General features: G+C 59.1%; 46 protein-coding genes, 1 tRNA gene and 3 pseudogenes. 20 read left to right on the forward strand and 30 right to left on the reverse strand.

All coding sequences use genetic code 11. The features are described 5' to 3' along the window. The 9 genes and pseudogenes from BN32_RS22045 to BN32_RS22085 form a co-directional block, all read right to left on the reverse strand. On the reverse strand, positions 1–386 hold a 386-nt coding region (locus BN32_RS22045; protein WP_162161330.1), incomplete at its 3' end, for a heavy-metal-associated domain-containing protein. A gap of 26 nt (positions 387–412) precedes the next feature. Further along, a complete protein-coding gene (locus BN32_RS22050; protein ID WP_173405798.1) occupies positions 413–1,555 on the reverse strand; it encodes an OpgC family protein in 1,143 nt (380 codons plus the stop codon). 135 nt (positions 1,556–1,690) lie between these two features. After that, positions 1,691–2,119: a hypothetical protein gene (locus BN32_RS22055; RefSeq protein ID WP_019195841.1), complete on the reverse strand. Its 429-nt coding sequence runs from the start codon at positions 2,117–2,119 to the stop codon at positions 1,691–1,693. A 44-nt stretch (positions 2,120–2,163) separates the two neighbouring features. Then, the gene (locus BN32_RS22060; protein WP_019195840.1) at positions 2,164–2,547 is read right to left on the reverse strand and encodes a hypothetical protein; all 384 of its coding nucleotides are present in this window, start codon (positions 2,545–2,547) and stop codon (positions 2,164–2,166) included. Then, a pseudogene (locus BN32_RS22065) lies at positions 2,544–5,769 on the reverse strand (efflux RND transporter permease subunit). Before BN32_RS22065 ends, BN32_RS22060 begins: the two are co-directional and overlap by 4 nt. Further along, positions 5,762–6,127: a P-II family nitrogen regulator gene (locus BN32_RS22070; RefSeq protein ID WP_019195837.1), complete on the reverse strand. Its 366-nt coding sequence runs from the start codon at positions 6,125–6,127 to the stop codon at positions 5,762–5,764. Before BN32_RS22070 ends, BN32_RS22065 begins: the two are co-directional and overlap by 8 nt. Beyond that, positions 6,117–7,064, reverse strand: a complete 948-nt coding sequence (gene ihpB, locus BN32_RS22075; RefSeq protein ID WP_019195836.1) for a divalent metal ion exporter adaptor subunit IhpB — start codon at positions 7,062–7,064, stop codon at positions 6,117–6,119. Before ihpB ends, BN32_RS22070 begins: the two co-directional genes overlap by 11 nt. Next, positions 7,061–8,335 (reverse strand): divalent metal ion exporter subunit IhpA, encoded by a 1,275-nt coding sequence (ihpA, locus tag BN32_RS22080; protein ID WP_019195835.1) that lies wholly within the window; start codon positions 8,333–8,335, stop codon positions 7,061–7,063. Before ihpA ends, ihpB begins: the two co-directional genes overlap by 4 nt. A 62-nt stretch (positions 8,336–8,397) precedes the next feature. Then, positions 8,398–8,775 carry a hypothetical protein gene (locus tag BN32_RS22085; protein WP_019195834.1) on the reverse strand — a complete coding sequence of 126 codons (378 nt, stop codon included), beginning with the start codon at positions 8,773–8,775 and terminating at the stop codon, positions 8,398–8,400. A 162-nt stretch (positions 8,776–8,937) separates the two neighbouring features. Between BN32_RS22085 and BN32_RS22090 the strand changes: the two genes are divergently transcribed. Further along, positions 8,938–9,849, forward strand: coding sequence for a cation diffusion facilitator family transporter (locus BN32_RS22090; protein ID WP_040427215.1), 912 nt, complete (start codon positions 8,938–8,940; stop codon positions 9,847–9,849). Between the two features lie 47 nt (positions 9,850–9,896). Here BN32_RS22090 and BN32_RS22095 read toward each other — a convergent pair whose 3' ends face one another. Continuing rightward, positions 9,897–10,739, reverse strand: coding sequence for a hypothetical protein (locus BN32_RS22095; RefSeq protein ID WP_019195832.1), 843 nt, complete (start codon positions 10,737–10,739; stop codon positions 9,897–9,899). Positions 10,740–11,179: 440 nt separating this feature from the next. Between BN32_RS22095 and BN32_RS22100 the strand changes: the two genes are divergently transcribed. Next, the gene (locus tag BN32_RS22100) at positions 11,180–11,464 is read left to right on the forward strand and encodes a hypothetical protein (RefSeq protein ID WP_019195831.1); all 285 of its coding nucleotides are present in this window, start codon (positions 11,180–11,182) and stop codon (positions 11,462–11,464) included. Positions 11,465–11,612: 148 nt separating this feature from the next. Here the strand turns inward: BN32_RS22100 and BN32_RS22105 are convergent, their stop codons facing one another. Then, complete coding sequence (locus tag BN32_RS22105) at positions 11,613–13,688, reverse strand: carbohydrate porin (RefSeq protein ID WP_152343800.1); 2,076 nt, start codon at positions 13,686–13,688, stop codon at positions 11,613–11,615. Between the two features lie 567 nt (positions 13,689–14,255). Here BN32_RS22105 and BN32_RS22110 point away from each other — a divergent pair. After that, complete coding sequence (locus BN32_RS22110) at positions 14,256–15,536, forward strand: tetratricopeptide repeat protein (RefSeq protein ID WP_019195829.1); 1,281 nt, start codon at positions 14,256–14,258, stop codon at positions 15,534–15,536. A 100-nt stretch (positions 15,537–15,636) separates the two neighbouring features. Here BN32_RS22110 and BN32_RS28280 read toward each other — a convergent pair whose 3' ends face one another. The 3 genes from BN32_RS28280 to BN32_RS22115 all read right to left on the reverse strand — a co-directional run bounded on the left by BN32_RS28280 (position 15,637) and on the right by BN32_RS22115 (position 16,634). Beyond that, on the reverse strand, positions 15,637–15,897 hold the full coding sequence (locus tag BN32_RS28280; RefSeq protein WP_156947011.1) for a DNA-directed RNA polymerase subunit alpha C-terminal domain-containing protein: 261 nt from the start codon (positions 15,895–15,897) through the stop codon (positions 15,637–15,639). 22 nt (positions 15,898–15,919) lie between these two features. Beyond that, complete coding sequence (locus tag BN32_RS27000; RefSeq protein ID WP_152343780.1) at positions 15,920–16,117, reverse strand: hypothetical protein; 198 nt, start codon at positions 16,115–16,117, stop codon at positions 15,920–15,922. Positions 16,118–16,352: 235 nt separating this feature from the next. After that, positions 16,353–16,634: a hypothetical protein gene (locus BN32_RS22115; RefSeq protein WP_040427218.1), complete on the reverse strand. Its 282-nt coding sequence runs from the start codon at positions 16,632–16,634 to the stop codon at positions 16,353–16,355. A gap of 335 nt (positions 16,635–16,969) precedes the next feature. On the opposite strand from BN32_RS22115, the gene BN32_RS22120 reads away from it, so the two are divergent. The 6 genes from BN32_RS22120 to BN32_RS22140 all read left to right on the forward strand — a co-directional run bounded on the left by BN32_RS22120 (position 16,970) and on the right by BN32_RS22140 (position 23,560). After that, positions 16,970–17,995 carry an IS110 family RNA-guided transposase gene (locus BN32_RS22120; RefSeq protein WP_019195827.1) on the forward strand — a complete coding sequence of 342 codons (1,026 nt, stop codon included), beginning with the start codon at positions 16,970–16,972 and terminating at the stop codon, positions 17,993–17,995. A gap of 358 nt (positions 17,996–18,353) precedes the next feature. Next, the gene (locus tag BN32_RS22125; protein WP_040427220.1) at positions 18,354–19,379 is read left to right on the forward strand and encodes an IS110 family RNA-guided transposase; all 1,026 of its coding nucleotides are present in this window, start codon (positions 18,354–18,356) and stop codon (positions 19,377–19,379) included. A gap of 586 nt (positions 19,380–19,965) precedes the next feature. Further along, positions 19,966–20,445, forward strand: coding sequence for a hypothetical protein (locus BN32_RS27005; protein WP_152343782.1), 480 nt, complete (start codon positions 19,966–19,968; stop codon positions 20,443–20,445). A 146-nt stretch (positions 20,446–20,591) separates the two neighbouring features. After that, complete coding sequence (locus BN32_RS22130) at positions 20,592–21,335, forward strand: P-loop NTPase family protein (RefSeq protein WP_019195823.1); 744 nt, start codon at positions 20,592–20,594, stop codon at positions 21,333–21,335. Beyond that, complete coding sequence (locus BN32_RS22135; protein WP_019195822.1) at positions 21,332–21,910, forward strand: hypothetical protein; 579 nt, start codon at positions 21,332–21,334, stop codon at positions 21,908–21,910. Before BN32_RS22130 ends, BN32_RS22135 begins: the two co-directional genes overlap by 4 nt. A 375-nt stretch (positions 21,911–22,285) precedes the next feature. Continuing rightward, positions 22,286–23,560: a type IV secretory system conjugative DNA transfer family protein gene (locus BN32_RS22140; protein ID WP_244438242.1), complete on the forward strand. Its 1,275-nt coding sequence runs from the start codon at positions 22,286–22,288 to the stop codon at positions 23,558–23,560. Positions 23,561–23,728: 168 nt separating this feature from the next. Here BN32_RS22140 and BN32_RS22145 read toward each other — a convergent pair whose 3' ends face one another. Continuing rightward, on the reverse strand, positions 23,729–24,664 hold the full coding sequence (locus BN32_RS22145) for an ArdC family protein (protein ID WP_019195820.1): 936 nt from the start codon (positions 24,662–24,664) through the stop codon (positions 23,729–23,731). 67 nt (positions 24,665–24,731) lie between these two features. After that, positions 24,732–25,037 (reverse strand): DUF736 domain-containing protein, encoded by a 306-nt coding sequence (locus tag BN32_RS22150; protein WP_019195819.1) that lies wholly within the window; start codon positions 25,035–25,037, stop codon positions 24,732–24,734. Between the two features lie 1,034 nt (positions 25,038–26,071). On the opposite strand from BN32_RS22150, the gene BN32_RS22160 reads away from it, so the two are divergent. Then, a complete protein-coding gene (locus BN32_RS22160; RefSeq protein ID WP_152343817.1) occupies positions 26,072–26,581 on the forward strand; it encodes a hypothetical protein in 510 nt (169 codons plus the stop codon). Positions 26,582–26,696: 115 nt separating this feature from the next. Here BN32_RS22160 and BN32_RS28285 read toward each other — a convergent pair. The 4 genes and pseudogenes from BN32_RS28285 to BN32_RS22180 all read right to left on the reverse strand — a co-directional run bounded on the left by BN32_RS28285 (position 26,697) and on the right by BN32_RS22180 (position 31,330). Further along, positions 26,697–28,720 (reverse strand): annotated as a pseudogene (locus tag BN32_RS28285) (ParB/RepB/Spo0J family partition protein). Positions 28,721–29,232: 512 nt separating this feature from the next. Then, positions 29,233–29,697, reverse strand: a complete 465-nt coding sequence (locus tag BN32_RS22170; RefSeq protein WP_019195816.1) for an IS110 family transposase — start codon at positions 29,695–29,697, stop codon at positions 29,233–29,235. 54 nt (positions 29,698–29,751) lie between these two features. Then, positions 29,752–30,051 (reverse strand): hypothetical protein, encoded by a 300-nt coding sequence (locus BN32_RS22175; RefSeq protein ID WP_019195815.1) that lies wholly within the window; start codon positions 30,049–30,051, stop codon positions 29,752–29,754. 61 nt (positions 30,052–30,112) lie between these two features. Continuing rightward, complete coding sequence (locus BN32_RS22180; protein ID WP_019195814.1) at positions 30,113–31,330, reverse strand: hypothetical protein; 1,218 nt, start codon at positions 31,328–31,330, stop codon at positions 30,113–30,115. 411 nt (positions 31,331–31,741) lie between these two features. Here BN32_RS22180 and BN32_RS22190 point away from each other — a divergent pair, with 411 nt between their 5' ends. The 6 genes and pseudogenes from BN32_RS22190 to BN32_RS27920 form a co-directional block, all read left to right on the forward strand. After that, positions 31,742–33,463, forward strand: a complete 1,722-nt coding sequence (locus tag BN32_RS22190) for a hypothetical protein (RefSeq protein ID WP_152343812.1) — start codon at positions 31,742–31,744, stop codon at positions 33,461–33,463. Between the two features lie 72 nt (positions 33,464–33,535). After that, positions 33,536–34,111, forward strand: coding sequence for a hypothetical protein (locus BN32_RS22195; RefSeq protein ID WP_156947012.1), 576 nt, complete (start codon positions 33,536–33,538; stop codon positions 34,109–34,111). Positions 34,112–34,277: 166 nt separating this feature from the next. Beyond that, a complete protein-coding gene (mobF, locus tag BN32_RS22200; protein WP_040427460.1) occupies positions 34,278–36,881 on the forward strand; it encodes a MobF family relaxase in 2,604 nt (867 codons plus the stop codon). An 82-nt stretch (positions 36,882–36,963) separates the two neighbouring features. Further along, complete coding sequence (locus tag BN32_RS22205; RefSeq protein ID WP_244438243.1) at positions 36,964–37,170, forward strand: hypothetical protein; 207 nt, start codon at positions 36,964–36,966, stop codon at positions 37,168–37,170. 161 nt (positions 37,171–37,331) lie between these two features. Continuing rightward, the gene (locus tag BN32_RS22210; protein ID WP_244438244.1) at positions 37,332–37,841 is read left to right on the forward strand and encodes a hypothetical protein; all 510 of its coding nucleotides are present in this window, start codon (positions 37,332–37,334) and stop codon (positions 37,839–37,841) included. Positions 37,842–38,005: 164 nt separating this feature from the next. Beyond that, a pseudogene (locus BN32_RS27920) lies at positions 38,006–39,082 on the forward strand (recombinase family protein); the annotation flags it as partial. Between the two features lie 561 nt (positions 39,083–39,643). Here BN32_RS27920 and BN32_RS22230 read toward each other — a convergent pair. Further along, positions 39,644–39,718, reverse strand: a tRNA-Glu gene (locus BN32_RS22230). Positions 39,719–39,863: 145 nt separating this feature from the next. Then, on the reverse strand, positions 39,864–40,196 hold the full coding sequence (locus BN32_RS22235) for a hypothetical protein (RefSeq protein WP_019195807.1): 333 nt from the start codon (positions 40,194–40,196) through the stop codon (positions 39,864–39,866). Here BN32_RS22235 and BN32_RS22240 point away from each other — a divergent pair. From BN32_RS22240 to BN32_RS22255, 3 genes are all read left to right on the forward strand, one after another. Further along, complete coding sequence (locus BN32_RS22240; protein ID WP_019195806.1) at positions 40,195–41,217, forward strand: RluA family pseudouridine synthase; 1,023 nt, start codon at positions 40,195–40,197, stop codon at positions 41,215–41,217. The genes BN32_RS22235 and BN32_RS22240 overlap by 2 nt on opposite strands. A gap of 216 nt (positions 41,218–41,433) precedes the next feature. Continuing rightward, a complete protein-coding gene (rpoH, locus tag BN32_RS22245) occupies positions 41,434–42,333 on the forward strand; it encodes an RNA polymerase sigma factor RpoH (RefSeq protein WP_040427462.1) in 900 nt (299 codons plus the stop codon). 323 nt (positions 42,334–42,656) lie between these two features. Beyond that, complete coding sequence (locus BN32_RS22255; protein ID WP_040427231.1) at positions 42,657–43,634, forward strand: Bug family tripartite tricarboxylate transporter substrate binding protein; 978 nt, start codon at positions 42,657–42,659, stop codon at positions 43,632–43,634. A 34-nt stretch (positions 43,635–43,668) separates the two neighbouring features. On the opposite strand, the gene BN32_RS22260 is transcribed toward BN32_RS22255, so the two are convergent. From BN32_RS22260 to BN32_RS22285, 6 genes are all read right to left on the reverse strand, one after another. Continuing rightward, entirely contained in the window at positions 43,669–43,983 is a 315-nt protein-coding gene (locus BN32_RS22260; protein ID WP_152343685.1) for a hypothetical protein, read from the reverse strand. 497 nt (positions 43,984–44,480) lie between these two features. Beyond that, on the reverse strand, positions 44,481–45,263 hold the full coding sequence (locus BN32_RS22265; protein WP_019195802.1) for a DUF3800 domain-containing protein: 783 nt from the start codon (positions 45,261–45,263) through the stop codon (positions 44,481–44,483). A gap of 55 nt (positions 45,264–45,318) precedes the next feature. Then, the gene (locus BN32_RS22270; RefSeq protein ID WP_019195801.1) at positions 45,319–45,621 is read right to left on the reverse strand and encodes an addiction module antidote protein; all 303 of its coding nucleotides are present in this window, start codon (positions 45,619–45,621) and stop codon (positions 45,319–45,321) included. A 447-nt stretch (positions 45,622–46,068) separates the two neighbouring features. Beyond that, positions 46,069–47,043, reverse strand: a complete 975-nt coding sequence (locus BN32_RS22275; protein WP_019195800.1) for a Bug family tripartite tricarboxylate transporter substrate binding protein — start codon at positions 47,041–47,043, stop codon at positions 46,069–46,071. Between the two features lie 386 nt (positions 47,044–47,429). After that, complete coding sequence (locus tag BN32_RS22280; RefSeq protein ID WP_244438245.1) at positions 47,430–47,858, reverse strand: hypothetical protein; 429 nt, start codon at positions 47,856–47,858, stop codon at positions 47,430–47,432. A 106-nt stretch (positions 47,859–47,964) separates the two neighbouring features. Next, a complete protein-coding gene (locus tag BN32_RS22285) occupies positions 47,965–48,264 on the reverse strand; it encodes a hypothetical protein (protein WP_040427464.1) in 300 nt (99 codons plus the stop codon). Positions 48,265–48,630: 366 nt separating this feature from the next. Here BN32_RS22285 and BN32_RS22290 point away from each other — a divergent pair, with 366 nt between their 5' ends. Then, entirely contained in the window at positions 48,631–48,849 is a 219-nt protein-coding gene (locus BN32_RS22290; protein WP_019195797.1) for a hypothetical protein, read from the forward strand. Positions 48,850–49,035: 186 nt separating this feature from the next. On the opposite strand, the gene BN32_RS22295 is transcribed toward BN32_RS22290, so the two are convergent. Together BN32_RS22295 and BN32_RS22300 are read right to left on the reverse strand one after the other, a co-directional pair. Further along, the gene (locus BN32_RS22295) at positions 49,036–49,668 is read right to left on the reverse strand and encodes a formyltransferase family protein (RefSeq protein ID WP_019195796.1); all 633 of its coding nucleotides are present in this window, start codon (positions 49,666–49,668) and stop codon (positions 49,036–49,038) included. A 4-nt stretch (positions 49,669–49,672) separates the two neighbouring features. Then, positions 49,673–50,845: hypothetical protein (locus BN32_RS22300; RefSeq protein ID WP_051488562.1), on the reverse strand; the 1,173-nt coding region annotated here is incomplete at its 5' end.

The raw sequence follows: 50,845 nt of genomic DNA on the forward strand, positions 1-50,845 counted from the left end.
GCGGCGGCCAATGCGACGCCGGATGCGATGGTGAGCATGCCTTTGCGCGTGCTCCACCAGGCCTGATCCGACGGAGCATGGTCGTGAATGTGCGAATGACCTTCTTCGTGCTCCGCCGATGCTCCTTTGCCGTTTCCGTGCGAATGGTTTTGCGCCGGTTCGGAACGAATAACGCGGTAGCCGAGGTTCGAGATCTGATTGCGGATGGTTTCCTCCCCAACACCACTGGAATCGCGGGTTACCGTCACGCTACTGCCGGTCACGGACACCGCAACGCCGGTGACGCCTGGCAAACGTTGCACCGCATTTTCGATCTTCGTGGCGCAGGAGGCGCAATCCATTCCCTCAACCCGCAATCGCTCGGTAATCAAAGCCGTTGGCGCCATCGGTTTCGCTCCATGAATTTCTGACATCATACGGCCCTCAATCTGTCGGGCGTCGATGCCGGCCGGAGGTTCTTGATCCACGTGCGGTAATAGGCGGCGGCTGTCATCAAGGCGATGCCAGATAGGCTAACGAGCAACTGAAAGGCAATCGTGTCCGAAACCAATTCGATGAGGAAGCACCCAACGAACGACAGGAATATTCCGACGCAAAATACTTCGAGCGAGCGCTCGCCGCAGATGATCGCCGGACGCACGATGGAAAGCTTCAACGCCGGCGCGCTGCGCGGTACCAATCTCGCGACGACCAGCGCAAGCGCAAGAAAATGCAGGATTCGGTACGGCGCCAGGTTCGTCTTATCGTTCGGAAGAAATAGATCGGCGATGGGGGCCGGCATCGCCGACGCGAAGCCGAAACGCGCAGCAAGTGTGACGGCGAAACTGAGCAACAGGAAAAGCAATGCCGACCACACGGCCAGGCGGGACGCGGTCAACCGCCTCACCAGGCCGGTTCTATCGAGCGAGATCCAGGCGCCGATCACGAATAGAAACTGCCAGGCAAAGGGATTAAAATACCACACGCCATCGGGATAGCTCGCGAGGTTCCAGTTCAAGGTCCGGGCCGCAGCATAGATTACGAAAGAAGCCGCGAGCGCCAGGCTGGGCGCCCGCATCAATAGCCAGAGGAACGGCGGGAACGTGGCCATCAGCGCGGTGTAGAGAGGCAGGACGTCAAGATTGAGCGGCTTGAACTCGAGCAGCAGCCCGTGCTTGAGGAGTTCGATCGGATCGGCGATCAAACGCCGGATGTTAAATTCGTCGAGCAGATAGGCGTGACCGTAATTTTGGGCCACGTAACCGATCGCGGCGACGTATACCACGAACAGCAGGATATGCGCGACGTATAGCTTCCAAGCCCGAGCCAGAATGCCGACCGCGGCCACGACAAAGCCACCGGCGGCGATGGTCCGCGAATAGACGAGCGCGACTGTGTAGCCGGAGATGAAGACGAACAAGTCGGCTGCGTCGCTGAACCCGTAGTTCTTCATCGTGATCCAGGCGACCACGTTATTGGGAATGTGATCGAGAAAGATCGCCCAATTCGCCAACCCGCGGAAAAGGTCCAACCTTAAGTCTCGACTTAAGCCGCTGTTGGCAATCGCTGTGTTCATGTTATCCATACCGAAGCGTTGCGACAGCCCCCATCCGAAGATCCGATGCGAAAGCCCGTCTCCACTGCTTGTGAGTTGTCGCTCATGATCGATTCCTTATCCGCAGCCGGCTAAGCTTGACGCAGTGTTTCAATTTCACGTCTTGCCCTCCTGACGGAGCCGCTTGTAAAGCGCTGCCACGGCATCCGAAAAATCCAACGAGCTATTGCGGACACAGTGATCTTCCAGGAAGTGGAGTTGCCTGATGAGGTCGAACGTCACCGGAGCGAGATCCAGGCCCTCATCGACGCCCGGAGGCCTGCTCGATATGATTCCGCTCATGAACCCCTGCGCCCACGCCAGATAGTCCCGTCGAACCGCAGGATTGGCTTTGACGTCATCGGTGAACCGCTGGCACGTCGCGGCGCCCAGACCGACGATTTTGGCCGTCTGTGTTTGCGCCCGAAGCGGGTAAGTTGCGCCAGCCGCGAAAACGGCAGCCAAAAACATCGGCTCGATCAAGAGCACGCGCGTGGCGATGCTAACGGAGGCCAGCGTTGCGATCACACCGCGGCCGCCCTCCATCCGACGTTCGTTCAAGCTCCGCTCTTGTTGCTCCAATCTCTGTCCTATTTTTTGAACTTGGCCTGACCGGATTGTCCTTCTGCCGTTTTGATGGTGAGGGTGATCGTTGCGCCTGCCGTCACGGGGCTCTTGGCGTCGCCTTGGAGGGAGTTTTCGCCTTGGGGTGCCAGAGTTACGGTTTCGCGCGTACTGCCGCTCGCAATCAACACGGCAGCCGTGAAGTTCTTCGTCGCGACCGGCTTCGCGCTCTTAGGATCGAAGACGTTGATGGTGATTTTGTTGCCTGACGTGATGAGTTCGGCATCGATGCCGGCAACATCTTCCATCGGACCGCCGTTGGGGCCTTTCTCGCCGCCATGTGCATGCTGAGCATATGAAGGCCCGGACCACATGAGGACGAGACAAACAAAAGCGAAGAGGTGTTTCATGATGCTGCTCCTTTTGTAGCGGGTGATTCTGTAACCGTTGAAATGGTTTCGCTATTTTCCAGATCCTCGCGCCTGAACAGAACGTAGAGGGCTGGCAGTACCAACAAGGTGAGGATGGTCGACGAAATGATTCCGCCAATCACGACGGTCGCCAACGGCCGCTGCACTTCCGCGCCGGCGCCGGTTGCGATCGCCATCGGAACGAAACCAAGCGACGCGACGAGCGCGGTCATCAGCACGGGACGCAGACGGGTCAGTGCGCCTTTGCTGACGGCCTCAAGGATCGTATGCCCCTCGTTGCGCAGTTTTTCTATGAAGGTAATGATGACGAGGCCATTGAGCACCGCCACGCCCGACAGCGCGATAAAGCCGATGCCCGCACTGATCGAAAGTGGAATCCCTCGCAGCAGCAGAGCTATGATTCCGCCGGTCAGTGCAAGCGGAACACCGCTGAACACCAGCAGTGCATCCGGCATCGATCCAAGGCTCATGAACAGCAGCAGGAAGATCAGCAGCAAGGCGATCGGCACGACGATCGTCAGCCTCTGCGTGGCGGACACCAGCTGCTCGAACTGACCGCCCCAGCCAATCCAGTAGCCCGCCGGAAGTTTGACCTTGGCTTCGACCTGCTCCTGAGCGTCCGCGACGAACGACCCCAGGTCGCGTCCGCGGACGTTCGCGGTGACGACAATACGACGTTTGCCATTTTCGCGGCTGATCTGATTGGGTCCGGGTGCGACGTCGAATTTGGGCCAGTTCCGATAGCGGCACATAGCGGATTTGAGACAGCGGCGAGTTGTTCCATACCGCAGTTACTGGCTTTGCCTGGGTCTCCAGCGGGGGAAGCGGTACCGGAAGCGCCTTGAGCGCCGAGATATCGGAGCGCAAATGTTCCGGGAGGCGAACGACGATGTTGAAACGACGATCGCCTTCGAACACCATTCCGGAGTTTTTGCCGCCGACCGCGATCTCGACGAGGTTTTGCACGTCGCCGACGCTGATGCCGTAGCGGGACAGCGCCTGACGGTTGAGCTTGACGGTCAGCACCGGCAATCCCGACGCCTGCTCGGTCTTGACGTCGGCGGCGCCCTGTACGTCCTGCAAGACGGCCTGCACTTTGGCCGCGGACTGGACGAGAACGTCGAGGTCGTCGCCAAAAATCTTGACGCCGACGTCGCTGCGGACTCCCGATATCAGTTCGTTAAAACGTTGCTGGATCGGCTGGGAGATCTCATAGACGTTGCCGGGGATCTCTTCCGCCGCCTCCTGAATCTCGGAAACAACGGTAGCCTTCGGTTTCTCCGGATCGGGCCATTCCTTCCGCGGTTTCAGCATGACGTAGCCGTCGGATGTCGAGGGCGGCATCAGGTCGGTGGCGACCTCCGCTGTGCCGGTGCGGGCGAACACTTCCCTTACCTCTGGGATCTTCAACAACCGCTTTTCCAACATGGCCTGCATCTCCAGAGACTGCGTCAGACTGGTGCCGGGAATCCGGATCGCCTGCAGGGCAACGTCCCCTTCGTCGAGGCTGGGGATAAACTCCCCGCCCATGCGGGAGGCTGCGATACCGCACACGACCATCAGCAGGACCGCAATTACGGCGACGCCCCACCTGTTGCGGATCGAAGCGGCGAGCAGCGGCGTGTAAACATAGCGCGCACCGCGCATGAACCAGTTCTCATGCTCGGAGACCTTGCCGGTCACCAGCAAGGCCACGGCAGCAGGAACGAACGTCAGCGACAGGATGCTGGCGCCCGTGAGCGCCATCAGCACTGTTAATGCCATCGGCGTGAACATCTTTCCTTCAACGCCGGTGAGCGTCAGGATCGGAAGATACACGACGCCGATGATCAGCGTCCCGAACAGACTCGGACCGATCACCTCCTTGGACGCAGTCAGAATGGTTTCAAACCGTTCCTGCCGATTGAGGACACGGCCCCGTCTGGTTTGCTCTTCGGCCAGCAAGCGTAGACAATTCTCAACGATGATGACCGCGCCGTCGATGATGATGCCAAAGTCGATGGCACCAAGGCTCATCAGGTTGGCGCTGACCTTGTTTTCGACCATGCCGGTGATGGTAAACAGCATAGCCAGCGGGATGACGAATGCGGTCGCGATGGCCGCCTTGAAGTTCCCGAGGATCAGAAACAGAATCACGATCACCAGCAGAGCGCCTTCGACGAGGTTCTTCTCCACCGTCGCGACCGTGGCCTCGACCAGCTTAGTCCGGTCGTAGACCGCGCGCGCGATCACGCCGTCCGGCAGGGAGCGCCCGATCTCCTTCAGCTTTGCCGCCACGCGCTGAGCTACTGTCCGGCTATTGTCGCCAATCAGCAGCATGGCAGTGCCCAACACCACCTCCTTGCCATCGACTGTTGCCGCACCGGTGCGCAGGTCTTTGCCTTCCTTGACGTCGGCCACGTCCCCAACCCGCACCGGTACGCCGTTACGGGAGCCGATCACGATCTGTTTTATTTCTTCGACATTCGCGACCTGGCCGGGCGTGCGAACGAGGTATTGCTCGCCGTTGCGCTCGATGTAGCCGGCGCCGACGTTGGCATTGTTCGCCGCCAGCGCCGTCATCACCTCGCGAAAACTGAGCTTGTAGGCCATCAATTGCGCGGGGTCCGGCAGCACATGAAATTGCCGTTCGAAGCCACCGATGGTATTGACTTCGATGACGCCGGGCACGTTCCGCAGCTGCGGCTTTATGATCCAGTCCTGTATCGTGCGCAGATCGCTCGGCGTGTATTCGCCGCCGCCGGCCTTGCGCGCTTCCGGTTTCGCCTCGACGGTGAAGAGATAGATTTCGCCGAGACCCGTGGAGATCGGTCCCATCGCGGTTTCGATGCTGGGCGGAAGCTGGTCTTTGACCTGTTGAATCCGCTCGTTGACCAGTTGCCGGGCAAAATAGATGTCGGTACCGTCCTTGAAAATGATCGTGACCTGGCTCAGGCCGTAGCGCGACTGGGAGCGGGTGCTATCCAGATGAGGCAATCCTCCCATCGCGGTCTCGATCGGAAATGTGATCCGCTGCTCGACTTCCAGCGGCGAATAGCCGGGCGCGCGGCTGTTGATCTGGATCTGGACGTTGGTGATGTCAGGCACCGCGTCGATCGGCAGGCGCGTGAAATTCCACGCACCGAAGGCGACCATGACCAAAATGCCGATCATCACCAGCCAACGCTGTCGGATGGCGAACGAAAGAATCCAGTCAATCATGACGTTGCTCCGTGCGCTTGCCAATTTCCCGGACGCGCGAGAACGAATGGACGGGGGTCGTGTAGACGACCCCATCACCTTTCCTACCAGTCCATGCGGCCGAGGCGATCCGCGCGCAAATGTCCTCAGCGCAGTCGGACCGGCAGACCAATCTCAGCTCCAGATACTGATGGTAGGTGAGATTTGTGTCAGTTGAGACGTAACCGCCGCCCTGTCCGCGCCCTCTTCCCTGTCCCCTCACTTCATCGAAGGTGAAGCCGGGGAAATCCGGAAGTTCGTGCAGCGCACGGACGACATGGCCTTCCATATGCGGCCGGATCAGCGCGGTGATCAAAGTGTTGCTGTCGTCAATGCTCATCGCCGCCCGCTCCCTTTGTCATTTCAGCCTTCACAATGAAACTGTTCTGCGCCGCGTAGAGATCGCCGTCGAGGACGCCGAAGAGAATTTCGATGAGGTGCGGATCGCGATCGCCCACCTCGACATCGCGAGCCTCGAACTTCTCGCCGTTGCGCACGAAGACGACGGTCCGGTTTTCCACGGTCTGAAGCGCAGATGACTTGACCGCGACGGGAACCTTCTTGGCCGACAACGTGAGGCGCCCCGTGATGAACAGTCCCGGCCGCAGCCGCTGGTCGGAATTCGTCACGATCGCCCTCGCAATGGCGCTTTGGGTGTCGCTGCTGCCGACCGGCGATAAATAAGACACCTTGGCTTCGATTGCCGGCCCGCCGTCGGCCGGATCGATGAGCACCTGATCCCCCATGCTGACCCGTTTCAGATCACGGCGGTAGACAGAGAAATCCACCCAAACGTTCGACAAATCCGCTACCACGAATGCCGATTTCTGTTCGGAGACGAATTCCCCCAGCGAGATCTGACGATCGATGACCGTGCCCGCAAGCGATGCCTTCAATTCGTATTGCGTCAAGCTTTGGTTGCTTTCGATGACTGCCAGCACATCGCCCTTTTGCACGACGTCGCCGATCCGCTTGCGGACGTCGCGGACGATACCGGGAAAGCGCGGTGTGATCTGGACCAGTGACTCTTGATTGGGCTGCACGATACCGTTCAGCAACAGGCTGTCCCGCAAGACACCGGTTGAGGCCTTAACAAGCTCAATTCCAGCCGCTTCAATCTTGGCGTCGCTCAGAGCGACGCTATCTGCATGCTCTTCCTTCTCAGCTTTTTCCGTAGGAGCCGTCTTTGGTGTAGCCGGTTTCAGCATCCGGTAGCCGCCATAGACCAGCACCGCTGCGACCAGCACAAAAAACAAGTATCTCAGAAGTCGTTTCATCTTGAGGTCTCGCGAGTGAGGGTAAACGGGTTGCCGACAAGACCTTCGATCGTCGCGATGGCAATGTGGAAGTTCTGCAAAGCCTCCTGCTCCCGAAGCAGCGCCTGCAAGACCGAGCCTTTGACATCGAGCAACTCAAGTAGCGTAAACCGTCCTTGCAGATAGCCGCTCTGGATGGTCTCGGAAGCGCTGCGCGCATTCGGGATGATCGACGTCCGCAGCAGCTTGAGCTCGGCCAACGCGCCCGTGAGGGTGTCATAAGCACGACCGACGATACTGGTCAGGACGAGCTTGTTGATGGCACGCTCGGCATCGGTCTTGGCGAGCGTTTCCTGCGCGGCGATAATGTTGCCGGTGTTCTGATCGAAGATTGGTATCGGGATGGAAACGCCTAACCGCACGGCGTTGTCATTAGTGTCCTGATAATGGCGCCAGCCGGCTGAAATGCGCGGGTCGGGAATTGCTTTCAGACGCGCGATCAAAAGTTCGGCGTTGCGTTGGGCCGCAACCGCCGTCCACCGCAACAGTTGGGGGTTGGCTTCAATCGCCCGCAACACGTCCCGGAATGGCGGCGGTTGCCCTATGTTGGTCAGGCGTCCCAATGCTTTGCCGAAATGAGGACTGCTGTCCCCCATCAGAATTGCAAGGTCGCGGCGCGCGAGAGCCAATTGGGTCTTGGCGCGTTCCCGTTCGACCCGAAATAGATCGGCCGCGACCTGCGCACGCAGCGTCTCAGCCGGCGAGGATGCGCCCTCCTGCACGCGCTTCTGCAACAGTGGGATAAGTGTGCCAAAACCCTCGATCTGCTCGTCGAAGATTTCGATCCGCCGCTGCGCACTGATGATCGTGATAAACGCGATCGCGGCTTCCGACAGGACCTCCAGGCGCGTCGCCCGTCGCTGCCACACTGCCGAGCCGATGCCGGCCTCGCCGGCGGCAATGCGCGCTTCCCGCTTTCCACCGAGTTCGACCAACTGGCTGAGTTGCAGATTGGTCTCGGCCGATCGTAAGCCTTTGTAAGGCCCTGATCCCAGCGCGTTGTCGAGCTCGAACGAAACGTCCGGATTCGGCAGTACCCCGGCCTGGATACGCAGCCCGCCGGCGATGCCGATATCACGCTCAGCCGCCGTCAACCGCGGGTTTGCCGCCAAGGCACGTTGTAGTGCTTGCGGCAGCGAAATGGCTGGCGCCGCTCGTTCGGCGGCCTTGACGGGAATTGTGAATAAAAGCACTGCACCCGCCAGGCGCAGAACCACTTGAACCAACCACATAAGATCAACCTGAATAGCGTACGGATGACGACGCAACTTACGTCGCGCGTTCGGCTAATTGCTCAGGTGAGATGCTTGGGTGGCGGCGTATCGAGCCAGAGAGGATTTGCGTCGAGACGGTGTTGAGCCACAAAGGATAGTCTGACTGGCTTGGCAGACGGACCGCTTACCGCGGCCATCACTGGCGTCAGGATCGGTGCGCAGACGTAGCAATGGCTGGCGACCGCCGGCAGCTTTTTGGTTGCATCGTCGCCTTGACCACCATCATCTGAAGGGGTGCTGAAATCGGAGGCGAGCGAGATCCCCACGACCTCGTCGGCGCAGGACACGGCATGGGACATGCCGACGAAAAGATACGCAAAGGCAAGCAACGCCAGCAGCGCACGGCGAACGCCCGACGCTTGCGATCTCGGCAACCTTTTGCTCAGCCGATGGTTCATATGTTCCGATTAGCAAGTCTTGCCAAGTAATACTATTACATTGTCCCGCGCCCGTCCGGAACCCCCAATGTTATCTGATAACCGTTGGAAAATGTTCACTTAGCCGTCACAACCGTTGGGAAATGCGCTTGAGGCCGTTCGTCAAAGAGAGAGGTTTTGTTTATGGGTAAAGGTCATTCGCACGGGGGTGCAATCCCATCGGCGGCCGGGCGGCACCGCAAGCCTCTTTACGCGGCGCTGGCCCTGACGTTAACGTATATGACCGCCGAAATCGTTGGCGGAATCTGGACCGGCAGCCTCGCCTTGATCGCGGACGCCGCGCATATGGCGACCGATGCCGGCGGGTTGGGCCTGGCGTTATTTGCAATTCATTTCGCGCAAAAAGCTGCAACGCCCCAAAAGACCTACGGCTATTTGCGGACTGAAATCCTCGCCGCACTCATCAATGCGGTCGTGCTCCTGCTGTTGACAATTTATATTCTTTACGAGGCATACAAGCGGTTCCTGTCGCCGCCCGAAATCCTGGGCACACCGATGCTGGCGGTCGCCGCCGTCGGGCTGATCGTCAATCTCGTCAGCATGAAGTTATTGTCGGCCGGCTCCTCTGAGAGCCTCAACGTTCAGGGGGCGTATTTCGAGGTTCTCAGCGACATGCTGGGTTCGCTCGGCGTGATCGCCGCAGCCCTGATCATCATGTTTACCGGCTGGACCCTTGCCGATCCGATCATCGGCGCGGGAATCGGCCTCTTCATCGTACCGCGCACGTGGAAGCTGTTGAACCAGGCCGTCCATATCCTGATGGAGGGGGTGCCGGCCGAGATCGATCTTCCACTCCTCGAAAAGGCGCTGCGGGAAATTCCGGGCGTTACCGCGGTTCACGATCTGCATGTCTGGACCATCACGTCAGGGACGGACTCCCTGACCGGCCATCTCGTCGTGTCAGACATGAAAGACGCAGCCGCGGTGCTGAAACGCGCGAAAGCCGTTCTGGAGGATAAGTTCAAGATTGATCACGTGACTTTGCAAGTTGAAGACGAGGAAATTCGCGCGGCTGAGCCAGTTCTGCGGGTCTAGATCCCGAGCTCTTGGCGCAAGCTTCGTATCCCACCGGCGTTTTCTTTCTATTCCTTTTCTCTGTTCATAAAACTGGATCGCGCTAATGTGGCGGGATCGGCTGCGTCGTATAGAGCCAACTTGTCTGCGAACTCGCGGAGCAGAAAAAGGCTGACGTCGTCGAGCGAGTCGTGACCCTTGCGGAAAGGCTGCTCGAGCGTCTCGATGAGGTAGAGCGCATAGATGAACATATAGGAGATGAATCCGAAAATCAGGGCGGTGCCGGGCGAGCCTTCCGTTTCCAAAAACAGCAAGAGCAAGACGATCGCTGCAACAAGCGTTTTTACCAGGATGTAAACCGACGGCACGAACTGCATGCTTTGGATGTGATAGATGCGGAATACGCATCTGCGAAGCTGATCTTGCTGGCCGCGCAGCCGAACGATAAAATTGGCGGGCATCCCAAGCCGGTCCATCTGTGCGATAACCGGCGTGAGCTTGTCGACCTCGGCGATGACTGGCTGCAGTCTGCTGTGGGCGCCTGCGTGCCCCAGGCCCTTCTGCAAAGTCACTAGAATGCCAGATAGGATAGCCCGCAAGGGCCTGATTTGAAACTCCGTGCATTTCTCGACAAAGCACGTGGCGTCGTCGTGAATCGCCTCCAGAGCCACGCGAATGTCGGCTGGCAAGCGTTCGGATTCCTTGTAATCGGACAGCACGCCGGACAGCAGAAAACCGATGATGAAGATCGCGCCGCCGATGGCGCTGGTCAACAGGGTGCTCAGCGTCACGAATTCGAATTGCATCCAATGAACGAATACCTTGAGCAGGCTGATCGCGATGACCAACCCCGCCACCACAAAAAACAGCTTGAGTTTCTTCAGGTGGTGACGCTTGTTGAGCCAATCCATAGCCGGGACTTTCATCAAATACGGTGGTAAGCTGGAAGAAATGCGGTCTTTGACGCGGCAGGGACAGCGGAGCCAGGCGCATGCTTATCGAACAAGTTTGTGTCTGACTCCAACCTCCTACTTCGGACGTTGTGAAAGGACTGCAGCGCAGCATTCATTTTGCTGGGGAAACGTCTCTTTCATGACCGCAGAGGCGGACATGACGTCGCAACCCTTTGAAAGGGGGTATGGAGGGCTTTTGGGATCTGGAAAGCGTGTTCCCTAGCCGAGACAAACTTGCGAGAAAAAAGGCTCGGCGCCAACAAACTAAATCATGCCACGATTGTGGATGACGCTGATCCGTCTCGGATCAAGGTAGAGGAATATGATCAAGCATTTGGCGGCCGCGACCGTTCTTACGGGGCTTCTCTTTGTGGCACAACCGGCATTGGCGCAGCATCATGGCGGAGAACATCACGGAGGTGGTCATTTTGGAGGTGGTCATTTCGGAGGAGGCCACCATTTCGGAGGTCACTTCGACGGAGGTCACCACGGCGGGTTTGGCGGGCACCATGGTGGGCATTACGGCCTTTATGGAGGATTTTATCCGGCTCCCTATTACGGCAGCTATTATCCCTACGCGTATGGCGCGGATTGTTTCATTCGGCGACGCACCGTTTGGACGCCTTACGGTTACAGAATTCGCCGCGTCCGCGTCTGCATGTAACCGTGTGCTCCAGTTTTAACGGCGTGGATAAGTTCCTCGCGCGGACCGCAGGTGCGCGGTGTATTGTTTGGAACGGGAAGTGGATGGCAAGGGAAAGTGGATCGCAAGTTCAATGAACTTTGATCGAGTACTAAACGCACACCAGCTGGATTAGATTTTATTCATCGCTAAAATTGCGCGCGAAGACGCGTGCCGAACACTGAAACCGGGCCTCGGTCACGGTTATAGGCGGGGTTCGCAATGAGCTGGTGATCGAATGTCAGGCGCGACGCCGGTGTAACGGCCAGGCTGTAGTAGGCTTCGATGATCTTTTCTAAACCTGGATTGGGGAGTTGACCGTCCCCAATGAGAATGCCAAGCCCTCCGGCATTGAAATAGCCTTGATGCGATCTTGAAATACTATTCAAGACACCGGCAATTCCGATCGCGTCGCCCGCCCGGCCCCAAGAATTGCCGGAAAGGGAAAATCCCGCCGCAACCGTTCTGTCGATATCAGCGAACTCATATGGTTCCACCTTGCCGTCGGCAATGCCGGCACGTGCGAATAGACCAACGTCTGGCATGAGTTGCTGTTCAAGGTTCATGCTGATGCCGCTTCGGCTCCTGTAACGTCGCACAGCCGCAACATCGGCGGGCTGACTCGTGACTTGAGCCAGCCGCACTGCATCATCGAAGCTTCCCATTCGCCCCCGGCTGAGGAAGCCAGTGACGGCGATCTTGCCAGGCTGTCCCCAGAGCTCGTGCCGATGTTCGATTTCGGCAATCGCCTGAAACTGCGAAAATCGCGGATCCAACTCGGTGCTGTTAGGCACTTTCGAGAGATCGAACAATCCCGCACGCAGCGTCCAGGCTCCGCGATACCATTCGGCAGCGGCACCGTAAGTGTAGCCCCACGCATCCGCCGCATAATCGAAGGCGCCACTGTCGATGAGCGACCAATTCAGGAAGTCGGTTCGGGGATCGTGCGCGTATTTGTTGGTATCGAATACGTCGCCGACGCCAAATTTCCCGATCGTGATGACCAAACGGTCGGCGGTCTGGGATCCGTTGAACTGACTGATGTTGGAATCGACTTTTTGCTTTTCGCCGCCGAGGTCGATCGTTTGCCTGATAAACATCCGGTGAAGACGCGTGTAGGGGTATTCCGCCCCGACTTTGTAGGCTTCGCCACTGGGAAAACCTGCAACGCCCAGCGTGTTGCTTAAGCCAAACCCTTGATCGATTTCCGGATTGATCCAAAATTCCGCTCCTTCCCACAGCCGCATGCCCGCGTAAAATGTAATGTCTAAGGTCTCGCGTGCTGAATTCGGAGCGAGGCTGTTCGCTCCGCGATACGGCGCCCGAAAGGGAGCGGCGTATTGACCGACAAAAGTCGCCTGGCCGTGGAAGCTGAAATTCTCCGTCTCAAGTGCGGAAATTCCATTTACCGAAGCAACGTCTTTTTTGCCCGGGTCGCCAAGTTTATAATTCAGACCGAAACGTATGCTGTGAGAAGCATAATCACCTTCGAATTTTTGGGCTCCCGCGGGAAATGATATCGATCGGCCGCCAAATTCGGACAGCAAATATTCCAATTTCGCCGTCCAGCTTGGCGCGACCGGAAGCTCGACACCGGCGCCTGCCACCCAGCCTAGCCGCCAAAGCGAGTGTTTTTCGACAGTTCCGGGCACCGCGCTGCCACCCATTGGCGTGCCGGCCACCTGAGTGCGCGTGAACTGATCGTAGCTCCAGGCCAAACCGCCGGTACCGTAAACCAACCAGTTGTCAAATGCGTAGCCGACGCGACCACGGACGCTGCCGGCGTGAAGCACCATTTCTCCGTAGCTCGCTTGACCCCCAGCCGCAGTTGAAAATGTCTGGGTGGCTGAAACGCTGTTTGGGAACGAGATATCGGCTTCGAAGCCAAGCAACAATCGTGACGCGGCCTGGTAATTATAGCCAGCTTGCAGGCCGGTCGAGTAGCTGCCTGTCCCCTTGAACGCGTCGAACGGACGATAAAAATCAAGTGTTCCCATCAGGCTCGGCGCCGAAGCGCCGGCTTGCGTCGCCGACCAATTGGAGGATCCCGCACCATAACCGAAATGAGCGCCAACATAAAACCCGGTCCAATCGTAAATACTGGATACGACGGCTTTCACGGAAAGCGGGACCGGCCCATTTTCGGCCGATGCCAAGGGAATGCAGGTCAAAAGGCCGCATATCGCGCCGGCACAAGTCGAGATTCTTTTCACGCGACAATCCATCTCGCACAGATTTAATGGCTGTTTGTAACAGTTTTTAATGCCCAACTTCGGACGCCCCGCGATCACCGGCAGACCCTTCGGTTGGTGCAATGCAAGGTAATGGACGCCACGGACGCAGAGGTCCAGCAATCCGCGACAACACTTTAGTTGCAACTCAGTCGCAATTGCAAGAAGATATTTCGGCTCTATTTTGAAATTTTAGTCTGTCCCAGTTTTGAGAAAGACGAGGAGTGATTTCTTGAGCCTGAGTTGCGCGGGAACACCGGATAGCGGTGTTAAAAGTCGAGCCTTGACAGTAGGCGCGTGCGGAGCCGGCGAAGGCGAAAAGGCAACGCTCTTGACGTAGGCGTACGGTAGCCACACGTCGTCAAATGCCAAATCCATTGGAAGTCACGCCCAAGAGCAAATCGTAGTCAAGATTTCCCATGTTCATCGGCTGGCGCGCTAACTTGCCTAGCGCGGGCCAAACGCCCCATTTCCCGGATTGACACCTTCGATATGATGCCAGCAACTTCTCGCGTGCTTTTAAAGGATGTAATTTCGGCAAGCGTGCGAAAGAAGCGATCGATGAAGAGTTCATTCAAACAACTCCGGTACTTGCTGCTTGTCGCCGTGTCGGTGATGGCGGCCTGTTTTGCGTCACCAAGCTTTGCGCAGCGCAACGCTCTTGATCTCGCACAAGCAGGATTTTTAGCAAAGGACCGCGGTGAATTCGAGCTTGCAATCCGGCTATTCGACAATGCTCTGAAGCAAGGAATTTTTGAAGACAAGCAACGCGGGTTCCTCTTATACAGCCGCGGTGCTTCGTACGATTCGCTGGGGCTGCGCGATCAAGCTCTCGCCGACTTCGACGCCGCCATCGTTCTTATCCCGGAATTCCCCAACCTGTACCTCTATCGCGGGGTCATCTGGGGGGACAAAGGTCAATATCAGAGAGCTTTGCAAGACTTCCTGACTGTGTCCAGGTTAACTCCGACAGACCCGCTCGCTTTTAACAATCTCGGGAACGTTTATGATCGTTTGGGCGACTTCGATCAGGCGATCGTCAATTTCGATCGCGCGATCAGCCTCCGAGCGGATTATGCTCAGGCTTATTACAACCGAGCCCACACTTACGCACTGAAACAAGAAAAAAAACGCGCAATTGCGGACTATGACAAGGCGATATCGTTACAACCGCTGTTCTCGGACGCATACGTCAACCGGGCTGTTTTACATCTCATGCTTCGAAACTTCAAAGCTGCGTTGTCGGATCTCGACACTGCGATTAGAATCAATCCGAAAGACGTGACTGCGCTGACTAACCGCGCCACGATCAACCTGACAATGGAAAAATACGAAGACGCGCTCACCGACTACAATTTGGCTTTGCAGCTCCATCCGGGAAATGCAGCTATCTTCCTCGGTAGAGGCCGTGTGCATTTGTTCGCGGGCTCATTGAATAGCGCTATTGCCGACTTCAAGACCGCGGTGCGACTTCGCCCGAACAATCCGTATCCGATCATTTGGGCACATATCGCTCGGGTGCATAAGGGTGAAGACGATCGAGAGGAGTTTGCAGAGGCCGCCAAAAATGTACCGCGCAATGAGTGGCCCTTCGTGGTGCTCGGGCTTTACCTCGGCACCGATAAAACGGAATCTGTAAACGCGGCGGCTCTTCAGGGCGCCCCCGGTGAGAAGATAAAACGGGACTGCGAAGCCAGGTTTTTCGTTGGGGAATTCGCGCTTCACAACGGTGAGCGAGATCAAGCCCGTAAAATCTTGCAGCAACTGATCTCTACGTGTGGGCCGGAGGAAGTCGTGTACGCCGCAGCAATCGCCGAATTGAAACTGTTGCCTCCAAAGTGAGTTCGACGTCTGTGACGAGCGGTCTATTAAGCAACAGATAAAACATAAGCCTTTTAGTCAGGTTGCGCACCTTCGAAGGGCCTATCTGCCTGAGTGAGATTCAGTCTTTAGCGGTCTTGATCATAAGTTCTGATGCCGGGCAATTCACTCCTAGAGAAGAAGCCAAGCCTAGAGTCTTGCGTAGATGGACAAGAGAGGCCTTTCCGAAATGCGGTAATCGTAACAAATCGTCATCTGACGCCTCGCGTACTTGGCCGACTGTGCTTAGTCCGCCGGCGACCAGAGCGGTTCGAATCCTTTCAGGGAAACGCACCCTTTCGATTCGCGTCTCGTCAGGCAGCTCAGGAATCGGGTCCATCATATGCAATTCGTCTTCTTCGTCACTAAATACTGGGAGCCGGCGGCGTCTCAGGATACGCGTTCAGATCGATCAGCAAGGCGTCTCCGCTACGTCGAAAACGATAGAACCTATATTCCTGTTCCCTCAACGGCGAATGAAAAGTAATAGGCGTGTCATCGCGCCATCGGGCCAGTTCTGCTTTCAAATCGCCAACAGTCAAAATTGGAATAGGCTCGCTCATGCTCTTGCCTCTTTTGCCAACTGCCCCATCGACAAGTACTCCCCGCGCGAAGCCTGAGCTAACACACAGAGGAGGACGAGTGCCGCACTGCGCAATCGTCGACGGCTGTTGAGTGGGGACGCCCATACTCCCAGACCTTGTTCGCCGGCCGCCGCCCCGTTCGTAGAGCATGCAAAAGCTTTATACTATCTGGTTGTGTTGGCGCAATAATGCAGCTCCCACGCACCGGGCGTATTCACTTACGCTGAAAAAATGCCAACAGCGCGATCATCATCCCCGCCGCGCCCAAAGGACCGATTATGGTTACCCATGGATGCTCCGGAAAAGCGCGCTGAAGAAACATGCTGGCGAGCGTCGCAGCCAAGGAGACCGCCACCAAAAGTCCCGTAAGAAAGACGATTTTTTGACCCGAGGACACGACATGACTCTTGAAAGCCGCGAAATTGCGGAAATCTGACAATTTGCGCGCCAGGCAATCCTGGCGCGCCCGGGCACCACTGTACGAGCCTGTCTTCAAGGAACTCAAGTGTTGCCCGCGCGTATGTTCCGGACAAGCACGTTAGATGACAATTTTCAGAGGCTTAGAGCATTGCATGAGCTCATCCGAAAAAGCAGCGCCGGTTGTACCTAGTCCGGTTGTCGGGAAAAGCAAGCCGCGCCTTAAGGCCCGCGGCTCATATGATCCGCACGATGAGGCCGGACAGATGACCGCAACGACCAACTGCTGTAACGTCAAAATAGTTCTTGCCATGTGAGTGTCATCCACAGTGATGGTGTGGATGACGCCCACTCCCGGCACCGGTTGTGCCAAAGTGTGATCGTTGTCAGATCCACTGAGGGGAGCCATCCACAATGCATCCTACCATCATCGGTCTTGATCTCGCCAAGCATGTTTTTCAGATTCACGGCGTCGATGCCACAGGCCAGGTTGTCATCCGCAAGAAGCTTCGGCGATCGGAGCTGATCGATTTTTTCAAGAGGCTTTCTCCCTGCCTGATCGGCATGGAAGCCTGCGGGACCGCTCACTATTGGGGACGCGAATTGTCTTCACTCGCGCACGACGTACGCCTGATGCCGGCGGCTTACGTCAAACCTTATGTCAAGCGCGGTAAGAACGATGAAGTCGACGCCGAGGCGATCTGCGAAGCGGTCACGCGGCCGACGATGCGTTTCGTTTCAATCAAAAGCGCCGAACAGCAATCAATCCTGATGCTACATCGGACACGCGATCTGTTCGTGCGCCAGCGCACTATGCTGGTCAATTCGTTGCGGAGCCAGCTTTCCGAATTCGGCCTGATTGTGCCTCAGGGCATATGGCGCCTCAACGAATTGCACGAGCTCGCACAGCGCGCATCTCGCTCCGTACTGCCGGAAGCTGCCTGGGAGTGTTCGGAGTTGATTGTGGCTCAGATCGAAGATTTGCAGATGCGCATCAAGGCGATCGAAAAATCCATCCTCGCGTGTCACCGTGCCAGCGAAATCAGTCTCAGGCTTCAAACCATCCCCGGCATCGGCGTCATCACGGCAACCGCCATTGCCGCCACCATTGCGGATCCCGGTGTATTCAAGTCCGGACGTCACTTCGCGGCCTGGATCGGTCTGGTGCCGCGACAGTTCGGATCCGGCGGCAAGGTGCATCTTGGCCGAATATCCAAGAAGGGCGAACCATACTTGCGCAAGCTGCTCGTTCTCGGCGCCACGGCTGTGATTCGCTACGCACGCAACAAGCCTGAGCTGGCGGCGTGGATCAATGCGCTGCTGGCGCGGCGACCGGCGCGGGTCGTAACCGTCGCGGTCGCCAACAAGCTCGCGCGCATTGCCTGGGCCGTCATGAGTCGCGGAGAAAAATTTCGGCAAGTGTCCTCGGCAATCGCATGAGCTGATTGAGCAAAGGCATCCGGGATAGCAGCCGCAAACGAATTGGTAGGAGCGATGACGACGTAATGGTAAGGGGTCGAGCCCAAAGATCAGGAAAACCCGAACCTGTGCTTGCGCACTACAAGCGCGTCACTGTTATTGGGACTTGGTCAGCGGACTGCCATTAGGGCCATGCGGTCGAACGTGCCGCAATCAAAGGCCGGAGAGATGACCGCAACCGACCAACATGCCGAAACGTCGAAAAAAGTTCTTGCCATGTGGGCGTCATCCAGAGTGATGGTGTGGATGGCGTCCGCTACCGGCATCTGATGTGCCAAAGTGAGTCGTTGTCAGATTCACTCAAAGGGAGCCATCCACGATGCCCACTATGATTGTCGGTCTCGATCTTGCAAAGCACGTTTTTCAAGTCCATGCGGTCGATCCGGCTGGCAAGGTCACGATCCGCAAGAAGCTCCGTCGCTCGGAAGTGCTTGAATTCTTCAAAGGGCTGCCGCCCAGCCTGGTCGGTATGGAGGCCTGTGGTACCGCGCATTATTGGGGTCGCGAGCTGACGGCACTCGGGCACGACGTGCGGCTGATGCCGGCGGGGTACGTCAAACCCTACGTTAAACGCGGCAAGAACGATGCCGTCGATGCGGAGGCAATCTGCGAGGCCGTGACCAGGCCAACGATGCGATTTGTCGAGATCAAGAGCGCGGAGCAACAATCGGGTCTGATGCTGCACCGGACACGCGAGCTGCTGGTCCGACAGCGTACTGCGCTGATCAACTCGTTGCGTGGCCAGCTCGCCGAGTTCGGGCTGATCGCGCCCAAGGGAGTTTGGAGCATTCCAGACCTGCATGCGCTTGCCCAAGGCGCAACTCCCGCCGTCCTACCCGATGCGGTCCGCAGCTGCGTCGAGCTGATCATGGGTCAGATCGACGATCTGCAGTCACGCGTACAGACGATAGAGAAGGCTATTCGAGTAGCGCACCGGGCCAGCGAGGTCAGCCTCCGGCTGCAAACAATCCCCGGAATCGGCGTGATCACGGCTTCCGCCATCACTGCTACCATCGGCGACATCAAGGCCTTCAAATCCGGGCGACATCTGGCAGCTTGGATCGGCCTTGTCCCACGGCAGTCCGGATCCGGCGGCAAGGTTTATATGGGGAAGATATCGAAGAAAGGCGACGCGTATTTGCGCAAGCTTCTCGTGCTCGGCGCCACTGCGGTGATCCGCTATTGCCGCAACAAGCCCGAGCTTGCCGGCTGGATCAACGCGCTCCTCCAAAGGCGTCCACCGCGCGTGGTCACGATCGCGGTGGCCAACAAGATGGCAAGGATCGCGTGGGCGGTGATGAGCCGCGGCGAGACGTTCCGCCAGGAAGCCTCCGCCATCGCATAAGCGGAAGCAGCCGGAAAGGGGAGGAAAGTTAGCTGCCGAGTGGGATGATCGAATTGGTGAGAGCGACGACGACGTAATGGCAACCGGTCGAGACCGAGGATTGGGATAACCCGTACCTGTGCTTGCGCAGCAAGCGCGCCACAGTGGCTGGGACCCGATCCGCGGACTACCATTAGGGCCCGCGGACATGGAATCCGCTTTAGTCGAGGCCGGAGCGATGACCGCACCCCGACCACCAAGTTGTCAAAGCGTCGAAAAAGCTCTTGCCATGCGGACGCCATCCAGCGATGCACAGGTGTGCCAAAATTTCTGATGGTCTTTTATGTGGTCCTTGAGTGGAGCTTACTGGCCTTCGACTGGCCTAGCATAGTTGTTGAGCGGACCTTGAGTGGTCTCGGATAGTCAAAACTCCCGAGTTGAACTTTGAGTTAGGGTCGCCTGGTTCTGGCAAGCACTTACCGTCCAGTGGATATTCGTAAAATTGGCTCGATTCACGTAATGCTTCGTTAGGCGCTGCTTCACCTCGCGTGTGGCCCCGTGTGTTCCTTCAATGGCTCGTTAACACGCCTTGGGTAGGCGTGGGGCCATGAAGATCGATCTAAAACGTCTGCGATCCGAAGTGAATCGGCTTAAGGCCAACCGCATCGATTCCCCAATCGGAAAGATTAAGACGGGAGCCACTGAGATCATCCGCAGACATTTCGACGAATTGGAGCGCATGCATCACGAAGACGGTGCGTCTTGGACCGAAATAGCAGCAGGCCTTGCAGCGCAGGGCGTCACGCAAGGAGACGGTCGACCTCTGACGGGCCGGCGTCTGACGGCGTTAATGCATAACATCAGGGTTCGCGCGGGAAAGCTTAGAAGCAAGGGACCCGTGCGCACCCCCGGCGAGCATCTCCCCACTCCGATCCAAAAGCTGGCCGGACGGTCGAGAAAAGCAGTTTCACTCGCCCCCGAAATGACCCGTCCTCGCGGTGAGACGCCGCCTGATCAAGCTATAAGTGAAGAAGAAATCCGGCGTGCTGAGCTTTCAAAGCACGCTCATCTCCTCCGAAAACGCTGATGCAAAGGTGGTGCAGATATTTGCGCTACACTATTTGAGGTTCGTTTTCCCCTAAGCACTCGATCCACTCGCTGCAGCATGTGCGGCATCGAAAGATTTCGCCGGCTTGCAGTACGTCGTGGGTAGTCCAGTTTAGGAGAAATAATGTGACGCGTATCTTGCTTGTTGCCCAGGAGACCGGTGGCGTCGGTAAATCGATGCTCGCCCGAGGCGTAGCCGAAGCGATCCCCGACGCCCCGATACTTGAAATCGAGTCGACGCAGCGAATTCTCGAATACGACCACGGGAACACCAAGGGGAGCAAGCGTGTTGCTCACTTTCAGGTGCGCGCGGATCGGGCTTCGATCGACCGGACCGGCGGCCAGGCCGCACGCGCCGAGTTCGATGCTGTTATCAATGCGATGGTCGCCGTTACCGTGCCCTCGATCGTCGACATCGGCGCTAATACTGCGGGCTCGTTGCTGGCTTCTTTCGACGACGAATTTGTCGGCGGTCTCGCCGAAATGGGCATCGAAATCGGCGTATTGGTGGTGGTCACGTCGGATGCCAGCGCGCTGACCGAAGGTGCAAAGCTGCTGGCGCAGTCGAGACGCTGGACAACCGCTCGCTTCGCGGTTGAGAATAGGTTGCGCGGTAATGTCGATCCCGCAATGCTGAAAAAGGTCGCGGGCGATGCTGAGATCACCACGCTGGCGAAGTGGGAATTTGAGCCGCGGACCGTCGGCTTCCTCCAGGCAACGGGTCTCTACGCCATTCCCGGACTCAAGACCTCCGATTTCCAGAAGGAATACGGATTCAGCGAAGCGCGGCGGATGGTCAGTGACCTCAAGGGCTTCCGCCTCGCGGTCATGGAAGCGGTCCACCCGGCGGCCGTGTGGCTCGTGTCATGAGCAAGCGCCTCGCAACCTTGACCAAGCGGTTCGTCGACGCGAGGGCTGACGTTGACGCGTCGAAGCGCGAGCTCCGCGAGGCCAGCGCGCGGAAACTCGCCAAGCTTCAAGCCCTGCCGGACCCGGCAGCGCGACTGGCGGGATTGAAGGATCCCGCCTTGACTCCCTACGATCGCGACCGCCTGGAGCAAACGGTCGCAAACCTCCTGCCACGTCGCCGGGTTAGGGTCCCGCGCTCGCTCGCCGACACGATGCATGCCGGCCTTCGTCACGCTCGCTACCGTTGGCGGGGCTTGGTGTTGCTCGGCTTGATCTCGATTCCCGTCATGGTGATCGCAGCGGTCGCGGCGTCCCGTACCGGCCAGTCCATGGGCATATTCAATAATAACTACAACATCTCCTGGACATTTGCTGATGGCCACACCGAGTCCATTCCCGTTCCTGCCGGCGCTGCGGTGGTCGTCGCGGGTCGCATGCCGAACGGTGATTTCCGGTTGCGGTACTGGAAGGCAAGCGATGGTTATGGCGTAGCGATCATCTCCCCGGAGACGCTCGCCCGCATCACAAAATTCTAAGTTCGGAGTAACAACATGTTCTGGAAAGTCTTCCTCCCCATCACCCTGGTGGCCTTCGCGTTCGGTTTTCCGGCAGCGGAGTTTGCCGTCCATGGCCTCGATATGTCGCTCTGGCCTGACGTCGCTCAGCGCCCCTCGGCATGGTTCTCCGTGATGGTCAAAACCTACGGCCTCGGATCGCTCTCGATCTATCGCGATATGGCGGTCGGCCATACCAACTCGCTTGGGCCGACAGGCCCGCTTGCCGCCGCATGGATACTCGCGGGACCGCTGCTCGCTTTGATCGCGTGCTTCGTACCCAATTACGGGCCTCGACGCGACCCGAAGGGCACGCATGGAAACGCGCGATGGGCAACGCGTGGCGAGCGTGCAAGCATGCGGGTCGGCCTCGAGCTGGGGGTTGATCCGGACACTAGCCGCCCGATCCGGGTCTCGACGGAGAGTCATCTTATTACTGTTGCGCCACCGCGCACCGGTAAGACGAGCGGTCTTGTCATCCCGAATCTCGCCGCGCCGGAAAAGACGGCTTGGTTCGGACCGGCCGTGGTCATGGATCCCAAAGGGGAGATCTTTCGCGCGGTCGCTGCGCGCCGCCGGCAACTTGGCCGGACCGTGCGCTGCCTCGATCCGATCGGAATCGTCGGTGGCACGGACACGTGGAATCCGCTCGCGACGCTCAATCCCAACAACGTCTTGCATCTCCAGCGCATTGCCCGCGCACTCCTCCCGGACCATGTGAGCGGCGAAGCGGTGTACTTTCAGAACAGGGCCGTCGACGTCATCGTCGGCGCCTTTCTTGTCGCATATTCCGTCAGGCAGGCGACGCCCGCGTACGTCTCATGGCTTCTCTCAGACGTCACCGAGTTCGAACGGCTTCTTAGTCCACTGGAGGGCGCCGCCGCCGCCACAGCAATGGCCGTCCTCAAGATGGATGCCAAAGGCCGCGATTCCATTTTGTCCACTGCTGCCCAAGCGTTCGGTTGGTGCGCCGACCCCAGATTGCAACACCTAACCGGCAAGAGCAGCTTTCGTCTATCCGATTTGGCCGTTGGGAACACTGATTTGTTCATCACGTTGCCGGTCGAAGATATGACCACTCTCACCCCGCTGATGCGCTGGCTGCTTTGCGAATTATTCGCTGTTGTTCGGCGGCAGCGACCGCGCGAACCGGTCGTTTGTTTTATCGATGAAGCGGCAGCGCTCGGCAGGTTCGATGAACTCGTGGCCGTCGCTGGCGAGCTTCCCGGCCACAATCTGCGGCTTTGGACATTCTGGCAGGACCGAAGTCAGATAATCCGAATTTATGGCGAAGACGGCGCAAGAACGCTTATGAACACTGCGGAGATCGCCACCTATTCCGATCTTCCCCAAATTGATCCCGACGAACGGGAGTTCATCTCGCGCGCGATCGGCGATTACACCACGATCGAATTCGTGGAAACTCGAGACGAACAGACCGGCAAGAAGTCCACGTCGTTTCAGCCGAAGGGCGTCCGCCTCTTGACCGGCGATGCCGTTGGCCAAATTCCGAGTTCTGACCACATCGTCTTCCCCAACAGCAAACGCTATCCCAAGCGACCGATGATCTTGCGCAAGACGATGCATAACGATTCCAGGTTCGCCAAATATGTGGTGTTAAGGCGCGAGTGAATGAGAGGATTCAATCGCAATGACGCAGAAGTCCGGCCAACTGCCGCGACAAATCCAGCCTCATTTACAATTTCGGCTCGAGCGATATGGTTACCCTATCCGAACTCATCCAACCAGCTACCCACAGCAACCGTTACAAATGGCCTATCTGCCGTGTAACGCCGCGCCTCATCCAGGCGCGGCTCCCTGTAGACCGTGCAGGTAGTCCGCAGCACGCTGCGCAAGCGCGGCGGCGTTGAATATGGCACGCTTGTCGGATTTCAGAACGGTCAACCATGTGGCAAGGTAGGCTGCGTGATCGGGGCGAGGTTCGAGGGCGATCTTGAGATCGGCGCACAGGAACGCTGCACCAATCTCGGCGACGAGTTCTTCGCGGGCATAGGCATGATCGGCGAAGCGCTTACCGAGATCGCGATCGCAACGGTGTGCCGGCGATGTCCAGTGGATCAGTTCGTGCAATAAGGTTGCATAATATCCCTCTGCGGCCGTTGACGTCGGCGTATCCTGAAATTGCCGATAAGCTGGCATTTCGATGCGATCCAGCGAGGGAACGTAACATGCTCGGTTGCCCCTGTGCTGGATGTGCGCGCTTGTCGCGGTTACGAAGGCGTCGGCACGGTCAACGCGCCCTGAGACATCGATCGCAGCGACCTCTGGAACGGTATTAGGCATGTACTGGAGGGGCAATCCATCGATCTGGTCGACGTTAAAGACCGTGTAGGCCCTGAGAAGCGGTACGGTCCGCATATTGTCTTCATCAGTCGAGGCGTCCTCGTTGGGAAGCTGGATTGGCTTGGCATAGACGATGGTGGTGCCGCGTTCGCCCTTTCGGATCTGTGCGCCGAGCGACTGTGCCTGGCGATAGGTCATCCAGGTGGAAGATGTGTAGCCGTGATCGGACGCTTCTGACCACAGAATGAGAATATTGATCCCGCGATAGGGAGTGCCGTCGTGACGCAACGGCCGGATAACACTGGATGCCGATGATGTAGTGGTCCAGGGTTTGGTCCACGGACGTGCCCCCTGTTCGAGGTCGCGGATGATGGTGTCGGTGATGCGTTGATAAAAATCGGCGCGCGGGTTCGTGCTGATGCTCTGGGTCATCGGCGTGGCTTTCAATGATGGGTTGAAGAGACCGGCGCGGCCGTCGGGCGACCGCGCCGTGCTGCGGTCAGTCGGCGCTGCGGCGCGACCAGATCAAGGAGTGGTTCTTGTCTTCGCCTTCGATCATGTTGGCGAAGATCGGCGCGGCAAATGAAGGATCGTCGAGTCGAACCGAGAGATATTCGCGGCCGTTCTGCGCGGTCTTCTTCCAGGCAGCCCCAAACTCGACGGCACCGGCGAGGATTCGATAGTCGGGAGCCTTGTCGCTCTCTTTCTCGGCCGGGACGAACTTGGCTTTGACGTTGAGGCTCAGCGTTTTCACCGCACCTGCAAATCCGTCGTCGCTCTTGGTGAAGGTTCCGATGGTCGCCATGATCCATTCTCCTGTTTGCTGTCGGGCTCGCGTGATTGCAGCCTCGATGACGGTCCTTGCGCCGGGAGGCGATCGACCTGCACCGGGACGGCCGAAGCAAAGCGGAGGACGGCGGAGGGCTGGCTTTTTTGACTTGCGCGAGGAGCCAAGCGCAGCGCGGCGGGGAAAAAAGCCAGACGCCGCCGTTGCAGGGAAACGATCGGGGCCTTCGGCCCTTTACGTCTCGGCGATACCGTCCATCGTCAGAGGCTGCACACCTGCGTGACCGATCCGGGCAAACGGACGAATGATGGCGATCTGTATACCTTCATGATCGCGACAGGATGCTGGTGAGACGGGAGCGCGAGCACCGTCAAAGATCGGACCTGCCGACACTCAGACAAGGCACCGCGACTGAGACTGAGGGGTGACGGCGATCAGGCCAGCCTGACCGGAGCTGCACATCGGCTGCGGATTCGTGGACCAACTCGTCGGCTTATGATCACTGTCTGATGACACGATCGGGGGGCAACGAGAACGACTCGCACCCTTGGTCGGCAGTTTCAGCAACACCGGCATGCCGGCATCGCGGTCGTCCGACAGGCAGCCGGACACCCAAAATTGTGATGAGCCGATGCATCACATCAGCTTGCAAAAACCGCCGACTCAGCCGTAGATTTTGCAAAGGCTTCAGACACCTTCGACCTGTCGCCGGGTCAAACGTCCTTAAGACATTCCCTCACACCCCTGCATCTCATCCTGCGGGCTGCTGCGTAATCGGCGAACGGCAATGCCCCATTCAGGAGGATGCACATGTTTGTGCTTCGGATACCCGTCACACGATCTCACCTTGACGCCCTCAAGGGCGGTCTCACCAAGGTTTTGCCGGACGTAAAATCCTCGCACCGTGTCGAAGCCTTGGGACGCGGGCTTGGGTTTAGGACCTATGCGGCCTTGCGCGCGGCGGCTATCTCGCCGAACATGGCTTCGAGGTCGATCCCGCCCATCTCTATCGCGCAGCCGCCCAAGTCGCGATCAATGGCGTCCTCGACAAAATGCCGCGACTTTCGATCCACGGTATCGGTTTGGGGCGACCTCAACGCAATCAAGACAAGACCTGGGAGACCCCTCAGCAAAGTTACGCGAAATTCGTTGAACGGCGGCAGGAATGTCAGGGATTGCATGCGGCCGAAGAATTTCTGTTGGCTCTGGCACTGCTATCTCGCGTCCAACCGACCAAGACCGTCACGTCAGGCAGCGGAAGCTATCGGCTGAAACACATCGCGGAGAATTATGCCTGCACCTACCCCGAGGGCGGCAAACTCGGACCGCGATCTGTGGCAAATGGCATGCTGATCGCCGCCGCCGTTCATATGGGCTTTAGGTACAAGACGCATGTCGACGACCTCGGCTACGACACGCTGAATGCAACGTTCAATATGTCGAAGCGATCGATCGACGATCTTGATTTTGAAATCCGACCCAATACCGGGTTCGCGCATGATCGAATTCGACGACAACAATTGAAGCGGGCAAGAGAGGTCTTTGCGTCTATGCGGCAATGACGCAAAGCGGCGTCGAAAGCCGGAGAATGGGCTGCTACCATAACCACTGTTCTTCACAGGGCAAACGCGTCGACCGCGCGCGACAAGCGCGCGGTCGATTTTTTGCGATTTCCAGCTATTCGGCTGCGAGGTTGTAAGCGCCTTCGTCGGCCAACGACTCACCATTTTGGCTGATTTCAATGTCCAGCATGCTCCCGGCTATCGACGTGCGCATCACTGTCGGAAGCCAACCCGTCCCGGCAAGAAGGTGCTCGGCGGCTTCCGCCATCGCATCCTTCTTCATGCTGGCGATACGCTCGGCGGCCTCGACGCCAGCCGCCTCGCGAACGGCTGATATGATGCCGTCCTTGGTCACCCGCGCAAAGTAGCTCCGAGCGGCTGGTGACCAATGCTTGGTCATGTCGAGACCGACTGCGGTTGCAATGATGTCCGCCGTCGCCCACGCGCGGGGCTTCTTTTCCCAAGGCACTTTCACCGCGAATACCGTGAGCGCAGCACAGTGTGCAAACAGCGCCATCCGGCTGTCGTGGTCGAGCGCCACGACGAAATCCCAGAGATCGGATGGGAACTTCGGCAATTGCGCCGCCAATCGGTGATGACGATCCGCCAGCGCCTTGGCCGCTTCCGTGTCCTCGATTCCCTCTGCATGCGCCGCGAGCCCGGCACTGTTGGGACGGATATCGAGGCATGACACGTCTTGCCGGAAGAACGTCTGAGCTACCATCGCATGGATGACAGCGATAAGGGCTATGTCCGGCTGCTCGCCAAGGGCGAGCCGCAGACCGAGCGTCCGATGCGCCGTCAGGTCGCGGATGAGAGTATCGGACAACAGCTTGCCTGTCGTCGCCTCGTCCTCCTTGTCGGCGGAATGAGGACAACCGTCCTCGCTGCCATGGATGGTGTCACCCTCCCCGGCCATGCCGTCATCCTCATCGGTGCCATTATCATTCAGCAATTCGTCCTCGCGACGAATAAATCCTCGCTCGATCCTGAGCGATCCGTCATGGTTCAAGATCACGAACACGCCGGATCGAGCGATCACTTCCGGCGTGTAGACCAAGCGTTGGGCCTCTAGCCGCTCTATCTCGGCTTCGAGTTCACCAAACCGCTCATCCACGTCGTCAGAGAGTTCTTCCGCGCTCTCATGTTGTTCCGAAAGCGTAGCGAATTCCGCCTGCGCCACTTCATATGCCGCCGTATCTTCCGGCGATAGTTCGACCGTGTCCGGATAGGCCCGCCGCAGCCCGTGCGAATGAGGATAGTCAAGAAAGGCTTCCGCCCATTTCCAGCCCTCCGTCTCCGCGACAGCAACGGCGATGCCCTCCAGCTTTTCTTTTCCTTGGTGAGCCGGTCCAGAAGGACGACATCCTCCAGATATCCGTCCTGATCTTCGGAGAATAAATCTCGCAAGATCGTGCCGCCTGCCGCTTCATAGGCCTCCAACCCGACAAAGCGCGCTCGGCGATCCCGCGCCGAAATGTTGGCCTCCGTCAGCAACCGACGGATCGCGTACGGCTCGCGGTTGTGGCTGAGGCGTTCGAAGGCAGCCTCCTGCCGCTCACGATCTTCGGTGATCGCAAACGCCATCAATTGCTCCAACGTCAGACCGCCATCGCGATAGATTTGCATCAGGTTTGGCGAGACCGAACCAAGCCGCAATCGCTGGCGCACGACATGGGCGGTCACACCGAAGCGCGCCGCGATTTCTTCCGCACCATATCCCTTTTCTTCGGCGAGATATGTGAACACCTCGAACTGGTCTGCCGGATGCATGTCGGTGCGAGTGACATTTTCGTCGAGGCTGATTTCTCGCGGGTCGTTCGCGGTGTCGAGAACGCAGCGGATCGGCTCCGATTTCTTGATCTGCTTGCGTTTGGCGCGCAACAACTGCGCCAGACGCCGCCCCTCGCCGACGGTGACGAGATAACAGCCGGTTTCGACGCCTTCGGCATCGACCTCGGGTTCGACCACAAGATTTTGCAGCATTCCCTTCGCCGCGATGCTCCCCGCCAACGCCTCGATGGCGGCTTCGCCATGCGGCATCTTGCGGGCGTTCTTCGGCGACTTTTTGAGCTTGCTGAGCGGGACGAAGATTTCCATCCCGTTCTTAGCAACGGTTTCTGCTTGCTTGGCCGACATATTGATCTCCTTTCAGCTTCATGGGCGCAGAGCGCACCTCGCGCCTGCGCCCCTGCCCGTCGGCGAGACCGGGGTAGCAAGGGCAAGGGCGGCCGGGGCGGAGGGGGATCGCCCGGCCTGCACAAGCTTGTTCGGTTGTGAGCTTTCCGATCTTGTGGTCCGCGCGGAAGGTCGGGGAGACCGCCCCGGCCGGTCCCGGCTCTGCCGGGACTTCACCCTTGCCGGCGCGAGGGCGGAGCCCTTCCATGTCCTTTTGCAAGTAAAAAGATGTGCAAGGACTCTCGCCGTGCCGAAGGCACGGCGGCAGAGAACTCTTCTTTCCTGTTGGGTCGGGGGCGAAGCGCCGATGGCGACGGTCGATCAATCTTCCATTCGCGGGTTGGATACCGCATGAACGCTTTTCGTCGCGGCCTACCTCTGACTTAGCACGGGCATCGGATTGAACCGGCCCACTGGGCTCTCGAGGATTGCCTGACCTTGCGCTCCGCCCCCGGCCGAACAGGTCGGCGGATTTACACCATAGGCATCGGCGGCCTCACAGTCTGACCGATGGCCCAGACGAAGCCACTGAGTTCGCGGGCGATCGCGGTGACGACCACGGTGGGCTTCTTGCCGGCGGCTGCGAGCTTGCGATAGCGGCCGCAGAGACGAACCTGCGCCTTCCATGCAATGTCCCTTACCGGCTTCGGCTGGCGCTCCACAACGTCGGTCTTGCCCGACGAGACGCGCGGCTGATAGCGATAGCTCCAGGCGGCTTCTACCAGCATGCGGCGAGCCTCGCCGTTGCCAGCTCGGGTGATTCCGCCACGCCGGATGCGGCTGCCGCTCGATTGCTCAGACGGTACCAGGCCGAGATAGGCCATGAGTTGGCGAGGAGACTCGAAGCGGCCGAGATCGCCCACGGCCGCCACGAAAATTACCGATGAGATCAAGTCAATACCGCGGACGGTTCGCAGTGCCTCAACCAACTGCGCCATCGACCAGTCCTACAACATCGACGATATCCGCGCCTCGAGCTGATCGCGCCGACCCTAGTCGGACCATACCGCTTCAACATAATCCTGGAATACAATCTGGTGGGTGGTTTGCTCGAATGCTTGGGTCGCAAGCCAGCGCCGGTGACGCAGAGTCCAGTTCTTCTTACCTGGGCCGTAGCTCCGGCCACGACGGAGCAAGAAGGCGAGACACTGCTGACGAGCCCGCATCAGCTGCATGACGGCATCCATACGGGCGCGGACGAGATCGCGGATCGCCTCATGCACCGGATCAGGAACCCAGACCGCCGTCAGGTCGCCGAAGCGATGCTGCAGGGCCAGCTTCTGGGAATCCATCCGACACGGTACGGTGCTAACAGTTGGAGAACCGATACACCGAATTGCGATCCTTGCAACATCACGCCGGAACGACAATGACACGATTGGTGCCCAATGTTGGATCTGGTTCGCTGAATTTGATGCGCCGAATGACGTCCTCGACACAGCAATTTACGGCCGCTACATCGTATTCAACTCCCTGTGAGCCGACGATCAATCCACGGCCCGGAAAGCGCTGGCCGTCGATCTCAAAGGAGAGCCGGTGTTTGAACAAGCCTTCTTCGTCTACGTACAGGATATCTCCATGCGCAAATTCGGCAGCTATTTGAATGCAACCGCCAATCACGTTCTGCAGCGATTCCAGTGCGTCCGTCACTCCGACCAATTTGACGATACGGTGATATGGGTCGATCAGAATTGCAGGATAGCTCCGCACCGTGTGGGCGTCGTCGGGCTTGGCCGTGGCGGTCGGTCCGGAAACAGGAGGCAGTCGCGCCACGTTGAAGAACGTCGATCCCGAAGGAAGGAACGTCTCAGCGCCTTCGAGCCCTTCAGCTTCCCTGATATCGAGTTTTCGAAGATGATTAGTAAAGCCGCGGTCATGTTCGCAGGCCGCATGCCAGCAGGTCACGCATGCAACTCGCTGAAGTTCTTGCGCGAGTTTTGAGGCTGTCATGCCGGCTGCTTGCAATAGATCCGCGCTTACTGGTTCCTGATTCGGCGGACCTCCTAATGGCGGCAGAGCATCGGTGGCGATGACCTCATTGGGAGAACCCCACATCCATGTCAGAATTCGGCGGCTAAATTCACCAGGCGGCGACACCACGGCGAATGCGCGCGGTGCCGCAAGGTACTGTCCATCGGGACTCCTTTGGGTCAAAAGCGCGATGGCAGACACTTCGAATTTGCCGGCGGCCATCAACGCTTGGTCAGCAAAGTCTAAATAGACGGCAAGGTACTGAGCATTGAACATCTCTGCCTTCTCGGCCATTTCTCTCGTGACCTGCAGCTTAACAAGACCCTCTATGGTCTCTCGGTCGAATTGGAATGCCGCGACGTGGCGATCGCAATGCCCACTTTGATCAAGGAACCAGCGCGCAATCGTTGCATCGAACTCTGTATTGATATCGACGCCGCTACGAGACTGTGCGCGGATAACAGCCGCTCGATTTGCCGTCGCCATCATGGCAAGCAGTGGATTCTTCGCATGCGGTAAGTGACCCTGACCTTTGGCCACGAGATCGACTGCCACCTCGTGACCAGCATCCAACGCGAAACGATCCAACCAAGTTGCCATTTTGATGCTTTCCTCAAATTAATTGAGGCCTATGTACACGGCGCTGCTTCTTGTTGAATGAATCCAACCGATCAAATTCGACCGATCGATGCCGAACTTCGCCGAAGCCAGAATGTGCATACGAATACGTGCTGTAAGCAGCAACGACCGTTCCTGGACATGAGCGTTAGATTTTGCAAAGAACGCGAGCATCTCCGGTCCGGGTTGCGCGGCATTGGGATAGATCGAAAACACGGTGATGCGACTTCTGTTACGCGAGCCTGCGCAACGTGCAGCGCTGCTCGCGCAGATCAAGCGCTCGCGGGAGGGAGGCGCGGCAGGTCCTCCCTCCGTGCAATACGCTCACGCGATTCAGTCGATTCTTAAAATCTGATCTAACTCGCAAGTCGCCCATTTACACCTGAATGTTACGTGTGGCTCGACGTTACCCGCCCGATTGGTCGCAGTCGCGGCTTCCCCTCAATTCTCAAATCCGTTCTTTATAAAGAGAGCATCATGCAGTGCTATGACGAAGCCGGCGAACTGGTCGAGGACTTTCGGGTTTGTTTCTTTTTCGACGAAACCGATCCCCAAATTGTTCGACGAGTCGCTCTGATCCAGGGAAGGATGCTTGATCTCGGACGGACCCCGGTCGATGCCTACATTGAAGAGATCGACGATCCCTTCTGGATCAACGACAGCGATCACCTCTACATCAACTCCGGATTCGAATACGCAAGCAATTTACACGAATGGATAGCAGCACAGATCGCCGATCGCGGGCAAGCCCAGCTGAAGGTCATTGAGATCGACCCGCGGGATCTTTCCGCCTCAGGACTCCAAATTCCAGCGCGGCAAATGAGGGCATTTCAGGATGGCCAGCCGATATGGAGGCGCTCGGCTTTCTCATGCAATCCGGGTCCAGGAACAGACGGCCAATCTTCGATCTCTAGAAAGTTGCGGGACGCCTTGTACTCGTGGGTCGTGTTCTGCGATCTGTTCGCACGGCATGCGATGCGAGTCGAAAAAGACAACAAAAACTCCAAATTTTTCGGTAAGAAGGGATCGGCTATAACGAACTTCACGCGTGTGGTTTTGGGTCGGGCGTTCGAATGTGTCAGTGACATTAAGGCTTCAGAAATCGGAATATCGAAATTGCTTCTGGGCTCGTCAGCTTTTCAATTTGACAGCGCACGTAGCGAGGGACGTTCGCAATACTTCAACGATCTCTTCGCCGTTCCACCACAGAAATTGCTGACGCTCATCGGGCTGGAGATGTCTGATTTTAAGAAACACAATCGGCTTTTCGACGCGCAATTTGACTCTGACGCGTTGGTCGAATGGTCCGCCAGCATTCTTGTAGTTCTACGAATTGCGTTAGCCGCATCATCAGATTTAGATGGCAAGCGCTCGACCGTTCGCGACAAATTGATGAATGAAAAGCGGCAGGATGAGCGCGAACGACTAGCGCGTCAGTTTACGCTCGAATGGCTCAAGGGAGTCCGGGGTGTAAAATCTGATGGAAGAGAACAACGAGATATCGATCTGGAAGAACTGTTTGACCTTCAGCGGGCTGCACTCATCGCATTCGCGGCTGGCGTGGATCCGCGGGTTTTGTTTCCCTACATTTACGACGGGATCTATGATGGTGACAGACGACTTCTGAGTTCTCCGCTCTTCGCTGGTGCAGTATGGTTGGGAGAATTATTCCGCAAGCGCTATTTGCAAATGGAATACGCTCACGCCAGTCATATAGCGGCCTTTTGCAACCCTCATAGCCTCCCCCGCGAACTTCCGCTTGATCGACGAGAGGAATGGATTGCGGCTACGCGTATGATCACGTCCTTCATGACGGAGAAGGGGCTTGGCCAACTGATGGATGGCGCAAATGCCGTGCTGAACGACGGCAAGACCAGATCGGTGTTCGCAAGCGTACCAAGGCAATTGCGGGCGCCGAAGAAACCCGCCTCGATCGTCACGGTGCAAACGTCACCCTCGATCCATATTCAAATCGGCGACACGCCGCTGCCTCCACCGCCGATTATCGTAGAAGCCGGATGGTTAATTCTGCCCGGGGACTATCAAGAGGCTTGGGCCGGCAAATGCAACCCGTTCGAGCCCGATGATTTCTCCGAGCGATATCGGGGCCACTGACCGATATTTACGCTACACTATTTCAGAGTTCACTTGTGCTCCTTGGTTGCAGCGTCAACTAAGGAGCAGATCATGCCACTATCACTTCGAATCCATGCGCTGTTCGCCATGGAGATCATCAGGGAGTTCCAGGGCTACGGCCTGAGCGTCGTCGCTCAAGAGCATCGAACAGGCAGGTACATCGCAGCGGCTGCCGACGAATTCCACGGGCTCCTCGATCTGGATAGCGCTGCTGCGTTCGTCTGGGTGTCGGAACCTCTATTTGCGAATATTGTAAACGCAGAACGACTGGCTGGCAGGGACATGGATCTGTGCCCTCTTACCGGCTGGGTCTATTTTCCGGCCTCTTCAAACGTGCAGCGCACGATGGCTATTGGCCCAAGGATGGCAGCGCGGTTGAAGGCAGGACAGGCAGTGACGTTGACCGACCTGACCGCTCCCCATCTGAATGCCGCCTTCAAGGCGATGCCGCCCGTCTATTGTACGTGGCCGCTTCGGACGGCGCTCTGGGTAGGGATCCATTACGTGCTGTGGACAAAGCGTCCGTTGATGATCGAATTGCATCATCGTAACCGGGCGCTACTTTGGCACCTGCGAGGTAAATCGGTCATGGCCTATTTTGGGCGCAGGCCGCGCATGAAGATCTGATCCAATCGACCTCGGTCAAGAATGAATTAGGGCTCCTCGCGGAGCCCTTTTTATGTGCCCGGATCACGAGGCCGTCACCACCGTCCCAAGCTGCAGTTCGTATTTGCGCTACACTATTTGCAGGCTGACTTGTGACAAATGAGAGCCTCCTTCGATGGAGGCGGTCATGGTTGCGACAATCGCAGCTGGCACAACAGCGCAGTATTATTCAAAGCAGTCGGAATATTATCTCGGCGGGCACGAGCCTGCGGGCCGTTGGATCTCGGCAACCAACGATCTCGGTGTCACTCACGGCGCCGAGATCGAAAATGCCGTGTTCGAGCGCCTCCACGCTGGCGTTGACGAAGATGGTCAGCTGCTGCTGACGAATGCTGGTGACGTCGCCAAGCGCGTTGCTGGTATCGACCTGACGCTGTCCGCTCCGAAATCCGTGTCGGCTATCTTCGCCCTCGCTGACGATGAGACTCGTCGAGCGATCGAGGTTGCACAGCAGCGGGCTTGCGAAGCAACGATCGCCTTTCTCGATCGTCATGCGGCGTTTTGCAGACGCGGGAAAAATGGCCTGCATTTGGAACGCGCTTCGCTCACGGTGGCGTCGTTCCAGCATGGTGAAGCCAGGCCTGTTGCCCACGACAGCGGCAAAATCTTCGCCGATCCGAATCTGCATACACATAATGTAATTTTGAACTGCGCCGTTCGCGCCGACGGCACGATCGGCGCGTTGGACGCCAGGCATCTGTTCGCCCACAAGATGGCGGCCGGCGCTACCTACCATCTCGCACTCGCTACCGAATTGCAGAAGCTCGGTTTTGCCGTCGCTGACGTCGGCAAAAACGGCATCTTCGAAATCGCCGGCGTTCCTCGGGACCTGCGGGAGTACTTCTCGGCACGGCGGCACGAGGTCGAATCGGCCATCGCTGCGGAAGGCCTGACCACGTCAGAGGCGCCAGTGCTCGCCGCGGCGATCGCGAAGGGTACGCGCACCTCGAAACAAGAGCAGGGACCGAACGACCGGTTCGCGGTCTGGGCGAACGAGGCGTCGCGGTTCGTAGACGTAGAGCGCTTCGTCGCTGACCTGCAAACCTATCGCGATCACGACCCGGCAGAACACGACAAAATCATCGCCGAGCGCATGGCGGCGTTGCCTGACCAGCTGACCGCACACGAAAGTGTCTTTGAGGCGCGACAGCTTTATGCGGCCGTGGCAACGGCGCTCGTCGGCACCGGCGCCAACGCCAAGCGTGTCGATTTCGAGGCGGAACGCCTCGTCGAGATGGGCGTACTGGTTGAGCTCGGTCGAGATAAGCTTTCGCAGCCGATCTATTCGACGGCGACACAAATCGCAATCGAGCGGAATCTCCTCGCGCTCACCGTGCGTCTGCTTAATCAACGGCGTTCCGCGCCCGACGAGGAGCGCGTGGCCGAATTGTGCCGCGCCCACGGCCTTAACGAGGGGCAAGCGCGGGCCGCACGTTCTGCGACAACCACTGCAGCAGTTGCGATCGTCGAAGGCGCCGCCGGCTCCGGCAAGACCACGATGCTGGCACCCGTGGTTGCCGCCTATCGCGCCGCCGGCATGCGGGTCATCGGCACCGCGACGGCTTGGAAAATCGCGAACCAGCTCAAGGACGACCTCGGTATCCAAGCAAAGGCAACCGACGCATGGATTGCGTCCGCGCGTGCGGGTGGCCAGTTCCTGGACCGCAACACCGTTCTGGTCGTCGATGAAGCCGGGCTTCTCTCCTCGCGACAGATGTATGACTCGCTCGCGGAAGTCGAGCGAGCCGGCGCGAAGGTGGTCCTCGTCGGCGATCGACAGCAGCTGCAGGCGGTCGGCGCCGGGCCGGGGCTGGCCATCGTCGCCAGCGTTACGGATCAGGCCCGGGTCGACAACATCGTGCGCCAGCATGAAGCATGGGCGCGCCGGGCGGTTACGGATTTCGCCCGGGGCAATGCGACAGAGGGCCTGCAGGCCTATAGCGAACGCGGATTACTGACCATCGCAGCGAGCGAGAAGCTGGCGATCCGGCAACTGGTCGACGCCTGGGCAGCCACGCAGCAGGTCGTCTCAAACCCGTCCACCCTCCTGATCGCCAAGACCAATGCCCAGGTTCGTGCTCTCAACGAGGAAGTGCGAGCCCAGCTCAAGGCGCCTCACCAGATCCTGGGCGATGAGATCGCCATCTCCGCGGTGACGCCATCCGGGCACGGCCAGACCCTGAATTTGGCCATGGGGGACCGCATCAGGTTCCTGATGCGTCAGGATGCGCTCGGCGTCGTCAACGGCACGACAGCAACCATCACCCATATCGATGGCGCAGACGGTGAAGACCCGACTATCAGCGTCGTCATCGGAGATCGGCTCACGAACTTCAGGCCGTCCGATCTTGCCGATGAGCATGGCCGCGCTCAGCTCGGCCATGCCTACGCTACCACGATCTACGGCTGCCAGGGCCTGACCACGGACCACGCGTTCGTCCTGCTCGATCCTTCAATGAACCGGCACGACATCTACGTCGCCGCCAGCCGTGCGCGAATCCAGACGCAGCATTTCCTGAGCACCCAGGGATGTGACGCCCACATCAAACTGGAGCTGCCGTTGTCGGAACGGCGCGGGGCGGTCATCGATCAGGAAACGCGCATGGCGTGGCTCGCGGCCCGGCTGTCCCGCGTCCAGGTCAAGAGTTGCACGCTCGACCCCACGCTGGAATTCGCCGCGCGATCGCGCGCGCCGGAACGCGAGCAGTCACGGAGCTATGACCGTGGCTAGGGCAAGAAACACCGCGCGCCCGCGGCGGTTGCGGGACAAGCCTCAAGCACCCGACCTATCTCAGCCCGAGTGCGGCCAGACGGTGGCCGTCACGACCGATGAACCGATCCTGGTCGACGATCTGCCCGAGATGATTCCCGTCACTGGCCCGGAGCTGGATGTCATCGAAACTTACCTCGGCAACCTGATCGACCGGCTGCTTATGGACGTCGCCTCCGACAGGGCCGTGACGCCCACTCTCGCCTCGAATCCAGGGATGTCCATCCGGGCCTCCCGCCCTAGACCGTGACTAGTCACGCCATGTGCCCTCCTGACCCGACCAGCGACAAACCTGACAACAACGCCTCCACCGGCACGGCTGATGGCAATGCCGACGCTGCCCAGGAGCAGAATTACGTCGTTGGCCCGCTGACGGACGATGAACTGCTGGCCGGCGGCATGGATCGCGTTGTGGCCTTCGTCCGAACGAAACGGTCAAAAGAAGCACTGCGGAAGGAAAAACAGCGAAAAAAGCAGCACGACAACGGCACACGTCAAATCAACCTCGACGTTCCCAATAACGACCGTTCGCGTGCGACTATGCGGGGCGCTGCAATCGCGATCAAAGACGAGGTGTCGCACCAGGCTATCGAATTGCTGCTGGCTAACGAGGACTTGCGCCCCCTGATCGTCGGCGCCGCCGCGCGACCCGAGATTCGCGAAATAGTCGGCCTTATCCGGCAGCGACAGGCAACGACAAACTCGTTGAACGCTGCAAAGCTTATCATCAACGATCCGGATCTGGCCACGCTGGTCGAGAGGGCGATCGCGACCGGCCGCGTGCGAGAGGCCATGGAGGTGGCAGCCGCCAATCCGGAGTTTGTATTTTTCGGGCGCAACGCCGCCACTGAGCGCAGCCCCTGCGCCTGGCTGGCGCGGCTCCTGCTTCGTGTTCGCAGAACTCGTCGCGCAGGACCATAGCGCCTACTCCAACCAGGAAGTTCATGCGCCGCAAATCCTGAAAGCAGTGCTTGAACCAATCCTCGAACCGACAAGAATCGGCCAGTTATGCCCGGAAAATAGGACTTTGCGGCGGCCTATAGAGCTGCGAAACTCCGCCGAACACCGTGAAAGTGACAGAATTCATGAGCAATCGTAAACGTAACGCAACAGCCTCCGTTGGGACCAATAGAACTCGCGTTGCGCTTTATTTGCGCGTCTCAACGGATCGACAGCGGCAGCACGACCTGTCGATTCCGGACCAACGGGCGCAAATTTTGGCGTGGTGCGACACCAACGGCCATCAGACCGTGGCGGAGTTTGTCGAAGGAGGAGCGACAGGGACTGACGACAAACGGCCGGTTTTCCAACAAATGATCGAACGCGCCTGCGACGGTGACAACGCGTTCGATGTTATCGCCGTGCATAGCTATAGCCGGTTCTTTCGCGACGCGTTCGGCCAGGAATTTTATCTGCGCAAACTGGCCAAACAGGGCGTCAAGCTGGTTTCGATTACCCAGCCACTCGGCGACGATGATGATCCGGCGCAAGCGATGATGCGCAAGGTCATTGCGCTATTCGATGAATATCAGTCCAAAGAGAACGCAAAACACGTTTTGCGCAACATGAAGCTTAACGCCCAGCAGGGCTTCTGGAACGGTTCGCCCGTCCCTCTTGGCTATGTCCTCGTCGAGGTCGAAAAACGCGGCACCAAGATCAAGAAGACATTAGCCATCGACCCCGTCGATGCCGAAACCGTCCAGCTCATTTTCAAGCTGTATATTTATGGCGACGGCACGTCCGGGGCGCTCGGCGTCAAAGAGGTCGTGAAATGGCTCAACAGCCGCGGCCATCGCACGCGCAAGGGCAAAACCTTTGGCGTCGGCACCATCTACAAGATTCTTACCAACACGACCTACAAAGGTGAGTGGAAATTCAACCGGATGTCATCCCGCACCGGAAAATGGAAGCCTGAGGAAGAGGTCGTCACGTCAGCGGTCCCCGCGATCATCGAGCCTCACCTGTTTGAGCAGGTCCAGCGCCAGCTTCATGCCCGCAGTCCGAAGGTCGCCGCGCCACGCGTGACGACGGGACCGATCCTGCTCACCGGACTCGCCAGATGCGGAACCTGCAATGGCGGAATGACCCTGCGGACTGGCACCTCGAAGACCGGTGCCATGCATCGATATTATACGTGCTCCACCTGCGCCCGAAAGGGCAAGACGGTCTGCAAAGGCCGGTCGATACCGATGGATAAGCTCGACAATCTCGTCACCACCCACATGACCGAACGGCTGTTTCAGCCGGAGCGTCTGGCCATGATCTTGTCCTCGCTGGCATCGCGGCGTTCGGAAAAGGCCGACGCCGTCAATGCTCGCGTAACCGCTTTGCACCGGGAAGTCACCGACGCCGACGACAAGCTCAAGCGGCTCTATCGACTGGTCGAGGACGGCATGACCGAAATGGACGACGTCCTGAAGGATCGTCTCAACACCTTGAAGGCCGATCGGGATCGCGCCAAGGCCGCGCTTGAACGTGCCAAATCGCATTCAGCACAAGCCATCCAGATCGACCCCGCGCTGCTGGAACAGTTCGGTCGCAGCATGCGTGAGAACATCACCTCCGGATCGATTCCATTCCGCAAGGCCTATCTGCAGTCCCTCATCGACGTGGTCGAGGTCGACGATGCCCAAATCCGGATCAAAGGCAGCAAAGACGTGCTCGAAAGGGCGGTCTTGGCCAGCCGGAACGGGGCCGTTCCGGGTTCGCAGATGAGTACTGAGTGGCGCTCCCTAGGGGAATCGAACCCCTGTTTCAGCCTTGAGAGGGCCGCGTCCTAACCGCTAGACGAAGGGAGCAAGCGCAGCGAAGGGATAACCTCGAAAGGCCGCACCTGCAAGGCTTGAGAGCCGGCGAAACTGATATATGCGCCCGCTCCATGCTCATCGTTGTGCCGGCATGCCAGCGAATGGAACGACGGTTAACGCCCGGTGCGTATAACGCTTACGGCTCGAGAGCGAATTTCAGCCGCCCCACGGGCTTCAACGTCTTCGCGTCATAGGTGCGGATTTCAGTCACGCCGCCGATATCGACGGTCACCGCCAGCCGGTCGCCAGCGGTGGCGGTCGAGACAATCCGCGCGCCCTTCGGCAAGGTCGCGGTCACATCCGTCACCTGAACGCTTCCATCGGTGCGGAAAAGGCGGTAGCCGATGACAACCAGCAGGACCCCCACCCCGACCGCCGTGGTCAGGCCGGCGATCACCATCATCCGGCGCACCCGCGCAATCAGCGCGGCTTGCTCGGGGGTCGGTTCGGGCGCAACAGTTTCAGACATGCAAAACTCTTCCAGTTCTTCCGAAAACGAAAACAGCCGTCACGAGGTCACGGTCGAAGGCGACGAAGGATCGCGACGGCTGGACCGCGTGCTCGCCGTGCGCAGTCCCGACCTGTCGCGCTCGCGCCTCAAGGCGCTGATCCTCGCAGGCCAGGTGACTATCGGCGGCTCCCCGGTTCGCGACCCCGCTTATCATGTCAATGCGGGGGATACGATCACAATCGACGTACCGCCCGCCGCCCCCGCCGATCCCGAAGGCGAGAATATCCCACTCGATATCGTGTTCGAGGACGACGACATCATCGTCATCAACAAGCCGAAGAACCTCGTGGTGCATCCTGCCGCAGGGCACGAGACCGGAACGCTGGTCAATGCTCTCATTGCCCATTGCGGCGCAAGCCTTTCCGGCATTGGCGGTGTGAAACGGCCGGGCATCGTCCACCGCCTCGACAAGGATACCACCGGCCTGATGGTGGTGGCCAAGAACGACCGCGCCCACCAGTCGCTGTCGGCGCAGTTCGCCGACCATGGCCGCACCGGCGAGATGCGGCGCGGCTATATGGCGTTCGCCTGGGGATCGCCCGGCCGGCAACGCGGCACCATCGACCAGCCGATCGACCGCCACCCCTATTCGCGGGACAAGATGGCGGTGCGCCAGGGGGGCCGCGACGCGGTCACCCACTGGGAGATGATCGAGGCCTTCAACGGCCGCGATAGCAAGCCGGTTGCTTCCCTGCTTGCCTGCCAGCTCGAGACCGGCCGCACCCACCAGATCCGCGTCCACCTCGCCCATTTCGGCCACCCCCTGCTCGGCGACGAGGTCTACGGCTCCGGCTTCAAGACCAAGGCCCGCCAGCTCGGGCCGCAAAGCCAGGCGGCTTTGACCGCCCTTGGCAGACAGGCCCTCCATGCATATTTGCTGGTAATCGAACACCCGGTGTCCGGAGAGATTTTGCACTGGGAATCGCCGCTGCCGGAGGATTTGGTTCTGCTTGAGGCAGCCCTTCGTAGAATAGACTAAAAGGGATGCGCTAAAAAGCCGCATGGTTACAGACATTTAACCCGTGTCACGGGTTCGTGACCCCGTTTTGTTCTTCCCTCCCCCTCGGGTTTTGGAGTATGTTGCACCTGCGCTGGGATCGTCCCGGCGCGGAACATTGCAGAGCTTCCGGCTTTGACACAGCGGATGGCCTGCCTCGCCCGCCGCTATCGGGGGCGTGAACTTGGAGGGCGCGACATGGCCCGTGCAGCTACTCTTCCGGTTCTCAACGGAGAATCCGGTCTTGCTCACTACCTGACTGAAATCCGCAAGTTCCCGATGCTTGAGCCGCAGCAGGAATACATGCTGGCCAAGCGTTGGCGGGAACATGACGACCGCGATGCGGCGCATCAGCTCGTCACCAGCCATCTGCGGCTCGTGGCCAAGATTGCCATGGGCTATCGCGGCTACGGCCTGCCGATTTCCGAGGTCGTCTCGGAAGGCAACGTCGGCCTGATGCAGGCGGTGAAACGTTTCGAGCCCGAAAAGGGCTTCCGTCTGGCCACCTATGCGATGTGGTGGATCAAGGCGTCGATCCAGGAATACATCCTGCGTTCGTGGTCGCTCGTGAAAATGGGCACCACCGCGAACCAGAAGAAGCTGTTCTTCAACCTGCGCAAGGCGAAGAGCAAGATCTCCGCGCTTGAAGAGGGCGATCTTCGTCCCGAACAGGTGAAGCAGATCGCAACCTCTCTCGGCGTCACCGAGCAGGACGTGATCGACATGAACCGCCGCCTCGGCGGCGACGCGTCGCTCAACGCACCGATCCGTGACGACGGCGAACCCGGCGAATGGCAGGACTGGCTGGTCGATACCTCGCCCAACCAGGAAGCCATCATGGCGGAGAGCGAGGAGTTCGATCATCGCCGCAGCGCCCTGACCGGCGCGATGGGCGTGCTCAACGACCGCGAACGCCGGATCTTCGAGGCGCGGCGTCTGGCTGAAGAGCCGATGACGCTGGAAGACCTTGCCGCCGAATTCGGCGTGTCGCGCGAGCGCGTGCGGCAGATCGAGGTCCGCGCGTTCGAGAAGGTGCAGGCGGCGGTGAAAACCACCGTCGCGCGCCAGGAACAGGCGGCGCTGGAAGCGGCTTACTAAGCCTGCGCTTCGAACTGGATACGAAAGCCGGCCTTCGGGCCGGCTTTTTTGTTGCTTTTTCCCCTCTCCCCTTGTGGGAGAGGGTGCTGAGCGGCAAAGCCGCGAAGTGGGGTGAGGGGGTATGTTGCCACGACTGCGAAGAGACCCCTCACCCGGTTTCTCGCTGAGCTCGAAACCACCCTCTCCCACAAGGGGAGAGGGAAAGAAAAGGCGCCGCCACTCCCCGCCCGTCTCACGTCCGCCAAACACTCCATCCCCGGAATAGTTCTTGCAAAGCAGGTGCTGTCAGCAAGATGCTGCAGGAACCAGGACAAGGAGCGATCATGAAACCGAGACGGCTGATGCAGGCGCACCTTCGGCGGCTGACGATTTTCACGTGCCTGCTCGTCTCCGTATCCGCCAGCGCACAGACATGGCCATCGAAGCTGATCAAGGCCACCATTCCGTTCGGCGCCGGCAGCGCCACGGACGTCGTCCCGCGCATGTTCCTGGAGCGGCTGTCGGCGGAACTGGGGCAGCCGATCGTGGTCGAGAACCGCGCCGGAGCCGGAGGCACCATCGGCACAGCCACCGTGGCCCGCGCCGAACCGGATGGCTACACCATCCTCGCCCACTCCTCGGCGATCACCATCGCGCCGGCAATCTTCACCGAACTCACCTACGACGCGACCAAAGACCTGTCGTCGGCATTGATGATCGGCTCCAGCGCGAACGTCATGATCACATCGCCATCGAAGCCATGGAAAACCGTGCAGGAATTCCAGACAGCCGCTAAAGCGAAGGACGCGTCCATTACATTCGGCTCGGTCGGAATCGGCAGCGCAACCCACATCAGCGCCGAGAAATTCCGTCTTGCCGCCGGAATCGAAGCGACTCACATTCCGTATCGCGGCGGCGCGGAAGTCATCACCGACATCATCGGCGGCCGCATCGATTTCTATTTCTGCCCGCTCGCCACCGCGCTGCCGCTGATCAACAGCGGCCAGGTCTGGGCGCTGGTGGTGTCGACGCCGCAGCGTGTCGCGGACCTGCCCGACGTTCCGTCCCCGACCGATGTTGGCCTTAAGGGCGCGGACACCGCGATCTGGTTCGGCGTGTTCGTGCCGTCGAAAACGCCGAAGGACATCGTCGACAAGCTTTACGCCACCGGCACGAAAGTGCTGGCGACGCCCGACATGCAGCGCGACCTGAAAAAACTCGGTGTCGAGCCGTGGCCGATGAAACCCGCCGAAATGGACGCAATGGTCGCGCGCGAAACCATCGCGAGCGCCGAGCTCATCAAGGCCGCCGGGATCAAGTGACCCGGCGAAGGACGTGCGGGCGTTTCGCACGCGCTCACGACGAGGTGGTGCGGCGCTCGCGCCGCCGCCGCAGGATTTCCTGATGCACCTCCTCGATCGCGCAGGACTGTTCGAATGAGGATAATGGAATTCGCGGCATGGTTGCGATGCAAGCGCGCGACAGGCTTGCGCAGCGCCGCGCACGACGGCAGGCACTGATCCGGCAGGTGCGATAGCCGCGCACATAATCCGACATCTCGCGCTGCATGATGTTGACACAGAAGTCGTAGTCGCGCTGGGCCTGTTCGGCTTTGATCTCGGCCATCGGGCGCGCGCGGCGCGGGTCATCGGGATCGAACATCGTGATCATGCAAACATCTCCGCCAAAAATCTGGGTGAAGGATTTGGGCATGCGGCTGCGGTCCCCGCGCGAACGCGTGGGCGGCCTCACCGAAACTGGCCCCCACTGAGGGGGCGGAACGCCGAAAGGCGCACGGGTGGAGTGGCGCGCAGCGGATGATCCGCGACGCGCATCGCCTTTCGGCGCTCCGCCGCGGCGATTTGTGTCCCCGGGATCGTGCTTCCGGGACAGGACGAGCGCGACACGCGCCCCGATCCGGCAGGCTTTCGCCCGCCTTCATCCTGTCCTCGTCCAGCTCATTGCGAGCAGAGCCACGTAGTTGGCCCGGACGATGACCCGAGGCCTCCCGGACGCGAGGGAGAACGTCTCTCCCGCGCGCGCAGGCGCCGCATCCCGCCCCGCGCATCGAAGCGTCCTAGGACACGCCCCTCAAGTGAGGCGGGATGGGGAGAGGATGCGTTAGTGTGGGGAGAATGTCAAGGAATATTTTCCTAAAAAAACTCAAGTCAATCAGGCAACGATATGCGAGCAAGTTTTCCACTTTCGACTTCGTTTCGCAGAGCGACCAGAGTTTCCTCATCGATAATTAATCGACGCACCGGCACCTTCGAGACAACATACGGAGGAATTGAAAGACCGGTTGAAGCAACATCTGGATTGGAGTGGGTCGAGAAGCCCGCTTCCTTTCTGAAAATTGCGTACGATAACGAGTCCGCCATTGCCAAAGGCAGGCAGGCATCCTTCGATTCAAATGAGATCGCACCGAGCATCGGCCTGTACCGGGCAATTAAGCTATCGACAATATCAGCATAAATTCTAATAGCGTCACCGGCGTTCCGATGTCCCGTTTCTAAAACAACATTCAACGGCCAGTCATCTTCTCTTTCCTTCATGAATATCATTGCCCGCCACATACTCACGCGGAAGCAAAGACCATATTGACTGTCAAGAACACGGCGCGGTCGTCCGCTTCCGCCGCGATAAATTGATTTGTATGTATTGGATGCGAGAATACTACCTAGTCCAAAAGACATGTGGTCATCAGCAAGCTTCAAGAACTTGGAATTAAACTGACCACTCTGCGCCCGTGTCCAGTTCTTAAAATCATTCTTCCGCCTGCGAAAATCTACAGCATGAAAGACTTTAACACCGCTCGCTTGCAGCAGAGTAGAAATCTCGACTTGGTATGTCTCCCATTGAGCGATTGTTGCGATGAAGCCGCCCATAATCACTGCTGGTGACGCTTCTCCGTGCGTGCCACTCTCATCAAAATAGGCAGTCATAGCCATGCAATGCACTTCCAGTTTCTTCTGACAGTTGGAACCTCTGTTATAGATTCTGAACTCACGCCGCCTTCGTCTTTTTCTTCTGCGGCTTCGCCACCAGATTCAATCCGAGCGCATGAAGCACCTTCATGACCGTGCCGAACTCGGGCTTCGCATCGCCGCCAAGCGCGCGATAGAGATTCTCGCGAGAGAGACCCGTCTTCTCCGCGACTGCCGTCATCCCCTGCGACCGCGCGACCGCACCAATCGCCTTTGAGATATAGGCGACATCTTCCGTCTCGAATGCTTCAGTGAGATATGCCGCGATCACCTCGGGACTGTCGAGATACTCGGCGGGATCGAATGGTTTGGCTTTCTTCATGCTGTAGCTTACACGCTACAGGCGGTGGATTTCAAGGATCACCCCACCCGACTGGCCTGCGGCCAGCCACCCTCCCCATCGAGGGGAGGGATAGGAGATGCGGCGCCACGCGCGACTCGCGTTTCTTCTCGCCCCTTGTGGGGAGGGTCGGCGCAAAGCGCCGGGGTGGGGGTCGGTCATTGCGAGGAGCGCTTGCGACGAAGCAATCCAGTTCTTGCTCGTTGCAAGATGGATTGCTTCGCTACGCTCGCAATGACGACGAGGTCTTCACCTCGCCCCGTTCTTACGGGGAGAGGTCGGATTGCCATAAGCGCGTTTACGCGCGTCTGCGACGCGCTATGGCAATCCGGGCGAGGGGCTGCTTCATCGTGCATATTGCGAACGCGCCCCTCACCCCGACCCTCTCCCCGCGAGCGGGGAGAGGGAGCAGACTCGCTCAACCCGCCCCTACTCCACCCTTGCGCCCGCGAACTTGACCACCTTCTCCCACTTGTCGGTTTCGGACACGATGATCTTGCCGAAATCCTCCGGTGGACCGGTGAGCGTCACGCCGCCCATGTCCGCGATCTTCTTTTTCATCTCGGGCTCGGCCAGGATCGCGTTGATCTCCTTGTTGAGCTTGGCGATGATCTCCTTCGGCGTTTTCGCGGGCGCGCCCATGCCGAACCACGCGCTGGCTTCATAACCCTTCACGGTATCGCCGACGGTGGGAATGTTCGGCAGTTCGGGCGAACGGGACTCCGTCGTCACCGCCAGCGCCCGCAGCGTTCCCGCCCGGATGTGCGAAATCGCCGAGGGCATGTTGTCGAACATCACCTGCACGCGTCCTGACAGCAGATCGGTGATAGCGGGCGCGGAGCCGCGATACGGAACGTGCTGCATCTCGACGCCGGTCATCGCCTTGAACAATTCACCCGAGAGATGAATCGAGGTGCCGTTGCCGCTTGAGGCCATGTTGACCTTGCCGGGATTGGCCTTCGCATAGGCGACGAATTCCGCCACCGTCTTCGCCGGAAAATCATTCGGCACAATCATTACGTTCGGCACCCGCGCGAGACCCGCCACCGGCGCGATGTCGCGGATGAAGTTGAAGCTCAACTTCGCATAGAGCGAGGCGTTGATGCCGTTGGCGGGATTGACCAGCAGCACCGTGTAGCCATCGGGATCGGCATTCACCACAGCTTCAGTGCCGACGTTGTTGCCCGCGCCCGGCTTGTTCTCGATGATGAACTGCTGACCCAGCCGTTCCGACAGCCGCTGACCGACCAGGCGCGCGAGAATGTCGGTCGCGCCGCCCGGCGGATAGCCGACCACCCAGCGCACCGGACGCGTCGGATAATCCTGCGCTAAAGCGCTACCTGTTGAGAGGAATGCAGCAAAGCCCATCGCGATCAGACCGATCGCGGCGCGTCGTGAAGCCATTTCCTGTTACCTCTTGTTTTTCCCCGGCTGCCGCGACTTGGCGCGCGGTCAGCATGTGTTGATGAACAACACACAAGCGTAACAAACAAAAACGGCAACGAACAAGGTGCGCCAGGCGCGCGGCGCGCTTATGGCAGCGCACAAGAGGTGTACCAGTGGAGTGGATTTGACATTCGCGACCCGTTTGCAGCGGGTTCACAACGCGAACCTCAAATCCAGAACTCCACCAGAAACATATATTTGCTAGTGGTCCTGCCATTCCAACATTCGCAAGAATGCCCGGTGAAACGGTATGCGAATGCTGGAATGGGACCACCAGATTACAGATAGTCCCGGAAATAATCCGACATGCTGTCGTCGTTGTTGGTCATGCCGAAGTCGATCGGCTAATCCAGCAGCAGCGCGCGCGCCTGCGTCTTGTAATCCGGCGACACGTCGTCGACGCCCGGAAGCGGCTGGCGCAGGATGTCCAGATAGGATTTGTAGTTGTCGAGCGTGCCGCTGAAAATGCAGTTGCACACGCCGGGATCGGCATAGACATACCGCGGCGTGCCGCCGGCCTTGTGAACCACGAAGCGGTGCGGCGGCAGTGCTTTCAGCGCGCGCTGATCCGCGGCGTCATTGGCGAACTGAATGCGGAACCCGGCCGAGCGCAGATAGAACGCGTTCTTCTCCAGGAACGGCTTGCTCGGCGTCACATGCTGCGCCGCCAGCGGCCACGCCAGCAAGGCAACAGCAAGAGCCGCCAGCAACGTGAGCCCGCGCCGTGCGGTCCGGGACGCCAGTGGTTGAAGGTTCATTTTCTGCAAGATCATCGTCTGGCTCATTGTCCGGAGCATCGTTGTGCGGAACATCATGGATCACCTTTGCAAGTCGCTTTCGCAAAACACCAGCAGGCGCATGCGCGATCGCTGCGTGGATTCAGTTGGCCCGGCCCTCCGGCTTCTGAACCGGAATGCCCATCGCAAGCGCGCTGTTGAGCGTGTCGCGCAGATTGATCGCGGCCGCGGTTGTCATGCGCAGATGGGCCACCGCCTTCACCCGGCTTGCGACCTTGCCATGCGGCGCGGAGTCGATCAGGCCGGTCGCCAGCATCAGGTTGAGCAGGCCGCCATTGTTGCCGAACGTCGGGCACACCTCGAAGAAAACAATCGGCGCGTCCATGACGCCTTCGATCGGCACGAAGTTCGGATCGGAAAGTACTGCGGGAGTGTCGGCCATCATGTTTCCTTGAATTGTGTCCGGTCGAATTGTGTCTGCGGTCCGGCTGCATCACGTCCGCGTTTACGATTTTGACGTTCGTGTGAAGCATGCATCGCCGCGCGCGGATTGTCTATTCAGCGGCACAAGATGTGGTGCGATTCCCGCTTCGAATCGTCAAAGTGCGCTGCGGTATCGTTACATGTTTGAAGAAAATGTGACTGGAGCTTTTCCAAATTCACATCACTGTATGCGCATTGCAATTCGCGATGCTGACTCACATCTGCCCCATTGCAGCAGCATGGTCCGCTCGCTCGCCGCAGGTGCAATCGCAGCTTCAAAACCAGTCTACAATTACACCTTGAAATACCCGAAGAGGAGAAGCGCATGGTCAATCGCCCACCGGAAACATTCGATCCGGATTATGTCGCTACGCTGAGAAAAATTCTCGACATCGCCGTCGAACAGATCGCGCAGGAGAACCGCACACCCGCGACCAAAGCGAAGATGGCGCAAACGATCGTACGCCGCGCCGCCGACGGCGTCACCGACGCAAACGATCTTGTCTTGAGCGCCGTGCGCGTCGGCGAGACCCGCGCGGCGTGATGATTGGTATGACCACGGTTCTTGCAACACATGCCGTTGTCATCACCCGGCCTGCCCCGGTGATCCATCACTCCAGCCCTAGAGAAAAATTTTGCGAAGAAAATGGATTGCCGGGTCAAGCCCGGCAATGACGGCAGGACAAGCTGACGGCTTAGCAGCCGATAAACGCAGACTCGCCGGACAAACCTACGACCCCGACGCCGCGCTTTTCCGCGCGGCGTGCGGCGTTTCCTTGTCGAGCCGCGGCGCATTGGTCGCGAACTGCTCGTCCTGCGGCATCGACGGCAGATTGCCGCTGGTCTTGGCCTGATCGATCACCTGCGCCAGCAGCCTGAGCCCGAGCGGCGCCAGCGCCCGCTCCCACAGTTCGCGCGCGGTCTCGTTCTTCTTCACAAACACCCAGTCCTGCGCGGCGATCGCACCGGCATCAAGCCGCTCCGACAGATGATAGATCGTGCCGCCGGCGATCGCGTCGCCTTCCTTGATGGTCCACTCCACCGCGGCGATGCCGCGATGGCGCGGCAGCAACGAGGGGTGATAGCCGATGCCGCCATGCCTGGATGCTTTCAGCGCGCCTTCGCTGACCAGCGCATGGCTGTGCGCTGTGACGATGAGATCGGTGCCGGGCGCGATTTCCGAGGCCACGATCAGCTTCGGCTTCGCTTGCACCACGACCTCGATGCCGGCGGCGCGCCCCGCCGCGGCAAGGCGGTCCTCACCGTCGGCGACCACAACGCGGATCACCTCGATGCCATGACCGCGCATCATGTTCAGCGTCTCCACGCCAAAGTGGCGCGAGCCGGCAAGAGTTATTTTCATAGGATCACTGCCCCCAGGCCGTGAATGCTTCGTTGAACGCGCGCTCGCCCGGCGCGCCCTTCTCGATGGCGATGATCGAACGGCGCTGGTTGGCGTAGACCAGCGGAATATCGAACCACGACCGCTCCTTCAGAAGCTGCAGGTTGCGCGCCTTGTCGGCTTCGACATTCGACAGCCCCACCAGGAAGAAGCCGTCGGTCACCTTCACCGCGAGCCCGGCCAGCGGAGTACCGCGCGCCTGCTCGTTGGACTTCATCAACACGCCCGGCACGTTGGCGATGGTGGTACCGAAGTCCGGCGGCAGCACGAAGGTCAGCTCGGCGGTATGGCTCGCCGGCAGCGACGCGTCGGTGTTGCGGCGGATCGAGAGCGACATCTTGATCTTGCGTTCCGGAATATCGATGTCGGCACGCACGCCGATATCCGGCGGCTGGCCGGCGGGCACCTTGACGGATTCCGTGCGCCAGATCACCGAGCCGACATACTGCTTGCCCTGCGGCGCCGAGGGGTCCTCATCGTAGAGCACCACGCGCTGCGCCACCGGCGCAATCTGTTGCGAGCCGGGCTGGCCGACCCGATCGGTGATCTTCGGCCGCGTTCCCGACGCATCCTTCGGCGCGGTGTCGGTCTGTTGCTGTGCAGGCTTTGTGGTCAGCGACTTGATCAGCGAATAGGCTTTCGGCCCGCCCCAGATCGCGCCGCCGATGGCGATGATGCCAACACAGACCGCGATGGCTGTCTTTAGCGGAAATCCGCGCTTGGCCGTCTCGGGCTCGTCACGCGATTGAATGCGCGCGCGCGGCCGGTCATTCGGCTGATAGCGTCCGGCCTCTTCGGCGGATTCATCGTAGCTGTAGGGCGCCGGGCCGCGCTGATCGGGGAAATCCTGCGCCTGGCTGCGGCGCGCCGAACGGGTGGCGCTGCCGAGGTCGTTGGCATCCGCGACGACATCGCGCATGCCGGAGCCCTGCGGACCGCGGCGTGGCGCGCGTGCACCTTCCGTGAATTCGTCGAGCATGCGGGTGTCGTCGCTGCGCTGATCGCGCGCGCGGACGTCACGCATCGACGACGGCAGGCCCTGCTGGACCGGCGGCTGACCGCGGGTCAGCGGCGGCGGCTCATCACCGCGCAGGTTGCGGGGCGAACGCTGCTCAGGCGTTCCATTCGTCTCGGGCCG

It is taken from the genome of Afipia birgiae 34632, from assembly GCF_000308295.2.
Lineage (GTDB): Bacteria > Pseudomonadota > Alphaproteobacteria > Rhizobiales > Xanthobacteraceae > Afipia > Afipia birgiae.

Coding starts and splice junctions, on each gene's coding strand:
- BN32_RS22090 (WP_040427215.1), top strand. CDS start 8,938: ATGGGTAAAGGTCATTCGCACGGGGGTGCAATCCCATCGGCGGCCGGG.
- BN32_RS22085 (WP_019195834.1), bottom strand. CDS start 8,775: ATGAACCATCGGCTGAGCAAAAGGTTGCCGAGATCGCAAGCGTCGGGC.
- BN32_RS22175 (WP_019195815.1), bottom strand. CDS start 30,051: ATGGATTCCCAGAAGCTGGCCCTGCAGCATCGCTTCGGCGACCTGACG.
- ihpA (WP_019195835.1), bottom strand. CDS start 8,335: ATGTGGTTGGTTCAAGTGGTTCTGCGCCTGGCGGGTGCAGTGCTTTTA.
- ihpB (WP_019195836.1), bottom strand. CDS start 7,064: ATGAAACGACTTCTGAGATACTTGTTTTTTGTGCTGGTCGCAGCGGTG.
- BN32_RS22125 (WP_040427220.1), top strand. CDS start 18,354: ATGCCCACTATGATTGTCGGTCTCGATCTTGCAAAGCACGTTTTTCAA.
- BN32_RS22170 (WP_019195816.1), bottom strand. CDS start 29,697: ATGGCGCAGTTGGTTGAGGCACTGCGAACCGTCCGCGGTATTGACTTG.
- BN32_RS22160 (WP_152343817.1), top strand. CDS start 26,072: ATGCCGCGACTTTCGATCCACGGTATCGGTTTGGGGCGACCTCAACGC.
- BN32_RS22295 (WP_019195796.1), bottom strand. CDS start 49,668: ATGAAAATAACTCTTGCCGGCTCGCGCCACTTTGGCGTGGAGACGCTG.
- BN32_RS22120 (WP_019195827.1), top strand. CDS start 16,970: ATGCATCCTACCATCATCGGTCTTGATCTCGCCAAGCATGTTTTTCAG.
- BN32_RS28280 (WP_156947011.1), bottom strand. CDS start 15,897: ATGATGGACCCGATTCCTGAGCTGCCTGACGAGACGCGAATCGAAAGG.
- BN32_RS22110 (WP_019195829.1), top strand. CDS start 14,256: ATGAAGAGTTCATTCAAACAACTCCGGTACTTGCTGCTTGTCGCCGTG.
- rpoH (WP_040427462.1), top strand. CDS start 41,434: ATGGCCCGTGCAGCTACTCTTCCGGTTCTCAACGGAGAATCCGGTCTT.
- BN32_RS22100 (WP_019195831.1), top strand. CDS start 11,180: ATGGCGGAGAACATCACGGAGGTGGTCATTTTGGAGGTGGTCATTTCG.
- BN32_RS22105 (WP_152343800.1), bottom strand. CDS start 13,688: ATGGATTGTCGCGTGAAAAGAATCTCGACTTGTGCCGGCGCGATATGC.
- BN32_RS22275 (WP_019195800.1), bottom strand. CDS start 47,043: ATGGCTTCACGACGCGCCGCGATCGGTCTGATCGCGATGGGCTTTGCT.
- BN32_RS22285 (WP_040427464.1), bottom strand. CDS start 48,264: ATGGCCGACACTCCCGCAGTACTTTCCGATCCGAACTTCGTGCCGATC.
- BN32_RS27005 (WP_152343782.1), top strand. CDS start 19,966: ATGAAGATCGATCTAAAACGTCTGCGATCCGAAGTGAATCGGCTTAAG.
- BN32_RS22260 (WP_152343685.1), bottom strand. CDS start 43,983: ATGATCACGATGTTCGATCCCGATGACCCGCGCCGCGCGCGCCCGATG.
- BN32_RS22195 (WP_156947012.1), top strand. CDS start 33,536: ATGCCACTATCACTTCGAATCCATGCGCTGTTCGCCATGGAGATCATC.
- BN32_RS22235 (WP_019195807.1), bottom strand. CDS start 40,196: ATGTCTGAAACTGTTGCGCCCGAACCGACCCCCGAGCAAGCCGCGCTG.
- BN32_RS22150 (WP_019195819.1), bottom strand. CDS start 25,037: ATGGCGACCATCGGAACCTTCACCAAGAGCGACGACGGATTTGCAGGT.
- BN32_RS22135 (WP_019195822.1), top strand. CDS start 21,332: ATGAGCAAGCGCCTCGCAACCTTGACCAAGCGGTTCGTCGACGCGAGG.
- mobF (WP_040427460.1), top strand. CDS start 34,278: ATGGTTGCGACAATCGCAGCTGGCACAACAGCGCAGTATTATTCAAAG.
- BN32_RS22265 (WP_019195802.1), bottom strand. CDS start 45,263: ATGGCTATGACTGCCTATTTTGATGAGAGTGGCACGCACGGAGAAGCG.
- BN32_RS22140 (WP_244438242.1), top strand. CDS start 22,286: ATGCGGGTCGGCCTCGAGCTGGGGGTTGATCCGGACACTAGCCGCCCG.
- BN32_RS22180 (WP_019195814.1), bottom strand. CDS start 31,330: ATGGCAACTTGGTTGGATCGTTTCGCGTTGGATGCTGGTCACGAGGTG.
- BN32_RS22280 (WP_244438245.1), bottom strand. CDS start 47,858: ATGATCTTGCAGAAAATGAACCTTCAACCACTGGCGTCCCGGACCGCA.
- BN32_RS22060 (WP_019195840.1), bottom strand. CDS start 2,547: ATGAAACACCTCTTCGCTTTTGTTTGTCTCGTCCTCATGTGGTCCGGG.
- BN32_RS22095 (WP_019195832.1), bottom strand. CDS start 10,739: ATGGATTGGCTCAACAAGCGTCACCACCTGAAGAAACTCAAGCTGTTT.
- BN32_RS22240 (WP_019195806.1), top strand. CDS start 40,195: ATGCAAAACTCTTCCAGTTCTTCCGAAAACGAAAACAGCCGTCACGAG.
- BN32_RS27000 (WP_152343780.1), bottom strand. CDS start 16,117: ATGAGCGAGCCTATTCCAATTTTGACTGTTGGCGATTTGAAAGCAGAA.
- BN32_RS22050 (WP_173405798.1), bottom strand. CDS start 1,555: ATGAACACAGCGATTGCCAACAGCGGCTTAAGTCGAGACTTAAGGTTG.
- BN32_RS22255 (WP_040427231.1), top strand. CDS start 42,657: ATGAAACCGAGACGGCTGATGCAGGCGCACCTTCGGCGGCTGACGATT.
- BN32_RS22270 (WP_019195801.1), bottom strand. CDS start 45,621: ATGAAGAAAGCCAAACCATTCGATCCCGCCGAGTATCTCGACAGTCCC.
- BN32_RS22055 (WP_019195841.1), bottom strand. CDS start 2,119: ATGGAGGGCGGCCGCGGTGTGATCGCAACGCTGGCCTCCGTTAGCATC.
- BN32_RS22145 (WP_019195820.1), bottom strand. CDS start 24,664: ATGACCCAGAGCATCAGCACGAACCCGCGCGCCGATTTTTATCAACGC.
- BN32_RS22290 (WP_019195797.1), top strand. CDS start 48,631: ATGGTCAATCGCCCACCGGAAACATTCGATCCGGATTATGTCGCTACG.
- BN32_RS22070 (WP_019195837.1), bottom strand. CDS start 6,127: ATGAGCATTGACGACAGCAACACTTTGATCACCGCGCTGATCCGGCCG.